Source organism: Salipaludibacillus agaradhaerens, from assembly GCF_002019735.1.
Lineage (GTDB): Bacteria > Bacillota > Bacilli > Bacillales > Salisediminibacteriaceae > Salipaludibacillus > Salipaludibacillus agaradhaerens.
Window position 1 is genome coordinate 1,794,567 of the sequence record NZ_KV917378.1, and the last position, 57,671, is coordinate 1,852,237.

The 57,671-nt window shown below is 41.3% G+C and carries 49 protein-coding genes and 2 riboswitches (2 of these 51 cut by a window edge); of the genes, 12 read left to right on the forward strand and 37 right to left on the reverse strand.

Annotated elements, in window-relative coordinates; translation table 11 throughout:
• Positions 1 to 617: the 5' portion of a diacylglycerol kinase gene (locus tag BK581_RS08560; protein WP_078577776.1), read on the reverse strand. It extends 298 nt beyond the left edge of the window; only the first 617 of its 915 coding nucleotides appear in the window; its start codon is at positions 615 to 617; its stop codon lies off the left edge, out of view.
• Between the two features lie 286 nt (positions 618 to 903).
• Here BK581_RS08560 and BK581_RS08565 point away from each other — a divergent pair, with 286 nt between their 5' ends.
• The 3 genes from BK581_RS08565 to BK581_RS08575 all read left to right on the forward strand — a co-directional run bounded on the left by BK581_RS08565 (position 904) and on the right by BK581_RS08575 (position 3,404).
• Positions 904 to 1,884 carry a glycosyltransferase gene (locus BK581_RS08565; RefSeq protein ID WP_078577777.1) on the forward strand — a complete coding sequence of 327 codons (981 nt, stop codon included), beginning with the start codon at positions 904 to 906 and terminating at the stop codon, positions 1,882 to 1,884.
• A gap of 476 nt (positions 1,885 to 2,360) precedes the next feature.
• Positions 2,361 to 2,720, forward strand: a complete 360-nt coding sequence (locus BK581_RS08570) for a VOC family protein (RefSeq protein ID WP_078577778.1) — start codon at positions 2,361 to 2,363, stop codon at positions 2,718 to 2,720.
• A gap of 231 nt (positions 2,721 to 2,951) precedes the next feature.
• Entirely contained in the window at positions 2,952 to 3,404 is a 453-nt protein-coding gene (locus tag BK581_RS08575; protein WP_245828969.1) for a DinB family protein, read from the forward strand.
• 626 nt (positions 3,405 to 4,030) lie between these two features.
• On the opposite strand, the gene BK581_RS08580 is transcribed toward BK581_RS08575, so the two are convergent.
• Positions 4,031 to 4,609 carry a class I SAM-dependent methyltransferase gene (locus BK581_RS08580; RefSeq protein ID WP_078577780.1) on the reverse strand — a complete coding sequence of 193 codons (579 nt, stop codon included), beginning with the start codon at positions 4,607 to 4,609 and terminating at the stop codon, positions 4,031 to 4,033.
• A 237-nt stretch (positions 4,610 to 4,846) separates the two neighbouring features.
• On the opposite strand from BK581_RS08580, the gene BK581_RS08585 reads away from it, so the two are divergent.
• Positions 4,847 to 6,001 carry an amidohydrolase gene (locus tag BK581_RS08585; RefSeq protein WP_078577781.1) on the forward strand — a complete coding sequence of 385 codons (1,155 nt, stop codon included), beginning with the start codon at positions 4,847 to 4,849 and terminating at the stop codon, positions 5,999 to 6,001.
• 200 nt (positions 6,002 to 6,201) lie between these two features.
• A complete protein-coding gene (locus tag BK581_RS08590) occupies positions 6,202 to 6,459 on the forward strand; it encodes a hypothetical protein (RefSeq protein WP_078577782.1) in 258 nt (85 codons plus the stop codon).
• Here the strand turns inward: BK581_RS08590 and BK581_RS08595 are convergent.
• From BK581_RS08595 to pcrB, 8 genes are all read right to left on the reverse strand, one after another.
• Entirely contained in the window at positions 6,456 to 6,896 is a 441-nt protein-coding gene (locus tag BK581_RS08595) for a hypothetical protein (protein ID WP_078577783.1), read from the reverse strand. The two genes, BK581_RS08590 and BK581_RS08595, sit on opposite strands and share 4 nt — an antisense overlap.
• Before the next feature lie 404 nt (positions 6,897 to 7,300).
• Positions 7,301 to 8,734, reverse strand: a complete 1,434-nt coding sequence (gene gatB, locus BK581_RS08600) for an Asp-tRNA(Asn)/Glu-tRNA(Gln) amidotransferase subunit GatB (RefSeq protein ID WP_078577784.1) — start codon at positions 8,732 to 8,734, stop codon at positions 7,301 to 7,303.
• 15 nt (positions 8,735 to 8,749) lie between these two features.
• Positions 8,750 to 10,210 carry an Asp-tRNA(Asn)/Glu-tRNA(Gln) amidotransferase subunit GatA gene (gene gatA, locus BK581_RS08605; RefSeq protein WP_078577785.1) on the reverse strand — a complete coding sequence of 487 codons (1,461 nt, stop codon included), beginning with the start codon at positions 10,208 to 10,210 and terminating at the stop codon, positions 8,750 to 8,752.
• A gap of 12 nt (positions 10,211 to 10,222) precedes the next feature.
• A complete protein-coding gene (gene gatC / locus BK581_RS08610; protein WP_078577786.1) occupies positions 10,223 to 10,513 on the reverse strand; it encodes an Asp-tRNA(Asn)/Glu-tRNA(Gln) amidotransferase subunit GatC in 291 nt (96 codons plus the stop codon).
• Between the two features lie 208 nt (positions 10,514 to 10,721).
• Complete coding sequence (locus BK581_RS08615; RefSeq protein WP_078577787.1) at positions 10,722 to 11,894, reverse strand: CamS family sex pheromone protein; 1,173 nt, start codon at positions 11,892 to 11,894, stop codon at positions 10,722 to 10,724.
• Between the two features lie 231 nt (positions 11,895 to 12,125).
• Entirely contained in the window at positions 12,126 to 14,141 is a 2,016-nt protein-coding gene (ligA, locus tag BK581_RS08620) for an NAD-dependent DNA ligase LigA (RefSeq protein ID WP_078577788.1), read from the reverse strand.
• Between the two features lie 14 nt (positions 14,142 to 14,155).
• The gene (pcrA, locus tag BK581_RS08625; RefSeq protein WP_078579898.1) at positions 14,156 to 16,381 is read right to left on the reverse strand and encodes a DNA helicase PcrA; all 2,226 of its coding nucleotides are present in this window, start codon (positions 16,379 to 16,381) and stop codon (positions 14,156 to 14,158) included.
• 48 nt (positions 16,382 to 16,429) lie between these two features.
• A complete protein-coding gene (gene pcrB, locus BK581_RS08630) occupies positions 16,430 to 17,134 on the reverse strand; it encodes a heptaprenylglyceryl phosphate synthase (RefSeq protein ID WP_078577789.1) in 705 nt (234 codons plus the stop codon).
• A 468-nt stretch (positions 17,135 to 17,602) separates the two neighbouring features.
• Between pcrB and purU the strand changes: the two genes are divergently transcribed.
• A complete protein-coding gene (gene purU / locus BK581_RS08635; protein WP_078577790.1) occupies positions 17,603 to 18,499 on the forward strand; it encodes a formyltetrahydrofolate deformylase in 897 nt (298 codons plus the stop codon).
• Positions 18,500 to 18,990: 491 nt separating this feature from the next.
• Positions 18,991 to 19,974, forward strand: coding sequence for a nuclease-related domain-containing protein (locus BK581_RS08640; protein ID WP_078577791.1), 984 nt, complete (start codon positions 18,991 to 18,993; stop codon positions 19,972 to 19,974).
• Between the two features lie 305 nt (positions 19,975 to 20,279).
• Here the strand turns inward: BK581_RS08640 and BK581_RS08645 are convergent, their stop codons facing one another.
• From BK581_RS08645 to BK581_RS08655, 3 genes are read right to left on the reverse strand one after another with little or no spacing between them, the layout of a single operon-like run.
• Complete coding sequence (locus tag BK581_RS08645; protein ID WP_078577792.1) at positions 20,280 to 20,579, reverse strand: YerC/YecD family TrpR-related protein; 300 nt, start codon at positions 20,577 to 20,579, stop codon at positions 20,280 to 20,282.
• A 24-nt stretch (positions 20,580 to 20,603) separates the two neighbouring features.
• Positions 20,604 to 21,650 (reverse strand): DUF3048 domain-containing protein, encoded by a 1,047-nt coding sequence (locus BK581_RS08650; RefSeq protein WP_078577793.1) that lies wholly within the window; start codon positions 21,648 to 21,650, stop codon positions 20,604 to 20,606.
• A gap of 37 nt (positions 21,651 to 21,687) precedes the next feature.
• Entirely contained in the window at positions 21,688 to 23,436 is a 1,749-nt protein-coding gene (locus BK581_RS08655; RefSeq protein WP_078577794.1) for an adenine deaminase C-terminal domain-containing protein, read from the reverse strand.
• Between the two features lie 165 nt (positions 23,437 to 23,601).
• Here BK581_RS08655 and BK581_RS08660 point away from each other — a divergent pair, with 165 nt between their 5' ends.
• The gene (locus BK581_RS08660) at positions 23,602 to 23,859 is read left to right on the forward strand and encodes a YgaP family membrane protein (protein WP_078577795.1); all 258 of its coding nucleotides are present in this window, start codon (positions 23,602 to 23,604) and stop codon (positions 23,857 to 23,859) included.
• A 12-nt stretch (positions 23,860 to 23,871) separates the two neighbouring features.
• Positions 23,872 to 24,024, forward strand: a complete 153-nt coding sequence (locus tag BK581_RS20115; protein ID WP_169837623.1) for a hypothetical protein — start codon at positions 23,872 to 23,874, stop codon at positions 24,022 to 24,024.
• Positions 24,025 to 24,572: 548 nt separating this feature from the next.
• On the opposite strand, the gene BK581_RS08665 is transcribed toward BK581_RS20115, so the two are convergent.
• Positions 24,573 to 25,391 (reverse strand): pentapeptide repeat-containing protein, encoded by an 819-nt coding sequence (locus BK581_RS08665; protein WP_078579899.1) that lies wholly within the window; start codon positions 25,389 to 25,391, stop codon positions 24,573 to 24,575.
• Between the two features lie 532 nt (positions 25,392 to 25,923).
• The gene (locus tag BK581_RS08670; protein WP_078577796.1) at positions 25,924 to 28,926 is read right to left on the reverse strand and encodes a LysM peptidoglycan-binding domain-containing protein; all 3,003 of its coding nucleotides are present in this window, start codon (positions 28,924 to 28,926) and stop codon (positions 25,924 to 25,926) included.
• 473 nt (positions 28,927 to 29,399) lie between these two features.
• Between BK581_RS08670 and BK581_RS08675 the strand changes: the two genes are divergently transcribed.
• The gene (locus BK581_RS08675) at positions 29,400 to 30,920 is read left to right on the forward strand and encodes an AbgT family transporter (RefSeq protein ID WP_078577797.1); all 1,521 of its coding nucleotides are present in this window, start codon (positions 29,400 to 29,402) and stop codon (positions 30,918 to 30,920) included.
• A 241-nt stretch (positions 30,921 to 31,161) separates the two neighbouring features.
• Here the strand turns inward: BK581_RS08675 and BK581_RS08680 are convergent, their stop codons facing one another.
• The 22 genes from BK581_RS08680 to purE all read right to left on the reverse strand — a co-directional run bounded on the left by BK581_RS08680 (position 31,162) and on the right by purE (position 56,084).
• Positions 31,162 to 31,944, reverse strand: a complete 783-nt coding sequence (locus BK581_RS08680; RefSeq protein ID WP_078577798.1) for an energy-coupling factor transporter transmembrane component T family protein — start codon at positions 31,942 to 31,944, stop codon at positions 31,162 to 31,164.
• Positions 31,941 to 33,524, reverse strand: coding sequence for an ABC transporter ATP-binding protein (locus BK581_RS08685; RefSeq protein ID WP_078577799.1), 1,584 nt, complete (start codon positions 33,522 to 33,524; stop codon positions 31,941 to 31,943). Before BK581_RS08685 ends, BK581_RS08680 begins: the two co-directional genes overlap by 4 nt.
• Entirely contained in the window at positions 33,505 to 34,110 is a 606-nt protein-coding gene (locus BK581_RS08690) for an ECF transporter S component (protein ID WP_211273954.1), read from the reverse strand. Before BK581_RS08690 ends, BK581_RS08685 begins: the two co-directional genes overlap by 20 nt.
• A gap of 13 nt (positions 34,111 to 34,123) precedes the next feature.
• Positions 34,124 to 34,726: a YkoF family thiamine/hydroxymethylpyrimidine-binding protein gene (locus BK581_RS08695; protein WP_078577800.1), complete on the reverse strand. Its 603-nt coding sequence runs from the start codon at positions 34,724 to 34,726 to the stop codon at positions 34,124 to 34,126.
• Between the two features lie 159 nt (positions 34,727 to 34,885).
• Positions 34,886 to 34,989, reverse strand: a riboswitch (TPP riboswitch).
• A gap of 263 nt (positions 34,990 to 35,252) precedes the next feature.
• Positions 35,253 to 36,182 (reverse strand): ectoine hydroxylase, encoded by a 930-nt coding sequence (gene thpD, locus BK581_RS08700; RefSeq protein WP_078577801.1) that lies wholly within the window; start codon positions 36,180 to 36,182, stop codon positions 35,253 to 35,255.
• Positions 36,183 to 36,831: 649 nt separating this feature from the next.
• Positions 36,832 to 38,940, reverse strand: a complete 2,109-nt coding sequence (locus tag BK581_RS08705; protein WP_078577802.1) for an ATP-dependent Clp protease ATP-binding subunit — start codon at positions 38,938 to 38,940, stop codon at positions 36,832 to 36,834.
• Between the two features lie 311 nt (positions 38,941 to 39,251).
• A complete protein-coding gene (locus BK581_RS08710; RefSeq protein WP_078577803.1) occupies positions 39,252 to 39,443 on the reverse strand; it encodes a hypothetical protein in 192 nt (63 codons plus the stop codon).
• 335 nt (positions 39,444 to 39,778) lie between these two features.
• The gene (locus tag BK581_RS08715; protein ID WP_245828972.1) at positions 39,779 to 41,332 is read right to left on the reverse strand and encodes a serine hydrolase domain-containing protein; all 1,554 of its coding nucleotides are present in this window, start codon (positions 41,330 to 41,332) and stop codon (positions 39,779 to 39,781) included.
• Positions 41,332 to 41,904, reverse strand: a complete 573-nt coding sequence (locus BK581_RS08720) for a DUF2087 domain-containing protein (RefSeq protein ID WP_078577804.1) — start codon at positions 41,902 to 41,904, stop codon at positions 41,332 to 41,334. Before BK581_RS08720 ends, BK581_RS08715 begins: the two co-directional genes overlap by 1 nt.
• Before the next feature lie 198 nt (positions 41,905 to 42,102).
• Positions 42,103 to 42,429, reverse strand: a complete 327-nt coding sequence (locus tag BK581_RS08725; protein WP_078577805.1) for a DUF2680 domain-containing protein — start codon at positions 42,427 to 42,429, stop codon at positions 42,103 to 42,105.
• Between the two features lie 911 nt (positions 42,430 to 43,340).
• Positions 43,341 to 44,606, reverse strand: a complete 1,266-nt coding sequence (purD, locus tag BK581_RS08735) for a phosphoribosylamine--glycine ligase (protein WP_078577807.1) — start codon at positions 44,604 to 44,606, stop codon at positions 43,341 to 43,343.
• A gap of 18 nt (positions 44,607 to 44,624) precedes the next feature.
• Positions 44,625 to 46,163, reverse strand: coding sequence for a bifunctional phosphoribosylaminoimidazolecarboxamide formyltransferase/IMP cyclohydrolase (gene purH, locus BK581_RS08740; RefSeq protein ID WP_078577808.1), 1,539 nt, complete (start codon positions 46,161 to 46,163; stop codon positions 44,625 to 44,627).
• Between the two features lie 5 nt (positions 46,164 to 46,168).
• Positions 46,169 to 46,747: a phosphoribosylglycinamide formyltransferase gene (gene purN, locus BK581_RS08745; protein ID WP_078577809.1), complete on the reverse strand. Its 579-nt coding sequence runs from the start codon at positions 46,745 to 46,747 to the stop codon at positions 46,169 to 46,171.
• Positions 46,744 to 47,787: a phosphoribosylformylglycinamidine cyclo-ligase gene (gene purM / locus BK581_RS08750; RefSeq protein ID WP_078577810.1), complete on the reverse strand. Its 1,044-nt coding sequence runs from the start codon at positions 47,785 to 47,787 to the stop codon at positions 46,744 to 46,746. The genes purN and purM overlap by 4 nt, the downstream gene beginning before the upstream one ends.
• A gap of 1 nt (position 47,788) precedes the next feature.
• On the reverse strand, positions 47,789 to 49,213 hold the full coding sequence (gene purF, locus BK581_RS08755; protein ID WP_078577811.1) for an amidophosphoribosyltransferase: 1,425 nt from the start codon (positions 49,211 to 49,213) through the stop codon (positions 47,789 to 47,791).
• The gene (gene purL / locus BK581_RS08760) at positions 49,198 to 51,420 is read right to left on the reverse strand and encodes a phosphoribosylformylglycinamidine synthase subunit PurL (RefSeq protein ID WP_078577812.1); all 2,223 of its coding nucleotides are present in this window, start codon (positions 51,418 to 51,420) and stop codon (positions 49,198 to 49,200) included. The genes purF and purL overlap by 16 nt, the downstream gene beginning before the upstream one ends.
• A complete protein-coding gene (gene purQ / locus BK581_RS08765; protein ID WP_078577813.1) occupies positions 51,404 to 52,087 on the reverse strand; it encodes a phosphoribosylformylglycinamidine synthase subunit PurQ in 684 nt (227 codons plus the stop codon). The genes purL and purQ overlap by 17 nt, the downstream gene beginning before the upstream one ends.
• Positions 52,084 to 52,341, reverse strand: coding sequence for a phosphoribosylformylglycinamidine synthase subunit PurS (gene purS / locus BK581_RS08770; protein WP_078577814.1), 258 nt, complete (start codon positions 52,339 to 52,341; stop codon positions 52,084 to 52,086). The genes purQ and purS overlap by 4 nt, the downstream gene beginning before the upstream one ends.
• The gene (gene purC, locus BK581_RS08775; RefSeq protein WP_078577815.1) at positions 52,341 to 53,054 is read right to left on the reverse strand and encodes a phosphoribosylaminoimidazolesuccinocarboxamide synthase; all 714 of its coding nucleotides are present in this window, start codon (positions 53,052 to 53,054) and stop codon (positions 52,341 to 52,343) included. Before purC ends, purS begins: the two co-directional genes overlap by 1 nt.
• Before the next feature lie 94 nt (positions 53,055 to 53,148).
• Entirely contained in the window at positions 53,149 to 54,447 is a 1,299-nt protein-coding gene (purB, locus tag BK581_RS08780; protein ID WP_078577816.1) for an adenylosuccinate lyase, read from the reverse strand.
• A 12-nt stretch (positions 54,448 to 54,459) separates the two neighbouring features.
• Positions 54,460 to 55,602 carry a 5-(carboxyamino)imidazole ribonucleotide synthase gene (purK, locus tag BK581_RS08785; RefSeq protein WP_078577817.1) on the reverse strand — a complete coding sequence of 381 codons (1,143 nt, stop codon included), beginning with the start codon at positions 55,600 to 55,602 and terminating at the stop codon, positions 54,460 to 54,462.
• Positions 55,599 to 56,084, reverse strand: coding sequence for a 5-(carboxyamino)imidazole ribonucleotide mutase (gene purE, locus BK581_RS08790; RefSeq protein WP_078577818.1), 486 nt, complete (start codon positions 56,082 to 56,084; stop codon positions 55,599 to 55,601). The genes purK and purE overlap by 4 nt, the downstream gene beginning before the upstream one ends.
• Before the next feature lie 191 nt (positions 56,085 to 56,275).
• Positions 56,276 to 56,377, reverse strand: a riboswitch (purine riboswitch).
• A 407-nt stretch (positions 56,378 to 56,784) separates the two neighbouring features.
• Here purE and BK581_RS08795 point away from each other — a divergent pair.
• Both BK581_RS08795 and BK581_RS08800 read left to right on the forward strand, forming a co-directional pair.
• Positions 56,785 to 57,549: an ABC transporter ATP-binding protein gene (locus tag BK581_RS08795; protein ID WP_322788428.1), complete on the forward strand. Its 765-nt coding sequence runs from the start codon at positions 56,785 to 56,787 to the stop codon at positions 57,547 to 57,549.
• Positions 57,546 to 57,671, forward strand: partial view of an ABC transporter permease gene (locus tag BK581_RS08800; protein ID WP_078577819.1) — the start only. The gene runs 1,083 nt beyond the window's last position; the window shows 126 of its 1,209 coding nt (coding positions 1–126); the start codon lies at positions 57,546 to 57,548; its stop codon lies beyond the right edge, outside the window. Before BK581_RS08795 ends, BK581_RS08800 begins: the two co-directional genes overlap by 4 nt.

Consider the following 57,671-nt stretch of genomic DNA (forward strand, 5'->3'; position numbering starts at 1 on the left):
TTTTCAAAACCGCCTACTGAGTTCGTGTTGGAAACGAGGAAAAGCATAATTTCTCCCTCAAAGACACTGCCGTCATATTCAATGGTCACATTGACGGGTTTAATATGTGGCAGTTTTTCGAAGCCTTTCACGTAATAGGCGATCTGTCCCATCATCGTTTTTAGCCGGCTCGGCACTTCATACGTTAATTCTGTTAAGGTACCAGCTCCTGCAATATTAATAAAATACATATCTGCCACTTTTCCTACATCAATGGCCTGAGGGCGACCGTTGACTAACACATCACAGGCTTCTTTAATGTTTCTCGGGATATGTAACGCCCTGGCAAAGTCGTTTGTTGTGCCAGCTGGTAGAATACCTAACGCCGGCCGATAAGGTTGTTCTGCTATGCCATTAACTACCTCATGAATCGTACCGTCGCCTCCTGCAGCGATTACAAGATCAAAATGCCTTTCACATGCCAAGTTTGCAGCGTTTTTAGCTGAGTCTTTACCGGTTGTCGCATGAGTAGAGGTTTCATATCCTGCTTTCTCTAATGAATCAAGAATAGCAGGAAGATGTCTTTTCACGTGCTCTCTTCCAGAAGTAGGATTATATATTAGTCTCGCTTTTTTCATAATGTTTCCTCCATCATCTCTCACCATTGTTCGTTGTTCCCATACCAACCCATCTGCTAGTTAAATCACACGTTTCAAAAATATAACAAGGACAGTATACCATTTTACTAAGCCAAATAGTATGTAAATAATCCCCACATCAAATTAGTTCATAACCTCATTAATTTGTCATATGAACTCTCGTTTCTTAACAGTCTGCGACTATTTAAAAATTTGTGTCTCCTTCCTCCCTTTCATGACGTAGTATACAGAAGAGTATTTTAGCTGTTTAGAAGGAGTGATGTTAATGACGAATCATCCAAAAATATTAATGCTAATTAGACAGTTTGGTAACACCTATCCAAAGCATAACCAGAAATATAAAGCGATCACGAGTCTCGAAAAATTCACAGATGTTTATTATTGGTATGAGGACGGTAGTATTCTTGACATTCTAAAAAAAATCCCTGTAAAACCGGACTTTATTTTTCATTATGACCCTTCATGGGGACATGTTTTTGCCCCTCATATTACTGATTTAGATAAAGTAACGATTCCTACCGGGGCCTTTTCAATTGATATCCACGCTAATAAACAAGAACGCCTCGCATATTTTAACCAAAACAATATCGATCTTATTTTTTCTGTTATAAAGTCACCATTTTTAAAAGCCTTTCCAACATTCACTAAACAATTTAGATGGTTGCCGTTTTCTATTGACCCTGAGGTTACAAAAGATTGGCAGTTAAACAAAGACATCAAATTTCTTTTTATGGGACTAGTTAATGACGGAACAGTCTCCCATCCACCTTTAGGGCGATATCCATTCAGAGAAGCTGTGTTAAAAAAAATGAAAGATGTAAAAGGCTTCAAGTATAATAAACACCCGGGAAATCTCACATCTGATATCGCTTTAGTGAACGAAACATTTTCCCAAGAATTAAATCGGGCTCACATCTTCTTCACCTGTGGAGGATCACCCAAATATCCCGTTATGAAATTCTTTGAAGCTCCTGGTAGCCGAACACTTTTATTAGCAGAACCTAATGAGGACGTATGGGATTTAGGCTTCAAGGATAAGGAAAACTTTGTGGCATGTAATACAGAAGATTTTTTTGAGAAGGCAATGTTTTATAGTGAAGATGAGGCTGAAAGAACGCGAATCACAACGAACGGCTATCATTTTATCCATGAGCACCATACAAACGATGTGAGGGCACAACAGCTGTTAACTTATATTACCGATTACTTAGGCGGGAAAGAAGCGAACGATCTCCCCCTGATTTAACATTCTATTGATTGATCATCTTGATAAATCACGTAAAAATCGGCCTCTTTCCCTAAGGATGAGACCGATTTTTCGTGAAAGTTATGTAAATCTTACTGTAATCAGCAGAATTCTAAAAGCCTCTCCCTTTTCTTGACATCTTACGAATTGGCTTTTATTCTATAATTATCTATCGTGTCTCACACCATAGGACATCTGTGACACTACAGTCCAGACTCTCAACTATTTAACTTCACTCGTGTCCTTTCTTCGCTACCCTGTTCACATGTCAAATTTTTTATTAAAAATTCAATTCTCATTATGCCCCTATAATGTTTTGCCTATATTAAAACAAAAACTAAGATAATGGTGAATGCTCAAGCTCTCTCATGATAAGAAGATTGGAATAAACAAATAATCTATCATAGCTAAATATTAACAGTCTTCTTTTTCGATTAGATGATTCCCTGCTCAATAAAATTAAGGAGGTGTTTTTTATGAATGTTGTAAAAAGAATTGACACAGTCTTCCTTCAAGTCACTAATTTAGAAGATGCCATCAGCTGGTACAAAAATGTGTTTGGCTTTAATTCTGTGTTTGAAAGTCATGAACGTCATGAGCGTTATACTGTGTTGGAAGTGGGAGAAACCGCCATTACCCTTATGGAAAAGAACTCGGTGAACAAGGACGCTTTGACTCATCCTATTTTATATTTCTTCGCTGATGATATTGAAAAAACACACTATAAAGTGAAAGAGCATTCATTAGCTTGTAGTGACATCATTTTTGAAGACGGTGTGACCTTTTTTGAATTTAAAGATTTAGATGGTAATCCACTAGGTGTTTGTCATTTTTAATCAGCCACATTGTGCTTCTCTAATTATGACTACAACAAGGGAGATGACAACTTAATGACGATGAATGATTTAATAGTGCTCAACTTTGAAGAAGTAAGACGTAGAAGTATAAAGCTAAGCTTCAATCAGTGGGGGTTTCCTTCATCCCCCACTGATTGTTAGTTTAACTTATCGGACCTTTAGGGGCAGTTTATCCCCCACCTTAACTTTTCGATCTTCTTAAGTTTTCAGGTGGGGGGGTTACTGCCCCTTAAGAGTGGGATAAAGGTTTGGAAGGCGATACCTGAACAGAAGCTGAACTGGAAACCTGACGGAGAGGCACTTACTTGCGCAGACATGATTAGACATGTATTAGAAGGTGAATATCTTTATCACCAAATTCTTATAAGAAAAGGCAGTAAAGGTTTATCCAACCTATCTAATCCTTTTAAAGAAAAAAATTTTACAACAGTAGATAATGAGCTAGCATTTGCCCAACCGTATCGTAAAAATTTCCTAGAATATATTAACTCAATAAGTGTAAGTGATTTTGAGACTATAAGAATAGACCGTTCTGATGTAGGATATGTTAGAACGCTTGGGGATATGTTATTGCGTATCGCTTACCATGAATCTGTTCACACTGGTCAACTGTTAGATTATATGAGAACAATGGGAATTGACCGTCCAAACATTTGGGATTAATGAAGTAGAACAAGACTTTCGTTAAATAAAGTCTTATTATTTTATTACATAAATCAATTTCACAATGACACGTTTCATGAGCAATAAAACGACTCATATCTAGTGATTTTTATTTAATATACGGATAATAAAAAAGCGACTGAAAGGTATGACGGCGACTCCCGGAGGATAAAGCGCAGTCTGAAGCTCCACTTTTGCGAGGAATTACCGAGCAAACGTTAGCTGAAGACAAGCCCCCGAGAAAGCGTCCGTCTGAAGTGAAGGACACATTCACTAGTTGGATTTTGACACCTTATTTTGAATGATGGCATTTCTTCAAATACGTTTTAAATTATTCACCGTTGTAGCATTTAGACTTTTGACATACTGGAAGAAGCAGTTGTTTAACACGAGTTTTACATTCTATATTTGTCTAAATAAAAGTGCTAGAGCTCACTGTTTTCAACTGTTTAATGTTTTACCCCTATCAAAATGACTGTCATTATCCACACTAAAGATACCTTCTGATAAATTTAAAATGATTAAAACTCAAAAAAATCAGAGGTATCCTTATGTGCGGGATCAAATTGGACATCTACATGTGTAAGTGCATATAAACGTGACTAAAATTGGGTAGCCATCATTGACTAATTTTTAATACCATAGGCCAAAAATAGCTTAGAACTCCCTGCAAGAGGGAATGTGTAAATTTCCTGAAAAGCTATGAGTTCTTCATATCTTTTATTCACATCATCTTCCCCCGTAAAGTATCTTACATGACTCACCGTATCAAAATTCGGTACAGAAAGTATGACATGTGTTCCCACTCTTAATTTACTTAAAACACGCAAATCTTCCTGCAAATGTTCTAACACTTCAAACAAAATAGCTGTATTGTAATCATCATCGTAAATAGAGGACGTATAAGCGTCATCAACCTCGAATTTATCTTTATAAAGATTGTTGGTCATTTGGGCTAGTCGTATAGCTTCATCACTAAAATCAATCCCCTTGTAGTCTAAAAGCTCATGGTCAAATAATAAGTTGGCATATTGTCCAACCCCACATCCAATATCAATGATTCGAGGATCTTCCATCTTCTTTAGAATGTCTATCGACTTTTCCCACAGTTGCAGATAAGGGCTGTGTCGATAATGCTTAGCATACATTTTTTTGTGCCCACCTGCTTTATAGATTTTATCGTAAAAATCATTGTTTTTCTCCATTTTTTAATAGACTCCTTTTTTAGTCTTATGCGTATTTAGCTGTTAAGGATGGACCACTAGCTTCTATATCCATATCACCCTATTATTTTATGAAAAACTAGATGTAAGTGTGCTTGTTCCAAGTTACAGGTAAGTAACTGTCAGGAATTCCCCTTTTTCTTTAGAAAATGACAAGGATTTTTATTTTGATTGTCGAAATTGAAGATAATAAAGACGATATTTTGAAAGGGTGATAGGATGTTACAGACGTATATTAATGCCCACATATTAGATGGTTTAGGAAATGACATAGTGAAAGGCACGTTGCTCATTGAGGATGAGCATATTCTTCAAGTAGGAGAAGAGATTGACCTCCCACCAAATGTCTCCATCTATGATTGCCATGGAGACTATATAACGCCCGGTTTTATTGATGTCCATACGCATCTCGGTGTACATAAGGCTGGGGGAGGTGAAGAAGGGAGAGACTTTAATGAAACGTCAGAACCCGTCACTCCTCATATCCGTGCAATTGATGGTGTTAATCCTATGGAAAGAGCCTTTCAAGATGCAAGAGAGAGCGGGGTAACCACTGTTCAGATTATGCCAGGCAGCGCCAATGTTATCGGAGGAGAAATGGCTATTTTTAAGACAGCCGGCCACATTGTTGATGAGATGATTGTAAAGTCCCCTTCTGGCATGAAGGGAGCTTTTGGGGAAAATCCAAAACGAATCTACAGCGGTAAAAAAATGGCTCCAGTTACACGAATGGGAATCGCAGCACTGATGCGGCAGACACTTATGAAAGCACGTGATTATCAATTTCGCAAGGAGAAAGGGGAAATCTTAGAACGAGATTTACGTATGGAGCAATTATTACCCGTTTTGAAAAAAGAAATCCCTCTTCGTACTCATGCCCATCGTGCTGATGATATTATGACCGCGATTAGAATCGCTGATGAATTTAAGATTAATGTCACGATTGAACATTGTACAGAAGGCCACCTCATTGCTGATAAGCTCGCTGAACACGGTGTTCAAGTCTCAGTTGGCCCTACAATGTCCACACGCTCCAAGGTTGAGTTAGCTGACAAAGGGTACCATACGATGGTCGCCTTAGAAAAACATGGTGTCCCTTTTTCTATCACAACCGATCATCCTGTCGTAGGCATTGACTATTTAACAACTACTGCTGCACACGCGATTAAGCATGGGCTTAGTGAAGTGACAGCTTTAAAAGCCCTCACTAGCCAAGCCGCCCGTCATTTATCGATAGAAGCGATGAAAGGTTCGCTTGAAAAAGGGAAAGATGCTGATTTTGTCATTTGGTCTGGCCATCCATTTGATGTCTATACGACCGTTAAAGAAACATTTATTGAGGGGAAATCTGTTTATAAGCACACTTCTAGTTAAACACTTGTACGATATGACTTTTATGTAAACGGAGAGGATAAAGAAACGAAAGGGTGATTTTACGTACCAACAGCCATTTACTTCTAACTGAGGTAAGCCCCCACATACATTGATAGACAGTAATGTTACTATATTCGACATAGCCTACTATTGAACAGCGTGTATATTTTTGGGATGATTAGAGGGTGGGAGGGGTTGACATGAAACGGTCTTATGATTATCTATTTATCTTTCTTATCGGTTACCAAGCGTATTTTGTTTTATCGTTGTTATTTGACACTCCCTCAAACGAATGGGGATCATTAATCATATCTTTTTTCGGTATTAGCTTATTCGCTCTTGTTTGGTGGAAAAAAGGCAGCTACTTTTCTGAAGCACAACAAACGATGGCGCTCACCACATGTATCATAAGTATAAGTGCCGTCATCGTTTATGCTGTCTTACATTTTTCACTTTAACGCGACGTTGTCACACGACCAATCGCTTGCTTTCTCAAATAACAAACTAAACAGTAGTAAGAGAAACGAGCTGTACAAATGATGACGAATGTAAGGATGATTAGGCCTTTACTAGAAAACGCAACATTCTTTAGCCAACTATTTAAAACAACCATATAGCACGTAAATGAGGTTATTTGCAAAACCGTTAAAAGATGAGGATAGACAATCCTTCTCATTCTCCGTTGAATAGGAATAAGCTTCAGTAAATCGATAAATTGAACAGGAATAAGCCATACAAATATGGCCATAGCCAACATCCATAAGGCTTGCCACGACATAAGCGACATGTCTGTTGGCATTAGTAAAGCTGTCATATAAATAACCGCCATAAGTACTGAGATGATACCTCCTACCATCCCCATCATAAATACTAAACATTTAATCATGTCTTTCATAATAAGTCCTTCATACCTTCTTCCTAGCTTTTTTTAAAACAACCCTTCACAATCAGTGGGAATTTAAGTGAATCAGGATATCAACGTCCGTTATTTCCTGCCTAAATAGGTGTCGTTCTCCTTCCTATTTTGAGGCGGGTGTTATACTGACGGTTATCTGTGATAAATAGAACTGTTTCAGCAGAGTTTTTTGAACATGCTTTTGAGTATATCATATGTGGCGTTGAATGGTGCAATGAACAACTCTCTCTTTAAAACTAGTGGGCGAAACAAACGAGATTCAACATAACCTCAGTGATTCAAACGTATTTATTATTACCTTGATGAACGTATCTCCACTCATATTGAGAGTTAAAATAAGACTCCCGTCTGTAAGAACGGAAGTCTTGTCTTACTCTTTATCTCTAACGCTTTTTGATCTCTTCAGTAAGGAGTTTGTTGACGACTTGTGGATTGGCTTTTCCACGTGAAGCCTTCATAATTTGGCCTACTAAGAAACCAATCGCCTTATCTTTCCCATTCTTATAATCATCAATAGATTGAGGGTTATTATCCAGTGTCTCAGTGATCATATTAAGAATTTCTCCTTCATCACTGATTTGGACCAGCCCTTTATCCTTGACGATTTTCTCTGGGTCTCCACCATGTTCAATCATTTCTTTAAACACTTTTTTCGCAATCTTAGATGAAATCGTCCCTTTTTCTATAAGCTGAATCATTTTCACAAGAGATTCAGGGGTCATTGGGACGTCGGTAATGTCTTTCCCGTTTTGATTCAAATAAGCACTTACTTCACCCATAAGCCAATTTGATAGTTGCTTTGGTGGTCCGTCTAACGCTAATCCTTGCTCAAAGAAATCGCTCATGGCTTTTTGTTGAGTAAGGACGCCTGCATCGTATTCTGGCAACCCTAATTCGTTAATATACCTTTGTTGGCGTGCATCAGGTAATTCCGGAATGGAAGCTCTCACGCTGTCTTTCCAGTCATCATTTATATACAGATTGACTAAATCTGGCTCAGGGAAGTACCTGTAATCATCTGACCCTTCTTTAACACGCATAAGAATCGTTTTTTTCCGTCCCTCGTCCCAACGTCTTGTTTCTTGAAGAATTTCGCCTCCACTTGAAAGTTCCTTCTCTTGACGCTTCTCTTCATATTCCAGGCCTTTTTGAACATGGGTAAACGAATTGAGATTTTTAAGCTCTGCTTTCGTCCCAAACTCCTTTTGTCCCACAGGACGTAACGAAATATTAGCATCACAACGAAGGGAGCCTTCTTCCATCTTACAGTCTGATACTTCCGTATATTGCATGATAGCTTTTAACTTTTCTAAGTAGGCATAAGCTTCTTCCGGACTACGAATATCAGGCTCTGACACGATTTCAACGAGCGGTGTTCCTACTCGGTTATAATCTACAAGGCTATGCCCTTTCCCATCAACATGCGTAAGTTTACCTGCATCCTCTTCAAGATGAAGACGCGTAATGCCAATACGCTTCTTTTCACCATTAACCTCAATATCTATCCACCCATTTTCACCAATTGGCTTATCGAATTGAGAAATTTGATAGGCTTTCGGGTTGTCCGGGTAAAAATAGTTCTTCCGGTCAAATTTCGTTAATTCAGCTACTTCACAGTTTAAAGCCATCGAGGCTTTCATAGCAAATTCTACAGCTTGCTTATTCAACACTGGTAAGACACCGGGATGACCTAAACAAACTGGACATGTGTGCGTATTAGGTGGCGCTCCGAATTCTGTGGAGCAGCTACAAAAGATTTTAGAATTCGTTTTTAATTCAACATGGACTTCTAAACCTATCACTGTTTCATAACTCATATCTTGTCTCCCTCCTTACAGTTCCGGCTTTAATGTATGATGATCTGTTGCTTGCTCAAATGCATGTGCCACTTTTAAGACCGTTTCCTCATCAAAATGCTTCCCGATAATTTGCAGTCCAATAGGTAATCCATCACTAAATCCACAAGGGACACTAATGGCTGGGACACCTGCTAAATTCATCGGTATCGTTAAAATATCGTTAGCGTACATGGTTAAAGGGTCGTCCATTTTTTCACCGATTTTAAAGGCCGTTGTCGGTGCTGTAGGTCCAATAAGAACATCATAATTCAAGAACAAATCTTCAAAATCTTGTTTAATGAGTGTTCTGACTTTTTGTGCTTTTTTATAGTACGCATCGTAGTATCCTGAACTTAACGCAAAGGTTCCGAGCATGATCCGCCGCTTAACTTCATCACCGAAGCCTTCACTTCGTGTCTTTTTATAAGTTGATAATAAATCGTCTGCTTGTTTTCTATCGCCATAACGAATGCCATCAAATCGGGCCAAGTTTGCAGAAGCTTCTGATGAGGCTAACAAATAATAAGTGGCAAGGGCATATTTAGAATGAGGAAGAGACACTTCCTCCCAAGATGCGCCAAGCTCTTCCAGCTTAGCCAATGCTTCTTTTACCTTTTCTTTTACTTGTTCGTTGACACCTTCACCAAGATACTCTTTCGGAACACCAATTTTTAAGCCTTTAATATCACCTGTTAAAGCTTTTAAGAAATCAGGAACATTTATATCAGCGCTCGTGGAATCTCGTTTGTCATAACCTGCAATTTGCTGAAGAACATAGGCACTATCTTCAACCGTATTTGTGAGCGGGCCAATTTGATCGAGGGAGGAAGCAAATGCAACGAGACCATAGCGGGATACACGTCCGTATGTCGGCTTAAGTCCCACAACTCCGCAATAAGCGGCCGGCTGTCTAATGGAACCTCCTGTATCCGAACCTAGAGCAAATGGTACTTCTCCAGAGGCAACGGCTGCTGCCGAACCCCCACTTGAACCCCCGGGTACTCGTGTAAGATCCCAAGGATTTTTAACTTGTTTATAGCTGGAGTTTTCATTTGATGAACCCATGGCAAATTCATCCATGTTTAATTTGCCGACCGTTACTGTCTCTACTTCTTGTAATTTTTCAACGACAGTGGCGTCGTACAAAGGATCAAACTTATTAAGAAGTTGACTTCCACATGTTGTAACAAGACCTTTTGTCACAATATTATCTTTAATACCGATTGGTAATCCGAAAAGGACTTGTTCGGTCTCAACGTCACCGTTTGCTAATTTTTCATCTAACTGTTTGGCTTGAGTTAATGCCGCTTCTTCATTTAAGCGAAGAAAAGCACCGATTTTATCATCAATGTCAGTGATCCGGTCAAATGAAGCTTTTACTAGATCGGTTACGGTTAGCTCTTTATTATGTAGGCGTTCATGTAATTCCCGCAATGTGTGATCAAACAACGTCATATGAGTTCCTCCTTATTCAAGCACTGACGGCACTTTAAACTGGCCATCTTTTTGATCTGGGGCATTTTTTAGTGCATCATCATTGGATAATGATGATTTCATCTCATCTTCGCGAAGAACATTTCGAACGTCTAGCACGTGAGATGTGGGCTCAACATTGTCTGTCTCCACCTCATTAAGAAGTTCTGCAAAGGCAATAATTTCATCAAGTTGGTACGCATAACTCTCTATTTCTTTCTCTGTAAATTCCAGTCTCGCCAAATTGGCAACATGTTTGACTTGGTCTTTCGTAATACGTTCCATCGTAGCACCTCCAAAATTCTTTGAATAATCGCTAAAATCCTGACTCACAATAGTATGATCATACCAAAGAAGCACGCTTCAAGCAATCAAGTTTGAAGCGTGACAAATTCACTAGTTTCAAGCAAAGGACGAAAGGAAGGCCAGTCAAGGTGGACATTTACTTCAAAAAACCCAGCCACATCGGTGACTGGGAGATGCTTCTGTAACTTTAGCGGTAAACATGCATATAAGGCTCTTGTTCAGGGATTTGAACAATAAGAGCTTCTGCTCCGTTCACCGATTCTACATAAATATACACAGGTGCGTTATTGCCGAACGTATTTTCTACTTTTCCACTTAAAAATTGTGTTAACGCTACAATTTCAGCTTTCCCATGTGATTGAAGATTGATTTCTATCTTTAATTCTTGGAGGGTGTCATTTTTGTATCGTCCTTTTCCAACAACACCGACATTTGTATCAAAAAAGGTTTCTATATCTTGACGAAACTTAGTAAAGTTGTCGGAAAGACCTGGTTGTACCTCACGAGCTTGGCTCGAAGGAAAGGTAATAAACTCTTCATTTATAGCTTCCCAATTACCAAGTGAATCATCCCCACTTCCAGCTTGAGCCATCGCAACAAAGGTACCTGGTACAATGGATCCCCTTGCCTCTTCATTATAAAGAGCAATCGTCACTGGCACGTCTTCAAGCCCTTCCATTTCACGAAGACGCTCTAATATTTTTTGAGCCGCTTCTTCCCCATGCTCAAGAGCATCATTAGGATCTACTTCTTTTTCATGAAAATAGTAACCACCATCTTCATCTTCAGTTCTGAAATAATAAACAGAACGTAATGATATACCGATCACGACACCACTTAAGTTCACACCTGATTCATCATTACCAGTATAATAATTATGCTCCATTATATGCGAAATGATGAGTGGCTTATCAGCAAGGCGTTTTTCTTCAGAATCACCAGACCCTGGAGCAGGGTTTAATCCCGCGGGATTATCATCTTCGTCATACCGTCTCAGCCAAGAATTGATTAGCTCTCCAGAAAGATGAGACCCTTCTTGAAAATAGTAGCCTTCTTGCTCATAAACACTACTGGCAATCTCCATTAGACCGAGTTCAAATTGATCAATGTCAATTCGGTTATTCATAGCATGGGCAGTTGTCCCTCTGGCTTCACTTCTTTGATACGTGCCATCCACAAGCACGTTGCGATAAAAGTGATCCGGTGACTCGATCGTCGGTGTAATAATATATTCTGTTACATCTTCTTCCTCTGTTTCTTCTACGATGATGACATCTTCCTCTGCCCGTTCTAAACCAGGGATACACCCTGTCAATGTTATAACAAATACGAGACTAAGCACGCCCCATTTCTTCTTCATTCTTCCACACTCCCCGCCATTTGTTTATGGCGTAATCAGACTGTCATCGCCTCAACTTTGATGATCTACATCATATTTTCTCATACAAAGGACAAACGGTCTAGCCAATATTTTTGTCATTTTTTATCCACTCTGTAGGGACAGTAAAACCCCCACCTCAAAACTTAAGAAGGCCGAAAAGTTTAGTTTGGGGATAAAGGAAAACGCCCACTGATTGAAGCTTAGCTTTATCTATTTATCTCCGTTTAGTTCAGCTATAAACCGTTCTTCATCCCACACTTCTATCCCTAAATCCTCTGCTTTTCTTAACTTTGATCCTGCTTTTTCACCGGCGACCAAGAGGTTGGTATTGCTCGTCACACTTCCAGTTACTTTCCCCCCTTGAGCTTCTACTTCAGCTTTTGCTTCATTACGAGTCATCCGTTCCATCGTACCCGTTAGGACGACGGTCTTACCAGAAAATACGGTGTCAGATGTAACAGAAGCAGCTTGGGGTTTTGGACCATTATAGGTCATGTTAATACCTAATTCTTTTAATTCGTTAATGAGATCGATCACTTCTTTTTGTTCGAAATAAGTTTTAATGGCATCCGCCATTTTTTCTCCGATTTCATCAACCGCCTCTAACTCTTCTACAGAGGCACTCATTAAATTATCCACCGTATCAAATGTGATCGCTAACGTCTTGGCAGCTTTTGCTCCAACGTAACGAATACCGAGGCCAAACAACAGTTTCTCCAAAGAGTTATTCCGTGTCTTATCAATTGCTTCTAATAGGTTATCAACTGATTTTTCCCCCATACGTTCAAGCTCTAAAAGTTCTTCTCGCTTTAAACGATAAAGGTCTGCTACATCTTCAATTAAGTCATGTTCAAAAAGTTGTGTAATGACCTTTTCGCCAAGTCCGTCGATGTTCATGGCATTACGAGATACGAAATGAATAAGACCTTCGCGAATTTGCGCAGGACATTTCGGGTTCACACATCGAAGTGCCACTTCTCCTTCAATGCGGACGAGTTCACTTTCACACTCAGGGCATTGTGTTGGCATGTGAAACTCTTTCTCTTTTCCCGTTCGCTGTTCTGTCAATACATTAACCACTTTCGGAATAATATCTCCCGCTTTTTTAATAGTGACTCTATCGCCAATTTTCACATCTTGCTCACGAATTAAGTCTTCATTATGCAAGGAGGCTCTTTTTACCGTGGTTCCAGCTACAGATACCGGAGTTAAAATGGCAGTCGGTGTAATAACCCCTGTACGCCCAACGCTTAATTCAATATCTTCCAAAGTCGTCACCACTTCTTCTGCTGGAAATTTAAACGCAGTGGCCCACCGTGGGCTTTTCGCTGTGAATCCTAGCTTCTGCTGGTCACTAATCCGGTCTACTTTAATGACAATACCGTCAATATCGTAATCCAGTTCAGTTCGTTTATCAAGCCAGCTATCACAATAGGCAATAACCTCCTCAATCGTTTCGCAGTATTGAGTTTCTTTATTTGTTTTAAAACCTAGCTCTTTTACGTAGGAAAGTGCTTCATGGTGCGAATCGAGTTCGTTATTTTCTACTTTACCAACAGAGTAAATAAAAATGTCTAAATTCCGTTTCGCTGCTATTTTGGGATCTAGCTGTCTAAGAGACCCTGCCGCCGCGTTTCGTGGGTTAGCAAATAACGCCTCGCCATTTTTTTCTTTCGCTTCGTTAAGACGATTAAACGATTTTTTCGGCATAAACGCTTCACCACGGACGTCAATCGTCACGTTCTCTTTTAATTTAAGTGGAATGGAGGGAATTGTTTTTAAATTACTTGTAATATCCTCCCCAGTCGTTCCATCTCCCCGTGTAGCCCCTTGGACGAATAAGCCATTCTCATATTTAAGATTGACAGCTAAGCCGTCAATCTTAAGTTCACATATATAGGATGGTTCGTAGCCTAACCCTTGCTGTGCACGCCGAGCAAAGTCACGTAATTCTGTCTCATTAAATGCGTTAGACAGGCTGAGCATCGGGACATCGTGCTGAACCTTTTTAAATGCATCCAGCGGCTCGCCGCCTACTCGCTCTGTAGGAGAATCCGCCTGCTTCAGCTCTGGATTGGCCTCTTCAAGCGTCCTTAATTCCCGTAACAGCCGATCATATTCTGCGTCAGGCACCTTAGGATTATCAAGAACATAATAATGATAAGCATAATCATTTAATAAGGTCGTTAATTCTTCCAAACGTATTTTAACATCTTCAACAGCCATAATCAGTCACCACCTTATCCTTTCGTAATAGGAGCAAACTTCGCTGCTAGTCGTTTAACCCCTACTTGCGGAAACGCAATATCTAATTCAATATTTTCCCCGTTCCCCTTTATACTAACGACTGTACCTTGTCCCCACTTTTTATGGTTCGCTTTATCCCCTACTTGCCATTCAAAGGTGGCACCAGCGGTTGTCGTTGTTTGTGGCCGAATGACAGATTTTTTACGTTCAGGTATGGTTGCTGTATCCATTGCACTAGTTCTTTGAGAAGGACGCATCCATGGTGGATCTGCCGATTGTATCTCTGTCCCTTCCATTAAATCCTTAGGAATTTCGTTTAAGAAACGGGACGGGGGATTCATATTCGTCCGACCATATAATGTCCGCATCCTCGCTCGGCTTAAATAGAGATACCTTTCTGCCCGTGTGATTCCAACGTAAGCCAATCGCCTTTCCTCTTCCATTTCTACTTCTTCCATCAAAGCACGACTATGTGGAAAAACACCTTCCTCTAATCCGATAAGAAATACAACTGGGAACTCCAGTCCTTTTGCAGAATGTAACGTCATAAGGAGAATTTTTTCATCTGCTGTTGCATCATCATTATCCACTTGGTCAATGTCAGCAATGAGCGCTAAATCTGTTAAAAAGGCGATTAATGTTTTATCTTCATTCGTTTCTTCAAATTCTTTTGCCACTGTTAAAAATTCGTTTATATTCTCTAGCCTGCCTTCTGATTCAAGGCTTTTATCATTTTTTAGCATGTCGCGATAACCAGTCTTTTCGAGTAGCTCTTCGACTAACTCCATGACAGGCAAGTATTCTTGCATTTGCACCCAGCCGTGTAGCTGCTCTCCAAATTCATGCAATGTTTTTGCAAAGCGAGCACTTAAACCAACTTGTTCGATTTCTTGAATTGTTTGGAACAACGATAAATCATGCTGTGTCGCATAGGCTTGGAGTTTATCGAGCGTCGTATTACCAATTCCTCGTTTCGGGACGTTAATGATTCTCCGAAAACTAATATCGTCATCAGGGTTAGCTACCAGTCTTAGATATGCAAGTAAATCTTTAATTTCTTTTCTATCATAGAATTTTGTGCCACCGACAATGGTGTAGGGCAAACTTGATTTCACGAACAATTCCTCAATAACACGTGATTGTGCATTCGTTCGATAAAGAACAGCTACATCTGATGCTTTATAGGTACCGTTATCAATGTACTCTTTTACTTTCCCTACTACATATTGGGCTTCATCATGTTCATTATCTGCTTCATAATAGGTCAGCTTGTCGCCTTCGATATTTTCAGTCCATAAATTTTTTGGCTTGCGGCCGCTGTTATGATCAATAACTTTGTTAGCCGCCTCAAGGATTCGTTTCGTTGAGCGGTAATTTTGTTCTAGCATAACAACAGTCGCATTTTCATAATCTTTTTCAAATGAGAGAATATTTTTAATATCTGCCCCGCGCCAACGATAAATAGACTGGTCTGAGTCACCGACTACGCAAATATTTTTATGACGGTCAGCGATCATGTTAACTAACACATATTGTGCCCTGTTCGTATCCTGATACTCGTCCACCATCACGTATCTAAAGCGTCGTTGATAGTATTCAAGCACTTCTGGCACTTGTTTAAAAAGCGTAATTGTCGTCATAATTAAATCATCAAAATCCAGCGCTTGATTTTTCTTTAACTCCCTTTGATACGCTTTATAAACGTTATAAACGGTATCCTCGTAATAACCATTTGCTGTTTTACCAAAGTCTTCAGGTGTTTTTAGTTCGTTTTTTGCAGAACTAATCGTTCCAAGGATCGTCCTTGGATCAAACTTTTTCGGGTCGATGTTCATTTCCTTCACGAGACGTTTAATGACAGACTTTTGATCAGTAGAATCCAATATTGTGAAGTTTCGATTAAAGCCGATGCGATCGATGTCACGTCTCAGAATCCTAACGCACATGGAGTGGAAAGTAGAAATCCACATATCTTCCGCTTCTCCACCAATAATGCGTGAGACTCTGTCCTTCATTTCCCTTGCAGCCTTATTCGTAAAAGTAATAGCCAGAATAGACCAGTGTGGCACACCTTTTTCACCGATTAAATAGGCAATACGATGTGTCAAGACACGCGTCTTCCCACTGCCAGCCCCTGCCATGATAAGTAATGGTCCTTCATTATGCTTAACAGCGTTCTGCTGTTCAGGGTTTAAGCCTTCCAGTAATTCATGTTTCATATTATCACCATCCAAACGTACGTTCTCTTAAAAGTTATTTTACGCTTTTTATTGCCGCTCGTCCACTTGCTTTTTGACAGCATGAACGGTTTTGAGGGCTGTCTTTAAATCTGTATAGATTACATTTCCTACAACAATGGTATCCGCTCGCTCCGCCATTTCTTCCGCTTGCTCCACAGAGGTGATACCGCCACCGTAAAACAATTGTGATTTCTCAAGAATGTGATTCACTTCTTGCACCGTATCAGGATCGCCGTAAGTTCCGCTGTACTCTAGGTAAAAAATCGGCATATGGAATAGCTGATCGGTCATTCTCGCATAAGCCACAACGTCATCTTTCCCTAAGTCTGTCTCAGCTTCCGTCACTTGAGCCACTTTCGAGTTTTTGTTCAGGACACAATACCCTTCTGATAAAACTTCTTCAAAATTCATCATATGTCCAAACTCCTTTAAAGCACGGTGGTGTAAGCCATTAAGCCACGTGGTATTCCGCGTATTTAAGACTGACGGAATTAAAAAGTAATCAAATCCCGGGACAACAGCATTTAATGTACTTACTTCAAGGGCACAAGCTACACTATAGCGACGTACACGCATAAGTAAGTCTAACGTATTTTCTTCTGTTATATTATCACTTCCACCAATGATGATGGCATCTGTCCCTGATTCGCACAGCTGTTCAAGGGCTGTCTCATCAATTGGTTTTGCAGGATCTAATTTAAAAACATGTCGCCATTCATGGTACGCTTTCATAATTATCTATATCTCCAATCTATATTTGTCTGTGACATAGTATATCAAAAAACGTAAGGAGTCTCGACAGTAATCCTTTTAGTGTGATTAAATTTATATGCTAAAGAGATATAGGGCATGGTATAATAATGTTTATGCATTTTAACACTTTATCCCTTTAGTGCAGTTCATTTTCAAGGAAGCTAGAAAAAATCACTTACTTTCATCTGACTGAATACCTTGATATGTCAACGATGACAATGGATTTTTTGACATAACGCGCCAAATAAATTCTACTATGTAGTCAAAAAATTGTGCCATGCTTAAAGAGGCTGTACTGGCATAGCGGAGAAGCCCACAGAACGGAAAAAGCGAATTCTGTGGCAGATCTCCACGATAAACAGTGGTACCTCTAGTTACGAAATGGCATTATGATTATTCAGCAGCCCCTATTTAGTCGATTTATTTAATAAATGATTGGAGGATATTATGAACGTAAAAATGAATCACCGATTACAAGCTTATTTTGACCGCCACCAAAATCATGCCAGATTACTGATCACCTGCTTAGATCAACCAGGTATCGTGGCTGCTGTGTCAAAATTTTTATACGATAGAAAAGCGAATATTGTACAATCTGACCAATATACAACCGACCCTGAAGGCGGACAATTTTTTATGCGGGTCGCATTCGACATGCCTGAGATGAAAGATTATGAGGACACATTAGTAAGAGAATTCGAGGAAGTAGCTAACACGTTTAAGATGGAATGGCGGCTTTCCTTTGCCGACCAGTTAAAAAGAATGGCTATTTTTGTTTCCAAACAAGAACATTGTCTCCTTGAGTTATTATGGCAATTACAATCCGGAGATCTTACTGCTGAAGTCCCAATGGTCATTAGTAATCACCCAGACCATCGGGAACTAGTAGAGTCATTCAATATTCCTTTTTATCACATTCCCGTGACAAAGGAGACCAAAAAAGAAGCAGAACAAGAACAGCTTGCTCTTTTGAAGGATAAAGTGGATGTTATTGTCTTAGCGCGTTATATGCAGATCCTTTCACCGGAGTTTGTCGCTCATTATCCAGGGAAAATCATCAACATCCATCACTCATTTCTCCCTGCTTTTGTTGGGGCGAAGCCTTATGAACGAGCATACGAGCGAGGCGTTAAATTGATTGGTGCCACCTCCCATTACGTTACGAATGATCTGGACGAAGGGCCAATTATTGAACAAGATGTCCATCGCGTTAATCACCGCTACCACGTGGATGACTTAAAACGTATCGGCGGTCATATTGAACGATCTGTCTTAGCCCGAGCTGTAGGATGGCATCTGGAAGATCGTATTATTGCCCATAACAATAAAACCGTTGTTTTTTAATGACATTAGGGCGGGAATGAGTTCCCGCCTCATTATCGTTTTATCAGCAATTCCTATGTTGGTCCACTTTAGGTCGGCTTTCTCACCTTGGGGTCAGAGGCCACTTTGGGGCTGCTCAAGGATCATTTTTGGGTTAGCTTCTTACCACGGGTCAAGGACCAAATTTGTTTTTTGATTCTCATTTAATTTTAGGAGCTTATCTGATTTTCAGCAATCATCCCTAGTTTTTCAGCATTAACTCTGCTTTTTTACGCAACGCCACTCTTATTTTCAGCAACTCCGCCTTGTTTCAGCATTAACCTCTCGTTTTCACCCAACACTATCCGGAGTTTCAGCAATCACCCTTAGTTTTTCAGCACTACCTCTACTTTTTTACGCAACGTTGGCTTTATTCTCAGCAGTCTTTCATTAACTTTGAAATTTCTCTCCCATATAAAAAAAGGAATTTACTACCTTATTGTCGAATAGTCATTTGAAAAGGAGGTATTTTATTGATTTCTAAACCACGTACGATCCCCGTACCACTTCTTCAACTTGATTCTTTGCTTCGACGTCTCCCACCTTCTCATCCTAAAACCTCTACAGTTGCAGAAATGTTAGCGAAGTATAAAAAAGGCTATCGAGGTGAATTAGCTCTTGATTATTATCTTGACTATTTAGAATTAGACACCTGCTTCATCATCAATGATCTTAGATTACCAGACGGAATGAGCCGTTTTTTTCAGTTAGATACATTGCTCCTTACACCAACTTTTTTTTGCATTTTTGAAATTAAGAATCTCTCTGGAGTTCTGTCCTTTGACACATCACTTAACCAAATGAGACGGACTATCCACGGTGAAACTGAAGGGTATCTTGATCCTATATCTCAAGTACAAATGCAGCATGTTCATCTACGTCGTTTGCTCAAAAAGTACAGGTTCCCTCAAATTACTATCAACCCTTTTGTTGTTATCAGTCATCCTACTACAATTATAGAGAATAGGAATTCCTCTGTTTTACACGCTCATGCAGTACTCGCCACAATAAGTGAATTAGGAAAAGAATCCTCTAAACATCCTCTTCAATTCAATATGCTTCATGATTTAAATAAAAAATTATTAGAATTACATGTACCAAAAAGATTGGATGTTTTAAAAGAATTTAATATTGATAAAAATGAATTGATCTTCGGCGTCAGATGTGAGAAGTGTCGTGAATATGGTATGCGGAGGCACTACGCAGTGTGGATTTGTGACTTTTGCGGATATCAATCAAGACTTGCGCATTTACTGGCATTAGAGGATTATTCATTGTTAATTAACAACGTCATTACAAATAAACATGCACGCATTTTTTTGAAGGTAGATTCAAGGAATGCGATTACTTATTTATTCAAAACGATGAATGTCCAGCTGATAGGAAAGTATAATTATAGTGCTTATCGCCTTCCATTTGACTATTCGTACTCTAGGAAAGGACTATTTCAGTATTAACCTCTTGATTTTCAGCAACAACCCTATTTTTTTACGCTACTTCGCCTTGATTTTCAGCAACAACCTTTATTTTTCACGCAGCTTCTCCCTGATTTTCAGCAACTCTGCCTTGTTTCAGCATTAACCCCTCGTTTTCACGCAACACTATCCGGAGTTTCAGCAATCACCCTTAGTTTTTCAGCAAACCTCTACTTTTTCACGCACTTCCGCTCTGATTTTCAGCAATAATCCGTCATTTCTCCCCCCTATTTTCCATCATGTCATTCCAAAATAAAAAGACCTGGATGCGACCAGATCTTTAAGAATTATTCCTTTTCTTCAGCTACTCGGTCCAAGGCAAATTTGTAACCGTCATTCCCGTAGTTGATACAGCGCTTAACTCTTGAGATTGTAGCAGTGCTGGCACCGGTGTCTTTCTCAATACGTTGGTATGTGTCGCCTTCCATGAGCATACGTGCAACTTCCAGCCGCTGAGCGAGGGACTGTATTTCGTTCATCGTACAGAGGTCATCAAAAAATGTATAGCACTCCTCTACATCTTTTAGACTTAATATGGCTTTAAAAAGTTGGTCTAATTCTTTTCCTCTTAATTTATCAATTTGCATGGTCATGTTTCATCCTTTCTTCGATCATGGTGCAGAATGATACGACACATCGCCGATATCTTCCACGAAGTTAATCCACGTTTGTCCCGGCAAAAAGTTTAATGGCTCTCCATCTTTAAAAGGTAAAATGACGCCGTCTACATTTTTCCATTCTGCTTCGATTGCTTGTCCATTCTGAATCAAATAGGCAGCACCACCAGATTCAATATTAATGTGTCGCCGTCCTTGGTCATCAATCACTTGGTGAGAAGCAGCTACCACAAAAATATTTTTAGGTGCTACTGGTTCTCCTGTATCCAGATCATCGACTCGTTGGCCACCAACTGAACGTATGTAACGTTTTGTTTGTTCGTCATAATCAAATAATACATTATTAGATGTGCTGTTGTAATCTATTAACACTTCTAACGCGTCTTCACTAGCCTCGGCATGACTTGTTTCATCAGAAAATGGCAACTCAGGAGGTTCTCGATCTGTCATCGTTAAGCCTACATCGGCCGCTGCATCCACCAATTGACTATAAGAAGTATACATGTTGTGGGGAGCTGATCGCTCAGACCATCTTGTAAAAAAGCTCCCATCATAATTTAAGGCGTTGATGTGAGGATACCCTTGCTGAGCTATAAGCTCCAATGCTCCCGGGCTACCGCCAGCTGAAGCATAAATAGCGTCATATCCGTTGTTTAAATGAACATAATAATTTCTAGCACTTCTAACAGGACCTATTCGCTCAGGCTGTTGACTGTGAAACAGCGACAGCAACCGGGTGATGTGACCTTCTGATAAGACTTCATAAACCACATCGGCTTGATACAGTCCAGATTGCGGCCTAGCCGATTGTGAATTTTCAATCATGATACCGATTGCACGTTGGTCCACATCTTCACTCGTCTTTATGCCGGTAAGCGGAAACACATTATTGGCGTTTGATTCTTCCGCATGGGCAGCCTGCTCAGAACCATTGTTCTCTGAAGTCCTGTTGACTTCCGAATTTCCTTCACTGTTATTAGAGCTACAGCCAACGGTTAATAGCGCTAACATTATTAAACATCCAATTGTTTGTGTTTTCATTATAAATTATCCTTTCGTCTCTCTACACTTCTCTAGTTTAACGCATAATTGAAGGAAAGAGTACCCTTTTCTTTTTAACGTCAAAGATTCCTTTTTGTGTGATTCTAACATACGGCAAGTGTGTTGCAGAAAAAAACAGCAGGCTATAGATGGGATCCTCAAATAGATAACCTCTCTCTTTTAGCGCATTTTTCAGCTTAACTTCCTCATCTGCTAAGCCATTGTCGATTGTCAAATGAGACATCATCCCACCAAGCGGTAGTGTTATGGAAGCAGCTACCTTATCGCGATCAATTAACGTGATACCTCCCTTTTGTTTTTTCAATTGTTCGAAGGCATCCAAGAGTCCTTGTTTGCTTTTTCCTATAAGGATAATATCACCTGATGATGAAAATGAACTGGCAAAGCCATATAGATTATTGGCAAATCCTTTAATTAACGTTGCTACTAGCCAACCACCATGTCGGTCACACAACATCATAAAATTTTCATCTGAATGAGGCGGCAATTCTTCTCTCGTTAAATCAGTCTGAATCTGATAAGGGGTCATAATCACATTATTTGTCATTTTCAAACCTAAAGGCATTGAGAAATGAAAATCTTGCCTTGTAAGTTCCCAGCTTAGTTCTAGGGGAGAAAAACCATAATTTCCCCAATCAATATTTGTATCAGGAAAACAAGGCTTATTGTCTCTACGGACCCACGTTCCTTTTGCTAAAACATCGCTTGGAAGGGCGTTCTCTTTAGTGGACAATACATTAATATTAGCAGATCTACCTGGAGCAATCACCCCCATCACATCTTCCATGTGATAGTGCCTTGCTACATTTAGTGTCACCATATTTACTGCTTCAATAAAAGGAACACCTTCTTTTACAGCTAATGAAATTAAGCGATCCATCATGCCATCTATTAAAAAATGTGGTGGGGCGCCATCTGTTGTCATCATAAGGTGGTCATAATGGCAAAAGTGTTGTTCGTGAAGTTCTCTTAAGATATGAGGTAAGTCCGGTCTAATGGATGAATAACGTAATGAAGCTCGCATTCCGGCATCTAGCCGCTTGAGTATATCTTCTCCACTCATACTTTCATGGTCCGCACCGACACCCATCATCACCATCTGACTTAATGTTTTTTCTCCGGCTCCTGGCAAATGGCCCTCAATTGGTTTCCGTGCGTTTTTCGTTTCAAGCATCCAATGAAGCATTTGATCGTCTCCACTCAGCACACGAGGCCAACCTGTTAATTCTCCACCTTGCACAACATAAGGGTGATCGATCCAAGTCTTTAAATGTGAGTATAAAAAAACATCATTGCCATTTTTTAATTCTGTCTGGCTGTCGTACCTTGCCCACCATAGCATAGTTGCAGGGGTCTGCTGCATGTCATCTAAAAACGTAAGCGCTTTCTTTTTGTCCAAACAGAAAAAGAAAGGCATATTGTCATTGATAAGTGTGGTTGTTCCTCTTTCAGATGCATATTTGGCCAATGTGAGGGGATGATATAACTGAAACGGATGAGCATGATGTTCAATATATCCTGGAACAGCCCATTTATCCGTGGCGTCAAAAATGTCTGTGCCTCCCATATTTTCAGGCATGCCTTTACCAGTATAAATGATGCGATCTTGGTATATCCACACATTCCCACTCATCCAGCTTTTTCGATAGCTATTTAAGTAAGTTGCATTTTTAATGACAAGAGTGGGAGCTATTTCTCCTCTCACAACAGCTTGATGTTCACGTATCTGTTTTTTAGTCCAGTAATGTAAATATCCTTTTACCATATTATCACCAACTGATCTTAGGATTATTTATAATGTTGAGTCTTTCACAATGGTACGCTAAAAATTGAAACGGCAACAAAGTAACCGTTTACATTATCGTAACATATTTTCCCTTTAGTGAGGTAAGGATATTATTACATTTTCATTAAACGAAGGAGGATCACAATGTTTAGACCGAATATTGGAACACTTAATGCGCTAATTAGAATCACTTTTGGACTAACACTAGTCAGTTGGGGAGCTGCTGCCTTAGCTAAGCCAACGTACAGACGACAATCATCACCCTTAATGAGTGTTATCTTTGGATCAATGTCCGTCGCAGAAGGTATTACCCGATTTTGCCCATTTGTCTACATGTACGAAGGATATACAAAAGAGATGGATGACTTTGAGGAAGATTTTTCTCCTGTCAATCCCTCATAGGAGTTTTTCATTATGCAATGGGAATTCGCCCTTGACACACTGTTTTTGTTCTTTTTCTTTTTTGGTAGTTTAGTGTTCGGCGTCTATTTTTGGCTGAAGCTAAACAAAAAGCGCAAATTGTCAGAAGATCACGGTGTGCGGGATGAAGTATTAAAAAAGAAGTAACGCAGTTTATTCATGAGTTACTATGTCATTCTAAAAAACGAGACAGGACTAATTCCTCGTCTCGTTTTGTCATATTTAGCCTATTAAGGAGTTTGTTTTTAACCATGAGGAGACCTTCCCTCTTTTTTGTCTTCAACATTTTGACTTAATTTAATTATACGAATAACTATTAAGTTGAACTAATTTATAATACATACACACCTATAAAAAGAGAATCATACAGTGATTTTCTGCTCCAGACAGTCGCTTTCCCGCAGGTTCTCCTTCAGCTAAATAATGGGATAGACCCTTTCGCATCATTGCTTCTTCAGACGCTCCTGGTTCTCCGGGAGTCACCGTCTTTTTTAATCACATATAAGCACTCCCGGCTAATATAGAGAGGAGAGCTAACTCAATTGAGGCGGGAGATTCGAACGTTAATGTCCTGATTCACTCTCAACTACTAGTAAGTGAAAAAAGACGAAAAGGGCCACTGATTGAAGGGCCGCTTTATCATTGATTAGTTTTTTAAGATAAAAATTTAACTGTGAAAGTCAGTCAGTTGACTATTATATTAGCCAATGATCAGGTTTATTTAACGATGATGGCAACTTAGTATGCTTATTTCCCTTAGCTGAATTTATTTGAGCCTGAGTAAGAAATAGACTTCCGGTTAGATTGGCACCTCGTATATCAGCATCTCGCATGTCCGCACCAATTAAGTCAGTATAACTTAAATCCGCGTCTCTCAAGTCGGCCGCAATAAGTAAAGCCCCTCTTAGATCACGCCCACAAAGATTCTCTCTCCTTAAATTAGCACCGATGAAATCACTTACTCTCTTCTGTTTCGTCTCTTTTATTATTTTTTCTTTTCTTACTAATTCACTTGTTTTTAAAAGGAATTCATTCACTTTCACTCTATGACGTTGAACATCAAGAGTAAGTATAACAGTCCCTTTAAGATTAGTGAGACGTACTGTATCCTTAAACAGCTTCTTTAAGTCATGATGAAGAGGTTGCGCTTCTTCTCTACAAAGTGCTTCATCTATGTAGTAAAGCATTTCATATAGTTGTTGCATAATCGGAAAAACCAGAAACATTTCTTTAGCTAATTCTGAATTAGTTCGCCAATCGATCCCATTATAAGTGAATTGTGAGACTTTTTGACCCGCTCCATAGCATTCATATACCGAACAGCCACGAAATCCCTTTGATCTTAAATTGTTGTGAATGCCACAACGAAAATCTGTCCCCAAATTTTCACAAGGCACTCCGCTATCTTTATTACATGGAAAATCTGCTGACTTTGCATAAGGTAAGGCTACACAACACAAGCCAAAACAGCTTGTACAATCAGCACCCATATTTGTTGAGGGGTAATGTGACATGATGATGTTAGACAACCGGTCCACTTCCTTGAAAAATACTTTAACTACTATACTTCATTTTATTATACATATAGAAAGTAATATCTCAACTGTTAAAGCCCTCTCCTAATGCGGTTATCTGTGATAAATTATTATTGTATAGTTATTTCCGAACGTTATAAGTCACCTTCAATACAGAGAGAGGCTTTCCATGGGGCTCGTCTTCAACTAACTCTGCCTTTGCAACGCTCAGGATAATGGATTTTCAGACCTCGCTTTTTCCCACAGGAGTCGCCATCTTTCGTTCCAATTCGTCGTTTATAATGACGATAATATTCGTTTTATTGAGCGTAACATTGCATTATAAAATTTCAGTTATGTTTACTCCTTATTCTTTTATTTTCATTATACCTTTCATCAACACTAGCCTTTTTTCGATTCAAAAAAGCATATCATTTAATAACAAAAGAGCCTTGTAAAATAGGCTCTTTTGTTATTACTATGTTATTCCTTATTCTTAAAGTACATGCCCTTACCTCGCCAGCCACATTTTTTACCGCAGTCCTGCTGCCCGTTCCACTTGTGCTTGGTGTTGCGCATTTGGTCTACCATCCACATGGCGGATACTGTTAGAGAAATGAATACAAAAGTGACCGGTTATGCCGTTGTTCGTAATAAATTGGACATCGTGAGGCATGAAGTCCATACTAGCCGCAAGTCTCCTTCCGTCTACTTCTACGATAACGGCTCTCGGGGTCCAAGAAAATCCTCCCCAAATAGATTTTGCAATATTTGTATCTGTGACCGTTAACGTCTCACTGTCTGCATGGCCAGATCCCACTGTTCGTTTTATTTTAAAGCTTCGGCCGGTTTCAAAATCTGTTACAGTTGCTGTTTTTCCAATGGGAAACACATATTGAGCTTCAGTGAACCAATCGAGAAATTCTCCATGGCGTGCACTGACAACTTCTTTAACCCCTATATGATGAACAGGGATAGTTAATTTTTGTCCGATTGAAAGGGAGCTATTCGCCGTTAAATTGTTGGTTCTCAGTAATTCTGTTTGGGGAATGCCATATTGAATACTTAAATTCCAAATATTATCTCCCGACACAACCGTATGTGTCGTGTAAGTGATCGTATTTACTCCCGTTTGGTTCGGGGCATTTTTACCATCTGGTATCGTGAGTGCTTGTCCGACTTGAAGCATGTCACTTGTTAAATGATTGGCACTTCTTATGGAAGTAACTGTCACGCCAAATCGTGTTGCAATTTTAGATAGCGTATCACCTGACACAACTCTATACGTAAAGGTCGTTCTTTCCTCTGTTGGTGGAGGAGTCGTTTGACCATTAGGAACTGTTAGTACTTGACCTATTCGCAACACATCGCTCGTCAAATTGTTCGCACTTCTCAACGCCTCTGTCGTCGTGCCGAAGCGCTTCGCTATGACTGACAAGCTATCTCCTGATACAACCGTGTACGTCGTCGTCCCTGTTCCTCCACTTGGCGGTGGCGCTGACGACGTCGTTCCTGGAATCACCAGACGCTGACCTACTTGCAACACATCACTCGTCAAGTTGTTCGCACTTCTCAACGCTTCTGTCGTCGTGCCGAAACGCTTCGCTATGACCGACAGACTATCCCCGGATACGACTGTGTACGTCGTCCCTGTCGAACCGCTTGGGGGAGTCGTTGGGGACGTGGCTCCTGGAATCACCAGACGCTGACCTACTTGCAGCACATCGCTCGTCAAATTGTTCGCACTTCTTAGCGCTACTGTCGTCGTGCCGAAACGCTTCGCTATGACCGATAGACTATCCCCGGATACGACTGTGTACGTCGTCCCTGTTGAACCGCTTGGGGGAGTCGACGTGGCTCCTGGAATCACCAGGCGTTGCCCGACTTGCAACACATCGCTCGTCAAGTTATTCGCACTTCTCAACGCCTCTGTCGTCGTCCCGAAACGCTTCGCTATGACTGACAGACTATCCCCGGATACGACTGTGTACGTCGTCCCTGTCGAACCGCTTGGGGGAGTCGTTGGGGACGTGGCTCCTGGAATCACCAGACGCTGACCTACTTGCAGCACATCGCTCGTCAAGTTGTTCGCACTTCTCAACGCCTCTGTCGTCGTGCCGAAACGCTTCGCTATGACTGATAGACTATCTCCTGATACGACCGTGTACGTCGTCCCTGTTCCTCCGCTTGGCGGTGGCGCTGGCGACGTGGTTCCTGGGATCACGAGGCGCTGGCCTACTTGCAATACATCGCTCGTCAAGTTATTCCCACTTCTTAACGCTTCTGTCGTCGTCCCGAAACGTTTCGCTATAACTGATAGGCTATCTCCTGATACGACCGTGTACGTCGTGCTTGTTGAGCCGCTTGGCGGTGGTGCTGGTGACGTGGCTCCTGGAATCACGAGGCGCTGACCTACTTGTAACACATCGCTCGTCAAGTTGTTCGCATTTCTTAGCGCTACGGTCGTCGTTCCAAAACGCTTCGCTATGACTGACAAGCTATCTCCTGATACGACCGTGTACGTCGTACTTGTTGAGCCACTTGGCGGTGGTGCTGGCGACGTCGTTCCTGGGATCACGAGGCGCTGACCTACTTGCAACACATCGCTCGTCAAGTTGTTTGCACTTCTTAACGCTACTGTCGTCGTGCCGAAACGTTTCGCTATAACTGACAAGCTATCTCCTGATACGACCGTGTATATGGAATCAATTATTTGTGCCTGTGGAGAGGACGACGTAGGATTTTGTCCTGGTATGGTTAACGTTTGTCCTATCCGAATCGAATCTGACGTTAAATGATTCGCAGTCCTGAGGGCTTCTGTCGTTATGCCGAAACGTTTAGCGATAAGTGATAAACTATCGCCTGACACGACGGTATACGTACTTTGCTGAGCACTCCCATTTGCAATCGGTGTGGCTGATGGCTCTTTCTCAGGGCCAGGTGATGTTTCTGGTACGGTAGTACTTATTATAATTGGAATAATTAAGGATTGGCCCGTTCGAATGTTATCACCTGATAGCTTGTTCGCTTGACGAATAGCGTCCGCTGTTATCTTATAATCCCTCGCCACTACAGATAGAGATTCTCCAGCTTGTACAGTATGGAAGGCTTGAGGAAGTACCAGACGTTGATTTGGTTCAATAGCGTCTGACTTTAATCCATTGGCTCTTTTAATTGTGTCTACCGATATATTATAAGCTCGTGAAATAAGCCAGAGAGTATCATCCTGTTTTACGTGATAATAAATAGAACCTGTCTCTACAGATTGTGTTGTTGCTGCCGAGACAGTCTTATTATCAAATAACGGAATGGATGAAAATAACATCCCCCCGACCATCACTTTAACAATTGTTACTTTTAAAGAAGGGTATTTGCTTCTAGCTAGCTGTCTCACATTAACCATAAAATCTTGTCTTACTTCCGGTGTACTACCAAGCTCTTTAGCAAACTCTGTTAACTGTCCGTCTAAATGAATGATTAAAGCGTATTGTGACGCCTCTGCGTTTAACGCTCGTATCTCATGTCTAAAGGTCACTTTTTCATCTCCTTTACTGTGACTTGTCTATCAGTGAATCTCCTTTTTCTTTTACAGTTTTCTTCTTAAAAGGAGAATACATACGACTTTTTAGACAAAGATATTATTTTTCCACTAGCATTTGATATTTTTTCTTACACGTTTTTTTAATTACGATAATTTCGGTCCTCTAAAACTATTACTTTTAACCTAAAAAAGACCCATACACTATCCCCCTATAATACATAAACTTTCAAACCTTCTATCATTTTTACTGAAGACAAATAAAACTATATTACTGATTTTTTAAATGATCTATCCTATCCCCCTTCAGAAAGTACCTTCAATGTTCCATTTTTCCTACTTTTTGAAAATATATTCAAATTATGTTCTCTAACCTATATACTAGGGAGTGATTATTTTCGATGACCTAAAAATGAGATGGGCTTTCTGACTTCATATGACATCAGTTTAGTATGAAAGGGGTTTTTAGATTGGAGAAAAAACGTAAAGGGTTATTTCAAAAGTTCCTTGATATAGTTGAAACAACGGGGAATAAACTTCCTCATCCGGTCACATTATTTGCTATTTTAGCTGTAGTTGTGATCATCCTATCAGGTATTATTTCAAGTTTTGGGATCAGTGTAGAGCATCCAGGCGAAGAAGGTACAATTGTCGAAGTCACCAACTTAATGAGCACTGAAGGCTTGCAATATGTGTTCTCAAGTATGGTCGATAACTTCATTGGATTTGCACCACTCGGGGTTGTTTTAGCTACGATGTTAGGGATCGGACTAGCTGAGCGAACGGGATTAATTAGTGCGTGTTTACGTGGGTTTGTTCTTTCCATACCTCGCGTGTTAATCACGGCAGGGCTTGTCTTTGCAGGTATTATGTCAAGTGTGGCTTCTGATGCTGGTTATGTTGTGTTGCCCCCACTAGGCGCTGTCATTTTTGCAGCAATCGGTCGGCACCCGTTAGCAGGACTGGCTGCTGCGTTCGCTGGTGTATCAGCCGGGTTCAGTGCCAACTTGTTCCTCTCAGCTACAGACCCCATGCTTGGTGAATTAACCATATCTGCAGCTGCTATTATTGATCCAGCATACGCAGAAGGCATGAACATTGCCATGAACTATTACTTTATCATCGTGTCAGTATTTTTATTAACTATAGTAGGAGCATGGGTGACAGAGCGCCTCGTCGAACCTCGACTAGGCGACTATAAAGGGGATTATCGTGAAAAGCTTACAGGATTGGATGCTACTGAGAAAAAAGGCCTCATTTGGGCCGGCATTGCTTTTCTAATCGGTGCCATTTTATTCGCATTAACGATTGTCCCGGCAAATGGGCCACTACGCGCTGAAGATGGCGGGATTGTTCAATCACCATTTATGAGTTCACTCGTTCCGATCATTATGATCATGTTTTTTATCCCAGGACTTGTCTATGGTCTTGTCACACGTAACATTAAAAATGATAAGGATGTGGCCAATCAATTATCAGATACGATGGCTTCCATGGGGATGTTTATCGTGCTTGCATTTACCGCAGGTCAGTTTGTGGCCTATTTTGCCGAAACAAACATGGGACTTGTCCTCGGTGTCTATGGGGCTGAAGCACTTGAAGCTGCTAATTTAACAGGGATTCCACTAATACTCGGTTTTATTCTCGTGGCAGGGTTCATTAACTTATTTATCGGAAGTGCTTCAGCGAAATGGGCGATGATGGCGCCTGTGTTTGTGCCAATTATGATGCAGCTCGGTTACTCACCGGAATTGACACAAATGGCTTATCGCGTCGCTGACTCAACGACGAATATTATCTCACCATTAATGACATATTATGCCCTTATTATTGCTTTTGCCCAGAAATATGATAAAAAACTAGGGATTGGAACGCTCATATCGGTTATGTTCCCTTATACGGTCCTCTTTACAATCGCTTGGACAGTGATGTTAATTCTTTGGATGTACCTCGGTATTGATCTAGGACCAGGTTCACCTATTACGTACTAACATTTCGGTTTGAAAGGAAGAAGGTTATCCCATTTTGGTGATAACCTTCTTTATAATGAGGCTGCTGACCTTGAATTCAGCAGTAACTCCTCGATTTTCAGCATCAAACTCGATTATTTACGCAACTCTACTCGACTGTTCAGCATTAACCTTTCTTCTTTCAGCATCTACCCTGCTTTTTTACGCAGCTCTCCTCAGTTTTCCAGCCACCTTCCGTAACTTTTGAGTGCTTCTCTCTTTATTAACCAAATTGATGACCAAAAATATTTAAATAGCCGAGAGAATAGGAGACGAAAATGACGAGAAAGAAGACGCCTACAATGCCGCCAAAAAATATCCAATCCTTTTTTCCTACTGTCATATAATGATAATGCGTCCTATCAGTCGAGCCAGTAAAGCCTTTCGATTCCATCGCAATCGCAACCCGTTCAGCTTTGCGAATGGCATTGGCCATCAACGGAATGGCATAGCGACGAAATTGATTAATACGTCCCTTAATCCCTTTAGCTCTTCCCACACCACGGATGCGGTGCGCTTGTTTTAACACTTCAAATTCATGTTTAAAGGTGGGCAAAAAACGATAGCCGGCAAGTATGCCATACGTCAGCTTAGGCGGCAACTTGAATTGTTGCATCAAACTAAGCATAAATGCGGTAGAATCTGTCGTTAGAACAAACAATAATGATAAAGCAACAAAGCAAAGGGAACGAAGTGCAAGGCTGATCCCAACCATGACACCTCCTGTCGTTACTTCAAACCATAAAAATTCAAATAATAAGGCACCATCACTGAACCCATCACTCGTATATAGCACCGTCATCCAAGCAAACCCTAACGCCAGAAAAACAAATGGAGAAAACACAAGCAGCCATTTTTTTAACGGAATATCACTAAATAAAAACGTAACCGTGATAATAAATAGTAAGTAAGCAAGCGGAGTGAAAATATCAAAACTAAAACTCAGCAGGACACCAGGAATGAGAATTGCCGTCATTTTAATCGCTGGATTTACCGATGAAATCATATGACTTCCCCTGCTTTCACTTGCTTTTGCAAACGATGCGGAAGCCGCAGCCGTGCGCGATAGACGAGCTCGTGATCTGACCATAGCTCTGCTGGTATCCCTTGAAACGCTAGCCGTCCCTCATCCAATACGATAACCCGCTCACTATACATATCCACTAGATTCATATCATGTGTCACAAAAACAATCGTCGTTCCGTTTGCTTTCAAATCGAGGATAATTTTCATTAATTCAGTGGTTGTATGGGCATCTTGACCGAATGTCGGTTCATCAAATAACAACAGCTCAGGTGTCTCATCAAGCATCGTAGCCACACTTAAACGCCTTTTTTGACCGCCACTCAAGGAAAAAGGATTGTGCCATCGATGATTTTCTAGCTGAAAATGATGAAGAAGTTCTGCCACTTTATTTTCAATATCAGAGGGATTCTGATCGTTAAGCCTCATCCCAAATGCCAATTCATCAGCTACAGTATCGGTAATAAATTGATGCTCGGGATTCTGAAAAACAAATCCCATGGCCCGACGCAAATCGCCTTCAGTCCATTCATCAAGCGCTTTACCAAGAAAAATGACCTTCCCTTGTTTAGGAGATAGTAATCCTGCCATCACTTGAAGAAGTGTCGATTTTCCTGCCCCGTTCTCTCCAACAATCGCGATAAACTCACCTTTCCGTAGTGATACGCTCAACTCTGTTAATATCTTTTTTTCTTTTCGATTAAACGTTAAGTTTTCTATCTGCAATATCGCCTCATGGCTGTCATAGGGATCATTAGCAACTGGACTTTGAACGCTTGCTTTTTCGCACGGTAAATAAATACCTTCAGATTTAAATTGGTCGGCTTCCTCCGTTAGCACGTCTTTAGGTTTTCCATCTGCAAAGAGACGCCCATTTTTCCCTAAAGCAAGAATACGGTGTGCGAAAGGAAGCCAATCATCTAATTGATGCTCAATGACCACAACCGTTAAACGTGTTTTCCGTTGAAGTTCTGCTACGAGCTCAATAAATTCTAGGCTGGAAACTGGGTCCAAATTGGCTGTCGGTTCATCAAGAATAAGGACGTCCGGTTCCAATAATAAGACAGAAGCTAAGGCAACTTTTTGCTTTTGACCACCAGACAATTCATGAATGGCACGCTTTTTCATGTTAGTTAAACCCGTTATCTTCAGCACATCGTCCATACGTTTTTTCATCTCACTTCTCGGAATTGAACAGTTTTCCATGGTGAAAGCTAGTTCATTCTCAACCGTCACCATACAAAACTGACTTTCTGGATCTTGAAACACAATGCCGATATGCTTGTTTACTACCCCTTTTTCATAGCTTTCCAAAGGGAGACCTCGAAAAAAAATGCTGCCTTGTTGAAAACCTTCTACCACTTCTGGATACAGGCCATTTAAACTAAGAGCTAGTGTACTTTTTCCAGATCCACTCGCCCCCATTAAAAGAGTCAGCTCACCTTCTTCAAGAGTGAAACTAACGTGATCAATAAGAGGCTTCTCGTGATTTTTTTCATAAGCAAATACGAGATCTTCCACACGAATGATCGGATGACGGTCATCAGGATGCTGATTTTTCACGTTTTTCCTGACGCTCCTTTCCTAACGCATATCCTCGTAAAACCCCGGTTTGTGCCAATTGATCACTGATATATTTCCCAAGAACACCAGCGAGTAGCGCTCCACTTAATATTCTTACAGCCAGTGTCGCTACTATGAGACCCGGAGTAAGTGCGGCTAATCCGGAAGAAAACCATCCCCATGCATAACTAAATACTGCTGCAGACATCCCTGCAAGCACAAGAATATGAAGCGAGAAGTTACGATAACGCGTAGCGAGGAATACGATCTCTGCTCCAATCCCTTGAATCGCTGCAGATATAATTAATCTCGGACCAGCTGGACTTCCGATTAATACTTGCACAGTTCCTGCAATTAATTCTGACCAAAAGGCGGCTCCTGGTTTACGAATGACATATGCTGCGATGATCGACACGATAAACCAAATGCCAAAAATGATTTCGTAGCCAAATGGCGCGAGACCAAAAGGGGTTAAAAAGTTTCGCAACCCTTGCCCGAAAAAATAAAACAGAAGATAAATGACAGCGAAAACAACGCCAAAGATCGACATTAATACGATTTCTTTCAACTTCCATTGCTTCATCATACGTAGTGCCCTCCTACATGTCTTTTTTTGATGGACTATTGGCTGAGATGGCTACCGTCATGGTCACATGACTTCTATCTGATGTTTTCGATGTGTTCGTGAATGCCTCTTCCAACGTACGAAAGACGTCATTTGCATCACCGTCTAATCGGCTCGCATAATGAACCCCTTTTGTGAAAGTGCCATGCTTTTCGGCAACCTGTACTTGATCAGCGATGATTTGCATGTAATCTGGATTGTTCATAGGATAAAGGGCGAATTGTGAAGCGGCAGTCACCTTTTCAGCTTGGGATTTCTCTTCATTCATCCGCCTATCATCCTGTGACATATACGTGTCTCCTTCTGAGTCTCCCGGACATCCAATTGAAAAAGTCCCGTTGAAGACAACATGAACCCCTGTTTTCGCCGCATGAATAAAAATAGCCTTAGCTACATCAAACACATGCTCACTACGACCGCGAATACACGTGCTTACATCATCGGTGTATTGCCACACTTTAGATGTATCCACTTCCTCCAATGCTCCTTTAATGACATCCACGAAATTGTCTGTCATAGGGTATACTGAAAATCGACACCCTACAATTCTGCTCGTTCCACAACTTAACCCCTGCATAATAAATGGCCTCCTACATATTTTCATTATATGATCACCGCGCCTCACTGAAGCGTCACTTTTAGTCTATGAGTCTCGCACAAATAAAAAACGCACCTTCCTAATAAGGAAGATGCAGTTACGTCCATGTAATAAAAGCCCCTTTAATAACCAGGCTACATGTGTGTACCTGCACTTCCCCACGCTGGTATTATCCAGATCGGGTTCAAAGGGTTAACAGGACTTACACCTGTCTCTCAGCTAAAGCGCCCCTAGTGCGAACACGGCTATCATATTGTCTTCTATTGTACTGACCTTTCCGGTAATTGTAAACACCTACAGATAGAAAATAAATTGTATCTTTCAAAGATAATTAAATGAAGATACTGAGACAAACGTAACGTGATTCGCTTTTAAAGTGAACAACAATATAGCATGTTCATGACTGTTCTTCCCCATTTGATTTGGATTCCTCTATTTCATGTGTTAAGCCGGCTACGTAAAAAGCACCTGCCCCATTATAAAGGCAAGCACTTTATGACGCTATTTAATATTTACGTGAGTAGTTTAAACTTTTGGCTGGTTCAATTGGTTTGACATTATCCCTATTAGCTAAAAATTCAGGACGAGGTTCCGTACCACCGAACGGCTTTTCTAGCTTATTTTTAATAGAGTTATAGACGAAGAAGACGTTACTCCGTGGATACGGTGAAATATTACCGGCAGACCCATGCATCGTATTACATTCAAATAATAAAACGGAGCCTGCCGGGCCAGTAGCACGATCAATTTGACCGCCAGCTTGTTTAACGAGCCATTCCATACTTTTATTGTCTGGAACGCCTACTTCTTGTTTTTGCAATGACGATTTATAATTATCTTCAGGTGTTTCTCCTGATGTGGAGACGTACCACTTATGGGAACCAGGTATAAGCATAAGGGGCCCGTTATACTCATAATTATCTGTTAAAATGATGGAGCAACTTAATGCGCGCATTCGCGGCATCCCATCTTCCATATGCCAAGTTTCAAAGTCTGAATGCCAATAAAACTCTTTTCCTTTAAAGCCTGGCTTGAAATTTATTCGCGATTGGTTAATATACACTTGACTGCCAAGAATCTGTTCACAAATTTTAACGAGCCGTTCATTTTGAGATAGCTTCTCAAAAAAACCTCCGTCTTTATGAACTTCAAATATGGAACGAATTTCATTACTGCTCGGTTCTTTTATCACCTCATCAGAGTCGCGATGACGGTTTTGGTCCATCGTATACTGAAGCTCTTGCTTCATCATATTTAGCTGGTCATCATCAAAGAATTTTTCCAACATAATATAGCCATTTTGGTCGTAAAAGTTCAACTCTTTTCGCGACAAAGGACCTTCCTCATACGCTTTTTCGTTATGGATAACAGGATCTTTCCTTTCAAAAATAGATGCCTTCTCATTTAATCTAGATGGATATAAATCTTGTACCATATCACACATACCTCCTATAAATTCTTTTAATATCACATACTGACTGAATTTGAGATAAGGTGCTATTCTTTATACAGACATAATGCTTTGTGGCTCACAATCCGATGTGTCATACCGGATCAATCCTCCAATCTAATTGTCAGACTATTAGGATTTCTCCATACATCCTCTCTCGTTCCACTTATAACTTATATAAAACATTTAACTTTAAAAATGAGACTTACGTCATATAATTAGAGACTAGAAATAATATTATCTAGTTATTTTCACGAGGCGTTATCGACTATTAACATGACTATTGTCTGACAAATCTTCAACTTTTCCTATTTGAAAACATCTAAAAGAAAATATACACTTCCAAACTTACACGCACACGCATATGTCTTAGGATGAGATAATGCTGCTTAATAGTTCTTAATACTAACGCCCCTTTTCATTATTCCTGCTCATTGCCAATTCGATTAGAAGAAGATTTAAGCACAGTCTATCGACATAAATATGTAATAACAACGCCCTGAATCCATTGCCATACTGGAATCAGGGCGTTTCCTATAGTTTAGATAACTTATGGAAAAAGAAACTTCTCAACTTTAGTCAGTTGTAACAACTCGTTTTCTTTTCTCCTTGTCTTCCACTGGGTGCTGCGCTATTAAACACTCACACTAATTTCACCATTTTCCACGGTCACAGAGATGTTGGTAATGGCATCGTCCTCAAGAATTAAATCGGTGAGGCGGTCTTCCACTTGATCCTGTAAAGTGCGACGTAAAGGGCGCGCACCGAATGACGGGTGATAACCTAAATCTGCAAGCTTTTCTTTTGCTTCTGCTGAGACGTGAAGCGTCCTATTCTGCTCCGTTAATGTCGTTTGTAATTCGTCGAGCATGAGATCTACAATCATCATTAAATGGTCTTTCTCCAACTGTTTAAACTCAATAATCGCATCAAATCTATTAAGAAATTCTGGCTTAAAATAAGATGAGAGTGAGTCTAATAGAGAGGTTTGATTTAACGCTTCATTTGCTCCAAAACCGACTGTCACTTTTTTAGAACCAACACCGGCATTGCTTGTCATGATAATCACAGTGTCTTTAAAACTCACTGTCCGTCCTTGACTGTCAGTGAGACGGCCGTCCTCCATTATTTGCAAAAAGGCGTGTTGCACATCTGGATGGGCTTTTTCAATTTCATCCAGTAAGATAATGGAGTAAGGGTTTCTGCGAACTTTTTCTGTTAACTGCCCGGCTTCTTCATGTCCAACATAACCAGGAGGTGAACCGATTAATTTAGACACGGCATGTTTCTCCATATATTCACTCATGTCAAGACGGATCATCGCCTCTTTTGAGCCAAAGAGCTCTTCTGCTAATGATTTTGTCAATTCGGTTTTCCCCACGCCTGTAGGGCCAACGAATAGAAATGAGCCAATGGGACGATGTTTTGCTTTCAAGCCTGCGCGTGATCTTCGGACAGCTTTAGCTACTTTTTTCACAGCTTCTTCTTGACCGATCACTTTTTTATTTAGATTATCTACTAAGCTCTTCATTTTCGAAGCTTCAGTTTCTTGGAGTTTCCCTACTGGAATGCCTGTTTTTTTCTCAATAATGGCTTGAATTTGTGAGACGTCAACAACTGCTTTTGTATCTGTGTTTTTATTAAGTTGCTTTACAAGACGTTCTTCTTCATCCCGTAATTTAGCTGCTTGTTCATAATTTTCTTCTTTTAGTACAAGTTCTTTTTCTTTCATGATCTCATTAAGTCGTTGGTCAACCTCTCCTTGAGGTTGAGCTCCCGAAACAAGATTGGCTTTTGATCCCGCTTCATCAAGTAAATCGATCGCTTTGTCAGGTAGGAAACGATCTTGGATGTAACGATGTGACAGGTTCACACAAGCGGTAATAGCTTCAGCCGTATAGGAAACTTGATGGTAATCCTCATACTTCGCTTGAATCCCTTTCAAAATCGCTTCTGCTTCTTCAAGTGCAGGCTCATGCACCATCACAGGTTGAAAGCGCCGTTCAAGTGCCGCATCTTTTTCAATCGTTCGATATTCCTTTAAGGTTGTCGCTCCCACAACTTGTAATTCACCTCGTGCAAGTGCCGGTTTAAGAATGTTCCCTGCATCCATCGCTCCTTCTGCTGACCCTGCACCAACGACCTGATGGATTTCATCAATGAATAAAATAACATTTTTACGCTGTTGTAATTCAGCAATTAATTGTTTTAAACGCTCTTCAAATTGTCCTCGTATACCTGTGTTAGCAACGAGAGATGCCACATCAAGTAGATAGACCTCTTTATTTAGTAGTTTAGCAGGGACGTTTCCTTCACTTATTTTAAGGGCAAGCCCTTCAACGATCGCAGTTTTTCCAACTCCAGGCTCTCCGATAAGCACTGGATTATTTTTATTACGACGGTTAAGAATTTCAATCACACGCTCTACTTCTTCATCTCGTCCAATGACCGGGTCGATTAATCCTGTTTTTGCTGCATGGGTCACATTTTGACCTAGCTGATCAAGCACTCCCCCTCCACGGTTAGCTTGTTGCTCATCATATTGGTTAGCATTCATATTTGAAAAGCCAAATTGGTTAAATAAATCGTGTGGCATACCTCCTCCAAAATGGGATGGTATTTTATTTTCCGCCTGTAGCTTTTCAAAACACACACGGCATAAACGAAGCTGATGTTTCTCCTGATTCACCTGAATGTTCAATCCAACAGTAGCTCGCCTTTCTTGACATTGTTGACACATCATAGATATAACCTCCTTTTGACTTTGACTATCTTTGACCTTTTAACACTATTATAGTTTGACCTTTTTTGACTTTCAAGTCTTTTGCTTAAAAAATGTTATGAAAGGTCATTATAGTGATCATCGCAAGATCGTGTCGATAATTGCAGTTTATGTAGCTAATATTTTGCCAAAAAAAGAAGCTTCCGTGACGGCATGCCGACATGTTTTTTTAAAATAATGACTAGCTAGATGCAGGCGTTGAAAGGCACTACATGAAAAAGCGAGACAAGGATTCAAATCCTGTCTCGCTTCAAAGTATCCCTAATCTAGTTTCATCTCGCTATAAAGGCTTTACATTGAGGACATAATGATTTCATGTAGTCTTCAGGGATGATAACGTCGCATTGGTCACAGTGATGTTTTGAACTCTCATCAATTGATTTTTTAGTGTTTGATTTAATAATAAAGCTGATCACAATGGCCAAAACAGCTACAACAAGTACAATCGTTAATGCCGTCATCATAAGACCATCTCCCTTTTATGATTTTTTAGTCATACAAAAGGAAAGACTGCAGCAACTCCCCGCTACTTTCTATCATTAAATGAAAACCTCCCCCTCCTTTTTTGGAAAATATAGTATTCAGTTATCTCATACCCACTTCCAGGAATTATAATCCTTTATTTAATTTTTTTTACTTTGGAAACATTTTTTCCTTACAACGTGTTGGCTTTACTTATAAGGCATTTCGAACGATCCTTTTAAATCGGTTCTAAGGTTCTGTTTTTGTTTTCTCATCACTATTTAGAGCTTAGTTAATGGTCATGATTATGAGCGCATTCCCTAACCTGCTTGTAATACTAACTAACGATAACATCAACAGGTTCCTCTTTCTTTTTAAGAAAACTAATTAGCAGAAAGTAACTGTAGACTAACCAAAGACATGGATATCCCAAATAAAGTGCCCATTTTATACTAGATGGTAACCATACAAAAATGAATTCCCAATCTACGCCACTATAGAGGAGATAAGGTATTAAATAAATGCAATATGACAGAATCATCATCATGATAATGGAAGTTAAAACTTTCAATATACCCCTTTTACCTTTCTTATCTACGAATCTTCTTTTTGCTTTTAATTCTTTTATAGCCTTTATAGTTAACCATAACACTACAGTAATAACCATTATAGAAACAGAAATGATGGCTACTGCTATATAGTCCGCTATCATGTTCAGGTCTTTTATATTGCTACCATTATTATCTTCATCTAATAGGATTCGATTGATCCCATGACCAATATCCTCAACATAAGCTGAGTTAATATTACTTAAAACCGCAACACCAATCTTTTCTTCTGGTCTAAAGAGGATAAAAGATGAATAGTTGGGGTTATTTCCTCCATGGGATATTTCAACGCCTCCCTTTTGGTATACAAACCATCCACTGGCGTAGGAAGATCCATCTTGTAATTGTTCAACTCTACGATTAGCTATATGTGACTCTTCAATTACACGATTGCTAAATGTCGATTCCTTTAAGACACCCAGTTGAATTTTAAGCCATTTTTCCATATCCTTAGAATTTGTAATGATATACCCTGCCGGCTTATTCCCCTCATAATTAGGAGCATGATACACTCGGGGCTCCGTAAATAATTGTTTATAGCCTTGAGCCATTCTATCCTTTTCAAACTCATTACTATACATATAGGTGTTAGTTAATCCCATTGGATCTAATATATTTTTTGTGATAAATTCTTCATATTTGATACCAGATGTCTTTTCAATTAATAAGCCTAAAATATCATAATTGATAGTGGCATATTGAAACTTCTCTCCTGGCATGCTATCTAATTCTACTCCAACAAGCGTCTTTACAGTATCTTCAATGGCATTTTCCCCATCAGAAATAGGAATGTCACTTATAGTATTAAATGGAATTCCACTGGTTTGATAAAGTATATCTCTTACTGTAACGGTAGCTTCTTCTCCTTTATATGTCATACTTAACCCGGGTATATAGTCTGTTATAGGAGCATCAATATCTATAGTGCCGTTATCGACTAAAGTAAGAACCCCTAAGGCTGTAAAAGCCTTACTAGTAGAGCCTAATTCAAATAGGGTATCAGGAGTTATTTCTCTACCATTATCAATATCTGCATATCCAAATCCCCTCTGGTAAACTGTTTCATCCTCTTTTACAATAGTTACAGATAAACCTGGTATGTTTCCTTTTTCCATTTGCTTTTGTATAAATTCCTCTACTTTCTCTATGTTTTCATTGGATATATCCACTTCACTAGTGGCAGCGCTTATTTCTAGAGAAGAACTTAACAACAAACTCACAAACATAATGAAAGTAAAAACTTTCTTGGTTCTCATAATATCCTTCAATCTAAAATATGTCATCACAGTGGCCACATTTCTTTCGGATTAAGTTCGTACTGACCATTTTGTCTGTACATAAACTGACACATGACAAATTCTCTGCGTATCGTGGCATAGTCTTCATGATATTGTTTGATAAATGTATTGAGTTCATTTTCAGGATATATTTTGCCTATTTCTAATTTCTCCACTAAATATTCAAGGACAATTAGTTTCTTTTTCCGCTTAGCCGGCAATTCCTTAATCCGCCCATCGTGATCTAAGAAGTTTTTTAGGACAACCGCTTTTTCAGCATCCTCAATTGCTGGCATGTCCATCGCTGTTTCACTCCCTAATGTTAAGACAGCTTCAGCCATAGATGTGAGCTTCTTTTCATCTAAATAAAAATAAATGGTATTTTTTTCACGTCTTTCATAAATGACAGAAATCTCACGCAACTTAGCAATATGGTGGGAAATAGTCGGTGCTGTTAAGCCGAGTTTTCCTGCAATTGCTTGCCCGTGTAATGGTCCATCCTTCAGTAAGGCAATTATTCGTAAACGCGTTTTATCACCTAATGCTTTATGAAAATTAACAAGTCGATTCAATTGCATAAACATCCCTCCATCTAATTAGATTATAATCTAATTAGATGTTTTTTTCAACGACACTAATCTAGAAACGCACTCATTAAGGGATCGCCCGCCCTTAACAAACCATTTGACTTACACAAACACTTTTTCAATAAAATGCACCTTTATTCATGTCCTTTCACGACATATTAAAAACCCGCCTTAATGACGGGTCAATGGTTACGATTCTTTTTTATGATGAGGCTGTTTCCACTTAGGGATGAAACCTGTACTTTCTAACTCTTCATACCCTTTCTCAAAATGCTTAATAATCTTATCACCTTTTTCTTCGGTGAAAACACCAAACTCAACATATTTGTTAATAATGGTCCGTTGTTGTTCTAAGGCTTCTTTTTGTAAGGCTGACATTTCTTCTTGCTGTTCCTCTGTAAGCGTGATTTCTTCTGTCTGCTCATTTTCTTCCGCTGACGCTTCTAAGGTAAGGAAACTCTCAGCTCCAACCGATAGAACGAGTGCTGCCATCATACTTAATACAACTTTACGCATCAATTATCTTCTCCTTATGTATAGTTTAGTTGTAGTGTGTACGAAACAACGGTATTTATCCGCACATTTTTTATCGTGGCTCCAAATTATTTATTGCGCCACCTAAGCGTACGCATCATGTTAAGCCCTAAAAGAGAGACTCATCTCTTACGTAGAAGATACGGTGATTACCTCTACAACGCGCTTTATTTAAGGATGTTTTCTTAACAGGCTACCACTGTATGTGTTTTATTTTTACTTAAAGATGTACTGTTTCACTACCATTATATTAATTCAAATTAATATTTGTAATGTTTTTTTGTTACAAAGAAAATATCCTTTATAATGGATAAGTCAGGTGGTAAGCCCATCAAAATATAATAAAAAGGACTAACGCATGGATAAGATTATACGAAAAAGGAAATAAACTGCCACTCAGACGAAGAATGACCCGCGAGTGGCGGGGAAAAGGATATTATGCGACACTCACATGAAATACGTGCCGCGAGTGGCGGGAAAAGGGATATTATGCGACACTCACATGAAATATGTGCCGCGAGTGGCGGGGAAAAGGATATTATGCGACACTCACATGAAATACGTGCCGCGAGTGGCGGGAAAAGGGATATTATGCGACACTCACATGAAATATGTGCCGCGAGTGGCGGGAAAAAGGATATTATGCGACACTCACATGAAATACGTGCCGCGAGTGGCGGGAAAAAGGATATTATGCGACACTCACATGGAATACGTGCCGCGAGTGGCGGGAAAAAGGATATTATGCGACACTCACATGAAATATGTGCCGTATATACTTATACGAAGGACAATTCAAGCTAATTTATTTTATCTCCTATAATTCAATCAACCTATTACCGCTCACTAAAAAAGGGGCTCTGTCAGAAGCCCCCCTCAATTGTTTTTTACACTTATTCTTTTACTTGGTGGGCGATGTCTCTGCGGTAAAAGAGTCCTTCCCACGCACTTGTTGCTAGAACATCGTATGTGTGTTGCAAAGCTTCTGAGATGGTAGGAGCCATCGTGGATAGGAGCAGAACACGGCCGCCGTTTGTCTGCCAATCTTCCCCGCTTTTTTTGCTCCCAGCATGAAACCAGTGTTGACGTTCAGGCACGTTTGTTTTCGGAAAAGTAAAGACAGTGCCTTTGTCATAAGTTCCTGGATAACCTTCAGACGCTAACACAACGCCAACGCAAGCGTCATCGGACCACTTCAAGTCCATGTCATGACCGGCCATGACACGCTCAATGACCTCTACTAAATCGGACTGCAACCGCGGTAAGATCACCTGTGTTTCAGGATCACCAAAACGGGCGTTAAATTCGATGACTTTAGGGCCGTCGGCTGTTATCATCAAGCCTCCATACAAAATACCAGTAAACGGGACACCTTCGTCAACCATCGCTTCTGCCATCGGTCGTAGCACAGCTTCCTCTGCTTCTTTCAACCACTGACCATCTAAATGAGGCACTGGTGAATAGGCTCCCATACCACCGGTGTTCGGACCTGCATCTCCGTCATATGCTCGTTTATGATCTTGGGCGGTCACCATCGGAATAACGGTACGTCCATGAACAAATGCCATATAAGAGAGCTCTTCTCCTCGAAGACACTCTTCAATCACAACAGAAGCACCAGCTTCACCAAATTTTCGTCCTGCCATCATATCATCTAACGCTGCTAACGCGTCATCGACTGTTTCAGCTACGACAACACCCTTTCCAGCTGCCAACCCATCTGCTTTCACGACGATTGGCGCTCCTTGCTGTTGTACATACGCTTTTGCTTCATCTAAATCAGTGAACGTTTCAAAGGTAGCTGTAGGAATCCCGTACTTTTTCATAATATCTTTAGCAAATTGCTTACTGCCTTCAATTTGAGCCGCGGCTTTTGTCGGTCCAAATACGGTTAAGCCTGCTGCTTGAAAATCATCCACAAGCCCTGCAACTAGCGGAGCTTCAGGCCCTACCATCGTAAGTGACACCTCTTCACGTTTTGCTAGCTCAATTAACGCCTTATGATCCGTTTCTGAAATGGCGACGGAACGACATCCTTGCTCTTCATTAATGGCGTCGCTTCCCGGAGCCACAAAGACTTCAGTTACTCGTTTAGAGCGAGCGAACGCCCATGCAAGAGCATGTTCACGCCCGCCACTGCCTATGACTAACACCTTCATGTCCAGTCATCCCCTTTTTTAATGTTTAAAGTGGCGCACACCGGTAAATACCATCGCGATGCCATATTTATCAGCCATATCAATAGACTCTTGGTCACGTTTTGAACCGCCAGGCTGAATGATCGCTTTAATACCTGCTTGGCCAGCCGCTTCCACTGTGTCACTCATAGGGAAGAACGCATCTGACGCCATGACCGAACCTTCCGCTTTATCTCCTGCTTGTTCAAGGGCAATTTTAGCCGCTCCTACACGGTTCATTTGACCTGCACCTACACCGATCGTCATATCATCTTTAGCCAGTACAATGGCGTTTGATTTTACATGCTTAACGACCTTCCAAGCAAGTTTGATTTGTTCTAGTTCATTATCAGATGGCTTACGTTTTGTAGGAATGGTCACTTCCACATCCTCATAGCTTAACGTGTCTGTTTCTTGCATAAGTGCTCCACCAGACACGGTTGTCATCCGTTGTTCGATCGGTTGATCTGATGACAAGTCTACTGTGAGCAAACGGAGGTTTTTCTTTTCCGTTAATACGGCTAAAGCGGCTTTTGAAAAGCTCGGAGCGATAATTATTTCTAGGAAAATCTCTTTCATTTTTAACGCCGTCTCTTCATCCACTTCACGGTTACATGCAATGATACCACCAAAAATAGAGGTTGGATCAGCGTCGTATGCTTTCGTATAGGCATCAAAAATCGAGCTGCCAATCCCTACACCACACGGGTTCATATGTTTGATTGCAGCTACTGCTGGTCCATTAAAGTCTCGGATAACAGCTAGGGCCGCATCCGCATCATTAATGTTGTTATAGGAAAGTTCCTTGCCGTGCAGCTGTTCTGCTCGTGCGATGGAAACTGGATTTCCGAGCGGACGTTCATAAAATGCCGCCTGCTGGTGTGGGTTTTCCCCATAACGAAGCATTTGCTTACGGTTATAAGTGACGGTTAATTTTTCAGGGGCTTCCTCTCCTACATGGTTTGTTAAGTATTCGCCGATAAGGGCATCATAAGCTGCTGTATGTCTGAACGCTTTCGCGGCCAGCTTCGTTTTACGTTCGTCAGACAGCTTCCCATCAAGCGTTTTTAACTCCTCCAACACGACACTGTAATCATCAGCATCAACGATAATTGCCACGTCTTGATGGTTTTTCGCTGCGGAGCGAATCATCGATGGACCGCCAATATCAATATTTTCGATGGCATCAGCAAATGTGGCATCAGGATTTTCTATCGTCGCCTGAAATGGATATAAATTGACGATCACAAAGTCAATTAAGCCGATTCCTTGTTCTTTAAGAGCACTCATATGTTCCGTGTTAACACGAACACCAAGAAGGCCACCATGTATGGCTGGGTGTAATGTTTTCACACGACCATCCATCATCTCTGGAAATCCTGTCACGTCTTCTATGCCAATGACATTCACTCCTGCTTCTTCTAACACGCGTTTCGTACCACCAGTTGAGATGACCTCAACCCCGATTTTTTCTAACTCTTGAACAAATGGGACGATGCCCGTTTTATCTGACACACTGACTAACGCTCGCTTCTTCATTTACGTCACGCTCCTCCGCCGTTGGTAATCACTTGCTGTATTGTTTGTGGATATAAGCGATGTTCTACCGCCTGTATGTTGTGTTGAACATCTTCTCTCGTATCAGTTTCTTCAATTCGAACAGGCTCCTGAGCAATAATCGGCCCCGTATCCATACCTTCATCAACAAAGTGAATCGTCACACCAGACACTTTCACACGGGCGTCAAACGCTTGACCTATAGCATCTAACCCAGGAAATGCTGGTAACAGTGACGGGTGAATATTCATTATTCGCCCTTCATAAGCCTTTAATAAAGTGGGACCGATAAGGCGCATATACCCTGCCAGGACGACCCACTCCACCCCATGGCGTTGCAATTCAGTGAGAATCGCTTGTTCAAAGGCGGCTTTTCCGCTGTATGTCTTCGGAGAGAAAGAAAAAATAGGAATAGCCGCTTCCTCTGCCCGTTTTTCAGCATAAGCCCCAGGCTTGTCACATACGAGTAAGGCAATCTCAGCGGTCAAGTTCCCTGCCTCAACCGCATCGATCATCGCTTGAAAATTACTACCGCTTCCTGAAGCAAACACAGCGATCTTCGTCATAGCTTCAATGCTCCTTCAAACGTGAGCCCTTCCCCAGCTGTAAGACGCCCTATTTCACATGCTTGTTCACCTTGCTCATGTAACTGGTGCAATACTTTTGGCGCATTATCCGGCTTCACAGCTAAGACAAGTCCTACTCCCATATTAAATGTTTCAAGCATGTCATCGACTGTGAGACCTCCTTGCTCCTTTAACCACGTGAAAACAGGTGGTACTTGCCACGCATCAAGGTTAATGACGGCACCCACACCTTCTGGAAGCATTCGGGGAACGTTTTCCACAAGTCCGCCCCCTGTTATATGAGCAGCGGCCTGTACGTCGTCCCTTCCTATAAAAGGTTGTAGCGCCTTCACATAAATACGAGTTGGCGTTAAAAATACATCCCCTAACGTGTGTGCATCCAACTGTTTAGGTGCAGGACTTTGCCATGTGAGACCGGCATCTTTCACGATTTTTCTTACGAGTGAGAAACCGTTACTATGCACCCCACTTGACGCCAATCCGATCAAGACATCCCCTTCACTGACCCGAGCTGGCCCCCAGAGCTGAGTCTTCTCGGCAGCCCCTACGACAAATCCAGCCACATCATAATCGTTTTCTGCATAAAGTCCAGGCATCTCCGCCGTCTCTCCGCCGATAAGAGCGCACCCTGACTGGCGACAGCCTTCCGCTACACCAGCGACAATCTGTTCCACCTGTGCTGGATCATTCTTCCCAAGCGCCAAGTAATCAAGAAAAAATAACGGTGAGGCTCCTTGAACGACAATATCATTGACACACATAGCAACAGCATCGATGCCAATGGTATCATGTCGGTTCGTTTCTTGAGCAATGATGAGCTTCGTCCCGACGCCGTCGGTACCTGAGACGAGGACTGGTTCTTTCAAGTTCAACTGTGATAAATCAAATAAACCGCCAAAACCTCCGAGACCACCTAGCACTTCAGGACGCATGGTAGACGCCACATGTTTTTTCATACGGCGGACACCTTCATAGCCTGCTTCGATGTTCACACCTGCCGATTCATACGCTTTAGACACGTTATTTTCCCCCTAACACTTTATCGTATGGATGGTCTGTCGCTGGATAAATCTCTGTCGGATACGTGCCTGTGAAACAGGCGAGACATTGTCCGCAATTTTCCATCGTGTCAGGGCGGCCGATCCCACTCATTAAACCATCAACACTTAAATAAGCTAATGAATCAGCACCCATTTCTTCACGAATTTCTTCAATTGATTTTTCAGCAGCGATTAATTCCCCTTTAGTGGACGTATCGATCCCATAATAACAAGGGTTAATGATCGGCGGTGAACTGATACGGACGTGCACTTCCTTCGCACCAGCTTCCCTTAAAAGTTTCACAATTCTCCTTGCAGTCGTCCCGCGAACGATCGAGTCATCGATCATGACGACGCGCTTTCCTTCAACAACACCTCGAACAGCAGAAAGCTTCATTTTCACACCCTGTTCCCGCAACGATTGTGAAGGCTGGATAAAGGTCCGACCCACGTAACGGTTTTTTATGAGACCGAGCTCATACGGAATCCCCGACTCTTCTGCGAAACCGATGGCGGCCGAAATGCTTGAGTCTGGGACCCCTGTGACCACATCCGCATCAATACCTGCTTCTATGGCTAACTGTTTGCCAAGATTTTTCCGAGCTGCATGCACGTTAATCTCTTCTACGTTGCTGTCAGGGCGTGCAAAGTACACATATTCCATGGAACATATCGTACGCTTCGTTGAGGGTGAGAACGTTTCAATGTGAAGACCTTCATCATTGATTAAGATCAATTCACCTGGCTGTACTTCTCTTAAAAATGTGGCACCGACAATATCGAAGGCACATGTTTCAGACGAGACGACGTAGCCGTCTCCAAGCTTCCCAATGGATAATGGGCGCAGTCCGTTCGGGTCGAGCGCTACCATCATAAAGTCTTCCACAAGAATGGCAAGGGCATAGGCCCCCTTAACCATCGTTAACGCATTTTTCACAGAATCACGGATATCTGGATAGCCGCTTCGTTTAATTAAATGGGCAATAACTTCTGTATCTGACGTCGTTTGAAAAATGCTCCCTTGATACTCTAACTGCCGCTTTAACGCAGTGGCGTTGACGAGATTCCCATTATGAGCAATGGCCAAGCTTCCTGTCTGAGAATTGAACTGCAGCGGTTGGCAGTTAATAAAGTCACTGCCGCCTGCTGTCGTATATCGCACGTGGCCAATGGCACCCGTTCCTTGCATATTGTTGAGAATATCCTCGTTAAAAACGTCGTTTACGAGTCCCATTCCTTTATGGATCTTCAGTTTGTTGCGGTCCGTGACGACAATTCCTGCTCCTTCTTGTCCCCGGTGCTGCAAACTATGCAACCCATAATACGTAATATGAGAAGCGTCTTCATGACCCCATACACCGAATACCCCGCACTCTTCGTTTAATCCTTTTATTTCAGGTAGCATGAAATGGCACCTCTCCAAGCGTCCTCCAATGGTGCGACGCTTTCGTTGATTAGGGTTTCCCCCTGCTTCCCGGCCACGTGAAGCACCGGTGTTTCTGTCACAGTTCCAATTGCTTTTGCGTCTGGCACAAGTTTCTCGAATCGTTCTTGATTTTCTTTCTTGACTGTTAAAATATAGCGCGATGGTGCTTCACTAAAAAACGCTGAGAGCACATCGGCGTCCGGGATCGTCACGTCAGCACCGAACGGCGTTCCAAACGCCTTTTCTGCTAATGCAACGAGAAAGCCGCCCTCGGATAAATCATGCGCTGATTGGACAGTGCCGGACTGAATCGCTGTTAATACAGCGTTCTGACGGTGTTTTTCCGTTGCTAAATCAATGGCTGGCGCAGGTCCGAAAATATCTCCTTCTGTCAGCTTTTGCAGTTCACTGCCGCAGAATTCAGCTGTTGTTTCACCAAGGAGGTAAATCGTATCACCAGCTTGTCTAAATGATTGCTTTGTGATGTGATCGAGGTGATGGACGAGTCCGACCATACCGATGACAGGGGTCGGGTAAATCGCCCCTTTTGCTGTCTCATTATATAAGGAAACATTCCCACCAATAACCGGTGTTTCTAACGTCTCACACGCTTCGCTTAGTCCGTCAGTGGAACGCTCCAGTTGCCAGAAAATCTCTGGTTTTTCTGGGCTACCATAATTTAGACAATCTGTGACACCTAAAGGTTCTGCACCAGAACAAACGAGGTTTCTCGCTGCTTCCGCCACGGCTAATTTCCCACCTTCATAAGGATCAAGATAGATGAAGCGAGAATTACAATCGGTCGTCATCGCAAGCGCCTTTTCTGTCCCACGGATACGAATGACAGCTGCATCTGATCCTGGGGCCACCACTGTATTTGTTCTTACCATGTAATCGTACTGTTCATAAACCCATTCTTTACTGGCAATCGTCGGCTGCTGTAAAAGCTGCTTTAATGTTTCGGCATAGTCTGTCACAGTCGGTTTATAAGACTGTTGCTGTTGAAACTGGCTGAAATAAGCTGGTTCTTTAGATGGTTGATGGTAAACAGGTGCTTCTTCAGCTAACGCATCAACGGGCACGTCTGCCATCACTTCACCATCGTGAAGTAATGTTAGGCGCTGATTATCCGTCACTTCCCCTACTACTTTAGCGAGAAGTCCCCATTTTTCAAATAGGGTGATAAACTCTTGTTCACTGCCTTTTTCAACGACGAGAAGCATCCGTTCCTGTGATTCAGACAACATCATTTCATAAGGTGTCATCGCTTTTTCACGTTGTGGCACTTCATCTAAGTTCATCGTGATACCTGATCCAGCTTTACTGGCCATTTCCGCTGATGACGATGTAAGACCAGCAGCTCCCATATCTTGAATACCCACTAGTTTCGGGTGCTTCGTCGCTTCTAAACACGCCTCAACAAGTAATTTTTCCATGAACGGGTCACCGACTTGCACTGATGGTCGTTTCGATTCTGACGCTTCACTTAATTCTTCTGACGCAAATGTAGCACCATGAATCCCATCGCGTCCTGTACTAGCTCCCACATAGAGAACGGGATTTCCTGTTCCTTTCGCCTGCCCTTTTTGGATATCTTGATGATCGATGAGCCCAACACACATGGCGTTAACTAAAGGATTCCCTTCATAGCAAGGATCGAATTGCACTTCACCACCTACCGTCGGAATGCCAATACAGTTACCGTATCCTGCGATCCCAGACACGACCCCTTCAAATAAATATTTCACACGCGGGTTGTTCAACTCGCCAAATCGAAGGGAGTTTAATAGGGCGACAGGCCGCGCTCCCATTGAAAAAATGTCACGGATGATGCCGCCTACACCAGTTGCGGCCCCTTCATATGGCTCCACAGCTGATGGGTGATTATGACTTTCGATTTTGAAGACGACTGCTTGCCCATCACCAATATCGATAATCCCTGCCCCTTCTCCAGGGCCTTGCAAGACTTTTTCACCGTCTGTAGGGAATTTCTTTAAGAGCACTTTCGAGTTTTTGTAGCTACAATGCTCAGACCACATGACTGAAAAAAGACCGAGTTCCGTATAGTTTGGTTGTCTGCCAAGAATCTCTTCGATCATGTGAAATTCTGAATCACTGACACCCATCTCTTTGTAGATTTTTTCCTCTTTAATCCGTGCTGGTGACGGCTCATGACGTAATGGCATGCTGTTCCCTCCAATGCTTGACAATCGATTGAAAAAGCTTTAAACCGTCTGCTGAACCTAATAGCGCATCAACAGCCCGCTCAGGATGTGGCATCATCCCTAATACATTTCCCTGCTCATTCATGATGCCTGCGATATTAGCCACAGAACCGTTCACGTCTTCTTCATAAGTGAATACAATTTGGTTATTGGCTTTCAGTGAGACCAATGTGTCGTCATCACAATAGTAGTTGCCTTCCCCGTGAGCGACTGGAATCGTAATCGTATCTGTGTCGTGATAACTATTTGTAAAGAGTGACGTTTTGTTTGTAATTTGAAGGCGCGTTTGCTTGCAAATAAAGGATAACTTAGCATTCCGGCGCATAGCACCAGGAAGTAGACCTGCTTCAAGGAGGACTTGGAAGCCGTTACATACCCCTAGTATAGGCACTCCTGCTGCTGCTTTTTCTTCTACTACTTTCATGATTGGCGAAAATCTTGCAATCGCCCCTGAACGCAAGTAATCACCGTATGAGAAGCCGCCTGGAAGTAGAATGGCATCAAAGCCGTCAAGATTTGTTTCATCGTGCCAAACATACGCGACGTCCTCTCCTAATTCATCCTTTATGGCATGAAACATGTCTAAATCACAATTTGACCCAGGGAAGACAATGACTGCGAACTTCATGAAGAGACGACCTCCTCTGCCTCATACGTATAGTCTTCTATAACTGGGTTAGCGAGAAGTTTGTCACACATTTGTTTGACGTAATCATGAAGCGTATCTTCTGTCGCCTCCAAACGAAGCGTCATCACTTTTCCAATTCTCACATCGCTAACTCCTTCAAAACCTAAGTGATGGAGTGAATTTTTCACGGCTGACCCTTGTGGATCTAGGACCCCTTCTTTTAATGTCACGTAAACCTTCACATCGTATGTCATTATGCTTGTCCTCCTAGTCTCGTCAAAATCGTTTCATAGCCTTCTTGTAAATCCCCTTGTTGAAAGCGAAATAAATCTTTATCCAATGATTCACCCGTTTGTTTATCCCAGAGACGACATGTATCTGGAGAGATCTCATCAGCGAGGAGAACCTGACCTGCTGAATCTTTGCCAAATTCCAATTTGAAATCGATCAGTTGCACGCCGATCTTCTCAAACATGGTGATTAAGTGATCATTGACAGCCAAGGCCTTTTCTTTCATAAGTTGTACATCATTTTCTGAGGCTAAACCCATCGCTTTAATATGAGCGTCATTCATAAGAGGGTCACCTAGCTCATCATCTTTGTAATAAAATTCTACAATCGGTTCACTAAATTGCTGCCCCCGTGAAAAACCGAGACGTTTCACTAAACTTCCCGCAGCCACATTACGTACGACCACTTCCACTGGAATAATGGAGACTTTTCGCACGAGCTGTTCCGTTTCAGAGAGCCTTTCAATGAAGTGACTTTTCACTCCTTGACGAGCCAATTGGGAAAAAATGAGTGAACTAATTTCGTTATTGAGACGCCCTTTGCCCCGAAGTGTCTCTTTTTTTTCTCCGTTAAAAGCTGTGGCGTCATCCTTATAACTAATCCATAACACATCATCTTTATCCGTCTTATAAATCTGTTTCGCTTTCCCTTCATACAAGCACGCTTTTTTTTCCACCGATGCCGCCTCCAGTATAGTTAGTTCTGAATATTGGGACTTTTGTATTTGAGAGGAGTATGTCACCGCTCCTCTTCTTACCTGTCACCCCGTGTTAATTCGTTAAGCCAAGACGTTCAAAAATCGTGTCAACATGCTTTAGGTGGTGTTTATAATCAAAACAATCATCAAGTTCCTCTGAAGAAAGCTGGTTTGTAATATGCTCATCCTCTTCCACTAGCTGACGAAATTGGATCCCTTTTTCCCACGCTTCCATCGCTTTAGGCTGGACGAGGTCATAAGCTGCTTCCCTTGCCATCCCTTTATCAATAAGAGATAACAGGACACGCTGAGAATAAATCAGGCCATATGTCCGCGTCATATTCCGCTTCATATTCTCAGGGAACACCGTTAAGTTTTTCACGATATTGCCGAATCGGTTAAGCATATAATTCAATGCAATCGTCGCATCAGGTAAAATGACACGCTCTGCAGAGGAGTGAGAAATGTCCCGTTCATGCCATAGCGCAATATTTTCGTAGGCTGTCACCACATGTCCGCGTAAAACCCGTGCTAATCCTGTCATATTTTCAGAGCCAATCGGATTTCGTTTATGGGGCATTGCTGACGATCCTTTTTGTCCTTTTGCAAAAAATTCTTCTACTTCCCGTGTTTCACTTTTTTGCAGACCGCGAATTTCAACCGCCATTTTTTCAATAGACGAGGCGATAAGTGACAGTGTCGCCACATAATGGGCGTGACGATCACGCTGTAACGTTTGTGTAGAGATTGGAGAAGCTTCAAGGCCAAGCCCTTCACACACATACTTTTCTACTGATGGATCAATATTAGCGTACGTCCCTACTGCACCAGAAAGCTTCCCTACTCTGACTGTTTCAGCTGCATGGCGGAAGCGTTCAAGGTTACGCTTCATCTCTTCATACCAAAGGGCAAGCTTTAGACCAAATGTGGTCGGTTCTGCATGTACGCCGTGTGTACGTCCCATCATCACCGTTGTTTTATGTTCGATCGCTTTATGTTTAAGAATATCAATAAAGGCGAGAATATCTTTTTCTATAATGTCGTTCGCTTGTTTCAGTAAATAGGATAAGGCTGTATCTACCACATCTGTAGACGTTAGACCGTAATGCACCCATTTACGTTCGTCACCAAGGGTCTCAGAAACCGCCCGGGTGAAGGCGACCACATCGTGCCGTGTTTGTTCTTCAATTTCATGAATGCGCGCCACATCGAATGAGGCCTTTTCACGTATTTTTTTCACGTCCTCTTTCGGAATGTCACCTAATTCTGCCCATGCCTCACAAGCGAGTATTTCTACTTCTAACCAAGCCTGGAATCGGTTTTGCTCTGTCCAAATTGCACCCATTTCTGGGCGTGTATAGCGTTCAATCATCTGTTGTGCCTCCTAATGTTTGTGGTCTATTTTCCAAATGTTAGTGTCATGAATTGCTTTGAGAGTCGCTTCTACATCATCTGTTAAAAAGGTGATGTGTCCCATTTTTCGACCTGTACGGGCTTCTGCTTTTCCGTAAAGATGTAGGTGACCTTGCGGCAGCTTATCTAGGTTAGCCATGACTTCTGACATATGCTCACCTAATATGTTAACCATGACAGCAGGTTTAAGTAAATCGGTTCTACCAAGCGACCAACCGCATACCGCTCGAATGTGCTGAGCAAATTGCGATGTCTCACAGGCGTTCATCGTGTAATGTCCTGAGTTATGAGGCCGTGGTGCCAACTCGTTTACATAAAGATCGTCGTCAGCAGTGACGAACATTTCTACCGCTAACGTGCCGATAAGATTAAATGATTCTGCCAGATGTGTCGCTAGTTTGACTGCTTTATCATGTACGGAAGTTGATATTCTTGCCGGCACGATCGATTGGTGAAGAATATTATTGACGTGACAATTCTCAGCTACTGGAAACGTAGCTGTTTCACCCTTCGCATTTCTATTCACAATAACGGATATCTCTTTTTGGAAAGGAATCCACGCTTCTAACACGAACGGTCCTTTTCCTTTTAAGTCATTCCATGCATGGGGTAATTCCTCTATCGTCTTTATGACATATTGACCTTTGCCATCGTAACCACCGCGCGTCGTCTTCAATACAGCTGGTAATCCTAACAGTTCTACAGCCTTCTGCAAATCGTTAGCTGTGACCACCTCTTGGTAAGGGACGACAGGGACATGAAACGAGCGGATCGCCTGCTTTTCATGGCTACGATCTTGCGTAATGGCAAGGAGGTCACTGCCTTGTGGCAAATACATTTGTTGTTCTAACCATGTGGCCGTTTCTGAATCAATATTTTCAAATTCATACGTCAGAACGTCGCATAACTGCGCCAATTTTTCTGCACCTTTTAAATCGTTATAGGCTGTGTTCACTTGATGGTCTGCTACTTGACCACATGGGGAATCGGGAGTTGGCTCCAACACCGCAATCCTATACCCCATCTCTCTCGCAGACAAGGCCATCATTCGACCAAGCTGGCCCCCGCCCAGAATACCGATTGTCTTTCCTGGTGCCATCCATTCGCTCATCATGTCAACTCTCCTTCTTGCATAATCTCTTCCCGTTTTTTATCACGTCGGGCTTGTAGACGCTCTGCTATCGCCGGTTCATGAACTGAGAGTTGTTGCGCGGCGAGGAGTGCTGCATTGATCGCACCTGCTTTCCCAATGGCAACTGTAGCAACAGGGACGCCGGCAGGCATTTGAACGATAGATAATAACGAATCCATGCCGTCTAATGCTTTAGATTGGACTGGTACTCCGATAACCGGAAGCGTGGTTTTTGCAGCTACCATACCAGGAAGGTGAGCTGCCCCACCTGCACCTGCAATGATCACATGCAATCCTCGCCCTCTCGCTGTTTCTGCATAATCAAACATTAAATCGGGAGTACGATGTGCCGATACGACTTTTGTTTCAAAGGGCACTCCCAACTCCTTTAATGTATCAGCTGTGTGTTTCATTGTTTCCCAGTCTGATGTGGACCCCATGATGACGCCTACTTTTAATGACATGTTTATCCTCCTTGACATTGCTTCTATTATAAGATTAGATAACGTGTATAGGTTCGTGAGACTAATAGTGCTTAATAAATAGAAAAAACGTGCCTTATCATCCTTAATAGAGGGACAATAAGACACGTACATTGTCAGATGATCGCACAAATAAAAGGCAGAGGGCAATCAATTGTCCTCTCATCGTGTACATATGTGTCCATTTCCCTCATAGTCTATTGATTTATGGTCAACAGGTAGAAACTTTCGGGCCATATCCCCGACTTTATATGAGGTAACGTCATTAATTTGCACTTATATCATAACAATTCAGCCCTAGTAACGTCAACTATTTTCGAACATTTTAACTCATTAAACGTTTAATGTTCGGAATTTATTGAGATATCGTGTTTTTCTAAGGAAGACATATGTGAAAATCGCTTCATATACCCTTATTCTCATTCCTCATAAAACTCTTAATGGCAAGTCACGCTGCTTTTAAAATTAAACTAGCTTCTCTCTGATTTCAATGTTAACCGGTTACATCATCTCTGGGTGAATGAGAGATAAAGCTAAGCTTCAATCAGTGGAAGTTTTCCTTCATCCCCACTGATTGTTAGTTTAACTTATCGGACCTTTAGGGGCAGTTTATCCCCCACCTTAACTTTTCGATCTTCTTAAGTTTTCAGGTGAGGGTTTTACCCTTCAGAGTGGGATAAAAATGAAACCTCTATTAAATGGCGTTCGTAACACAATTATCTATCAAACAAAGGTGATGCATATGGAAGCATTAAATGTGGAAATCAAAAAAGCAGGCTATAGTCAACATAACGTCATTATTCACGATATCCATTTTAACGTTAAGGCTGGTGAGCTCGTTGGGCTTATAGGACCAAATGGCGCTGGGAAAAGTACGATCATTAAGTCAATTCTTGATCTGCTCCCGCATGTCGTAGGTACCGTATCTCGACCAGAAAAACACCGTTATGCTTACATTCCTGAACACCCTGTCTATTACGAGGAATTGACACTATGGGAACATATTGAAATGGCTAAAGCGATAAACGCTATTGAGGATAGCGATTATTATCAACAAGCAGAAGAACTACTCACACTTTTTCGGCTTAAAGAAAATAAACATCACTTTCCTACATCATTTTCTAAAGGCATGCAGCAAAAACTTATGATCATTATTGCCATTCTAATTAAGCCAGAGTTATATATTGTTGATGAGCCTTTTATCGGGCTTGATCCTAAGGCGATAAAAGATTTATTAATGATTTTTGAGCAGGAGCGTAAACGAGGGGCTGCCATTCTAATGTCCACCCATGTCCTTGATACAGCCGAACGTATTTGTGACCGATTTCTCCTTATTAATCATGGGGAAATGATCTCTCATGGCACACTCGAAGATGTTCGTAAGCAAAGTGGTGTGGAAGGTTCACTGTTAGACTGCTTCTATGAATTAATGGAGATAACATCATGAACATCATGGTAAGGCGATTAAAAAGTGAATGGTCCTATCATTATTCTGTCTGGAAATCGGCAGTAGATTGGGTTATTTGGCTGTATATCCTTATTCCTGCGCTTATTATCTTCAGCTATCAA

What these genes read in the sequence shown, in the direction of transcription:
- BK581_RS08570 (WP_078577778.1), top strand. Translation starts at nt 2,361, where the DNA reads ATGAATGTTGTAAAAAGAATTGACACAGTCTTCCTTCAAGTCACTAAT.
- purF (WP_078577811.1), bottom strand. Translation starts at nt 49,213, where the DNA reads ATGCTACCTGAAATAAAAGGATTAAACGAAGAGTGCGGGGTATTCGGT.
- BK581_RS08710 (WP_078577803.1), bottom strand. Translation starts at nt 39,443, where the DNA reads ATGATGACGGCATTAACGATTGTACTTGTTGTAGCTGTTTTGGCCATT.
- BK581_RS08705 (WP_078577802.1), bottom strand. Translation starts at nt 38,940, where the DNA reads ATGATGTGTCAACAATGTCAAGAAAGGCGAGCTACTGTTGGATTGAAC.
- purK (WP_078577817.1), bottom strand. Translation starts at nt 55,602, where the DNA reads ATGATGAGCGAATGGATGGCACCAGGAAAGACAATCGGTATTCTGGGC.
- BK581_RS08650 (WP_078577793.1), bottom strand. Translation starts at nt 21,650, where the DNA reads ATGAAAACACAAACAATTGGATGTTTAATAATGTTAGCGCTATTAACC.
- purD (WP_078577807.1), bottom strand. Translation starts at nt 44,606, where the DNA reads ATGAAGGTGTTAGTCATAGGCAGTGGCGGGCGTGAACATGCTCTTGCA.
- purB (WP_078577816.1), bottom strand. Translation starts at nt 54,447, where the DNA reads ATGATTGAACGCTATACACGCCCAGAAATGGGTGCAATTTGGACAGAG.
- gatB (WP_078577784.1), bottom strand. Translation starts at nt 8,734, where the DNA reads ATGAGTTATGAAACAGTGATAGGTTTAGAAGTCCATGTTGAATTAAAA.
- BK581_RS08720 (WP_078577804.1), bottom strand. Translation starts at nt 41,904, where the DNA reads ATGCAATTGAATCGACTTGTTAATTTTCATAAAGCATTAGGTGATAAA.
- gatC (WP_078577786.1), bottom strand. Translation starts at nt 10,513, where the DNA reads ATGGAACGTATTACGAAAGACCAAGTCAAACATGTTGCCAATTTGGCG.
- purH (WP_078577808.1), bottom strand. Translation starts at nt 46,163, where the DNA reads ATGAAGAAGCGAGCGTTAGTCAGTGTGTCAGATAAAACGGGCATCGTC.
- purS (WP_078577814.1), bottom strand. Translation starts at nt 52,341, where the DNA reads ATGACATACGATGTGAAGGTTTACGTGACATTAAAAGAAGGGGTCCTA.
- BK581_RS08715 (WP_245828972.1), bottom strand. Translation starts at nt 41,332, where the DNA reads ATGACATATTTTAGATTGAAGGATATTATGAGAACCAAGAAAGTTTTT.
- BK581_RS08565 (WP_078577777.1), top strand. Translation starts at nt 904, where the DNA reads ATGACGAATCATCCAAAAATATTAATGCTAATTAGACAGTTTGGTAAC.
- pcrB (WP_078577789.1), bottom strand. Translation starts at nt 17,134, where the DNA reads ATGAAAGCGTACCATGAATGGCGACATGTTTTTAAATTAGATCCTGCA.
- thpD (WP_078577801.1), bottom strand. Translation starts at nt 36,182, where the DNA reads ATGGTACAAGATTTATATCCATCTAGATTAAATGAGAAGGCATCTATT.
- BK581_RS08695 (WP_078577800.1), bottom strand. Translation starts at nt 34,726, where the DNA reads ATGCAGGGGTTAAGTTGTGGAACGAGCAGAATTGTAGGGTGTCGATTT.
- BK581_RS08595 (WP_078577783.1), bottom strand. Translation starts at nt 6,896, where the DNA reads ATGAAAGACATGATTAAATGTTTAGTATTTATGATGGGGATGGTAGGA.
- BK581_RS08585 (WP_078577781.1), top strand. Translation starts at nt 4,847, where the DNA reads ATGTTACAGACGTATATTAATGCCCACATATTAGATGGTTTAGGAAAT.
- BK581_RS08655 (WP_078577794.1), bottom strand. Translation starts at nt 23,436, where the DNA reads ATGGTAAAAGGATATTTACATTACTGGACTAAAAAACAGATACGTGAA.
- BK581_RS20115 (WP_169837623.1), top strand. Translation starts at nt 23,872, where the DNA reads ATGCAATGGGAATTCGCCCTTGACACACTGTTTTTGTTCTTTTTCTTT.
- BK581_RS08660 (WP_078577795.1), top strand. Translation starts at nt 23,602, where the DNA reads ATGTTTAGACCGAATATTGGAACACTTAATGCGCTAATTAGAATCACT.
- gatA (WP_078577785.1), bottom strand. Translation starts at nt 10,210, where the DNA reads ATGACGTTGTTTGATCACACATTGCGGGAATTACATGAACGCCTACAT.
- purE (WP_078577818.1), bottom strand. Translation starts at nt 56,084, where the DNA reads ATGTCATTAAAAGTAGGCGTCATCATGGGGTCCACATCAGACTGGGAA.
- BK581_RS08680 (WP_078577798.1), bottom strand. Translation starts at nt 31,944, where the DNA reads ATGATTTCATCGGTAAATCCAGCGATTAAAATGACGGCAATTCTCATT.
- BK581_RS08645 (WP_078577792.1), bottom strand. Translation starts at nt 20,579, where the DNA reads ATGCAAATTGATAAATTAAGAGGAAAAGAATTAGACCAACTTTTTAAA.
- BK581_RS08795 (WP_322788428.1), top strand. Translation starts at nt 56,785, where the DNA reads ATGAAACCTCTATTAAATGGCGTTCGTAACACAATTATCTATCAAACA.
- BK581_RS08725 (WP_078577805.1), bottom strand. Translation starts at nt 42,429, where the DNA reads ATGCGTAAAGTTGTATTAAGTATGATGGCAGCACTCGTTCTATCGGTT.
- BK581_RS08665 (WP_078579899.1), bottom strand. Translation starts at nt 25,391, where the DNA reads ATGTCACATTACCCCTCAACAAATATGGGTGCTGATTGTACAAGCTGT.
- pcrA (WP_078579898.1), bottom strand. Translation starts at nt 16,381, where the DNA reads ATGAAACATGAATTACTGGAAGGCTTAAACCCTGAACAGCAGAACGCT.
- purN (WP_078577809.1), bottom strand. Translation starts at nt 46,747, where the DNA reads ATGACGAAGATCGCTGTGTTTGCTTCAGGAAGCGGTAGTAATTTTCAA.
- BK581_RS08615 (WP_078577787.1), bottom strand. Translation starts at nt 11,894, where the DNA reads ATGAAGAAGAAATGGGGCGTGCTTAGTCTCGTATTTGTTATAACATTG.
- BK581_RS08590 (WP_078577782.1), top strand. Translation starts at nt 6,202, where the DNA reads ATGAAACGGTCTTATGATTATCTATTTATCTTTCTTATCGGTTACCAA.
- purQ (WP_078577813.1), bottom strand. Translation starts at nt 52,087, where the DNA reads ATGAAGTTCGCAGTCATTGTCTTCCCTGGGTCAAATTGTGATTTAGAC.
- purL (WP_078577812.1), bottom strand. Translation starts at nt 51,420, where the DNA reads ATGCCATTACGTCATGAGCCGTCACCAGCACGGATTAAAGAGGAAAAA.
- purU (WP_078577790.1), top strand. Translation starts at nt 17,603, where the DNA reads ATGAACGTAAAAATGAATCACCGATTACAAGCTTATTTTGACCGCCAC.
- ligA (WP_078577788.1), bottom strand. Translation starts at nt 14,141, where the DNA reads ATGGCTGTTGAAGATGTTAAAATACGTTTGGAAGAATTAACGACCTTA.
- BK581_RS08580 (WP_078577780.1), bottom strand. Translation starts at nt 4,609, where the DNA reads ATGGAGAAAAACAATGATTTTTACGATAAAATCTATAAAGCAGGTGGG.
- BK581_RS08690 (WP_211273954.1), bottom strand. Translation starts at nt 34,110, where the DNA reads ATGATGAAGCAATGGAAGTTGAAAGAAATCGTATTAATGTCGATCTTT.